The sequence below is a fragment of the Agrobacterium sp. genome, assembly GCF_059499945.1.
Genome location: NZ_JCABZP010000003.1, coordinates 1 through 53,457 on the forward strand (window position 1 = coordinate 1; position 53,457 = coordinate 53,457).

Annotated in this window: 62 protein-coding genes and 1 tRNA gene; 21 read left to right on the top strand and 42 right to left on the bottom strand. The window is 58.6% G+C overall.

The window, feature by feature from the left end; genetic code table 11:
* Positions 1 to 48 precede the first annotated feature (48 nt).
* From AC5I5B_RS02075 to AC5I5B_RS02090, 4 genes are all read right to left on the bottom strand, one after another.
* Entirely contained in the window at positions 49 to 759 is a 711-nt protein-coding gene (locus AC5I5B_RS02075) for a hypothetical protein (protein WP_495752271.1), read from the bottom strand.
* 87 nt (positions 760 to 846) lie between these two features.
* Positions 847 to 2,808 (bottom strand): portal protein, encoded by a 1,962-nt coding sequence (locus tag AC5I5B_RS02080; RefSeq protein ID WP_495752272.1) that lies wholly within the window; start codon positions 2,806 to 2,808, stop codon positions 847 to 849.
* Positions 2,808 to 4,304, bottom strand: coding sequence for a terminase (locus AC5I5B_RS02085; protein WP_495752273.1), 1,497 nt, complete (start codon positions 4,302 to 4,304; stop codon positions 2,808 to 2,810). The genes AC5I5B_RS02080 and AC5I5B_RS02085 overlap by 1 nt, the downstream gene beginning before the upstream one ends.
* Entirely contained in the window at positions 4,285 to 4,860 is a 576-nt protein-coding gene (locus tag AC5I5B_RS02090) for a terminase small subunit-like protein (RefSeq protein WP_495752274.1), read from the bottom strand. The genes AC5I5B_RS02085 and AC5I5B_RS02090 overlap by 20 nt, the downstream gene beginning before the upstream one ends.
* 93 nt (positions 4,861 to 4,953) lie before the next feature.
* On the opposite strand from AC5I5B_RS02090, the gene AC5I5B_RS02095 reads away from it, so the two are divergent.
* The 3 genes from AC5I5B_RS02095 to AC5I5B_RS02105 all read left to right on the top strand — a co-directional run bounded on the left by AC5I5B_RS02095 (position 4,954) and on the right by AC5I5B_RS02105 (position 6,661).
* On the top strand, positions 4,954 to 5,133 hold the full coding sequence (locus tag AC5I5B_RS02095; protein WP_495752275.1) for a hypothetical protein: 180 nt from the start codon (positions 4,954 to 4,956) through the stop codon (positions 5,131 to 5,133).
* A complete protein-coding gene (locus AC5I5B_RS02100) occupies positions 5,130 to 5,648 on the top strand; it encodes a YfbU family protein (RefSeq protein WP_495752276.1) in 519 nt (172 codons plus the stop codon). Before AC5I5B_RS02095 ends, AC5I5B_RS02100 begins: the two co-directional genes overlap by 4 nt.
* Before the next feature lie 173 nt (positions 5,649 to 5,821).
* Complete coding sequence (locus AC5I5B_RS02105) at positions 5,822 to 6,661, top strand: S1 family peptidase (RefSeq protein ID WP_495752277.1); 840 nt, start codon at positions 5,822 to 5,824, stop codon at positions 6,659 to 6,661.
* Positions 6,662 to 6,896: 235 nt separating this feature from the next.
* Here the strand turns inward: AC5I5B_RS02105 and AC5I5B_RS02110 are convergent, their stop codons facing one another.
* From AC5I5B_RS02110 to AC5I5B_RS02130, 5 genes are all read right to left on the bottom strand, one after another.
* A complete protein-coding gene (locus AC5I5B_RS02110) occupies positions 6,897 to 7,568 on the bottom strand; it encodes a transcription termination/antitermination NusG family protein (RefSeq protein WP_495752278.1) in 672 nt (223 codons plus the stop codon).
* Positions 7,565 to 8,341 (bottom strand): hypothetical protein, encoded by a 777-nt coding sequence (locus AC5I5B_RS02115; RefSeq protein ID WP_243015503.1) that lies wholly within the window; start codon positions 8,339 to 8,341, stop codon positions 7,565 to 7,567. Before AC5I5B_RS02115 ends, AC5I5B_RS02110 begins: the two co-directional genes overlap by 4 nt.
* A 291-nt stretch (positions 8,342 to 8,632) precedes the next feature.
* Positions 8,633 to 9,229 (bottom strand): ribonuclease H family protein, encoded by a 597-nt coding sequence (locus AC5I5B_RS02120; protein WP_495752378.1) that lies wholly within the window; start codon positions 9,227 to 9,229, stop codon positions 8,633 to 8,635.
* Positions 9,229 to 9,411: a hypothetical protein gene (locus AC5I5B_RS02125; RefSeq protein ID WP_495752279.1), complete on the bottom strand. Its 183-nt coding sequence runs from the start codon at positions 9,409 to 9,411 to the stop codon at positions 9,229 to 9,231. The genes AC5I5B_RS02120 and AC5I5B_RS02125 overlap by 1 nt, the downstream gene beginning before the upstream one ends.
* Positions 9,408 to 10,229, bottom strand: coding sequence for a hypothetical protein (locus tag AC5I5B_RS02130; protein ID WP_495752280.1), 822 nt, complete (start codon positions 10,227 to 10,229; stop codon positions 9,408 to 9,410). The genes AC5I5B_RS02125 and AC5I5B_RS02130 overlap by 4 nt, the downstream gene beginning before the upstream one ends.
* 17 nt (positions 10,230 to 10,246) lie before the next feature.
* Here AC5I5B_RS02130 and AC5I5B_RS02135 point away from each other — a divergent pair, with 17 nt between their 5' ends.
* Complete coding sequence (locus tag AC5I5B_RS02135; RefSeq protein ID WP_495752281.1) at positions 10,247 to 10,387, top strand: hypothetical protein; 141 nt, start codon at positions 10,247 to 10,249, stop codon at positions 10,385 to 10,387.
* 2 nt (positions 10,388 to 10,389) lie between these two features.
* Here AC5I5B_RS02135 and AC5I5B_RS02140 read toward each other — a convergent pair whose 3' ends face one another.
* Both AC5I5B_RS02140 and AC5I5B_RS02145 read right to left on the bottom strand, forming a co-directional pair.
* A complete protein-coding gene (locus AC5I5B_RS02140) occupies positions 10,390 to 10,833 on the bottom strand; it encodes a winged helix domain-containing protein (protein WP_495752282.1) in 444 nt (147 codons plus the stop codon).
* Positions 10,830 to 11,012 (bottom strand): helix-turn-helix transcriptional regulator, encoded by a 183-nt coding sequence (locus AC5I5B_RS02145; protein WP_495752283.1) that lies wholly within the window; start codon positions 11,010 to 11,012, stop codon positions 10,830 to 10,832. The genes AC5I5B_RS02140 and AC5I5B_RS02145 overlap by 4 nt, the downstream gene beginning before the upstream one ends.
* Positions 11,013 to 11,186: 174 nt before the next feature.
* Here AC5I5B_RS02145 and AC5I5B_RS02150 point away from each other — a divergent pair, with 174 nt between their 5' ends.
* Positions 11,187 to 11,693 (top strand): hypothetical protein, encoded by a 507-nt coding sequence (locus AC5I5B_RS02150; RefSeq protein ID WP_495752284.1) that lies wholly within the window; start codon positions 11,187 to 11,189, stop codon positions 11,691 to 11,693.
* A 4-nt stretch (positions 11,694 to 11,697) separates the two neighbouring features.
* Here the strand turns inward: AC5I5B_RS02150 and AC5I5B_RS02155 are convergent, their stop codons facing one another.
* The 4 genes from AC5I5B_RS02155 to AC5I5B_RS02170 form a co-directional block, all read right to left on the bottom strand.
* Positions 11,698 to 12,123, bottom strand: a complete 426-nt coding sequence (locus AC5I5B_RS02155; protein ID WP_495752285.1) for a hypothetical protein — start codon at positions 12,121 to 12,123, stop codon at positions 11,698 to 11,700.
* Positions 12,120 to 12,347: a hypothetical protein gene (locus tag AC5I5B_RS02160; protein ID WP_495752286.1), complete on the bottom strand. Its 228-nt coding sequence runs from the start codon at positions 12,345 to 12,347 to the stop codon at positions 12,120 to 12,122. Before AC5I5B_RS02160 ends, AC5I5B_RS02155 begins: the two co-directional genes overlap by 4 nt.
* On the bottom strand, positions 12,344 to 13,138 hold the full coding sequence (locus tag AC5I5B_RS02165; protein WP_495752287.1) for a hypothetical protein: 795 nt from the start codon (positions 13,136 to 13,138) through the stop codon (positions 12,344 to 12,346). The genes AC5I5B_RS02160 and AC5I5B_RS02165 overlap by 4 nt, the downstream gene beginning before the upstream one ends.
* A gap of 86 nt (positions 13,139 to 13,224) precedes the next feature.
* Positions 13,225 to 13,392, bottom strand: a complete 168-nt coding sequence (locus tag AC5I5B_RS02170) for an Arc family DNA-binding protein (RefSeq protein ID WP_495752288.1) — start codon at positions 13,390 to 13,392, stop codon at positions 13,225 to 13,227.
* A gap of 109 nt (positions 13,393 to 13,501) precedes the next feature.
* Here AC5I5B_RS02170 and AC5I5B_RS02175 point away from each other — a divergent pair, with 109 nt between their 5' ends.
* From AC5I5B_RS02175 to AC5I5B_RS02190, 4 genes are all read left to right on the top strand, one after another.
* Positions 13,502 to 13,876: an Arc family DNA-binding protein gene (locus AC5I5B_RS02175; RefSeq protein WP_495752289.1), complete on the top strand. Its 375-nt coding sequence runs from the start codon at positions 13,502 to 13,504 to the stop codon at positions 13,874 to 13,876.
* A 20-nt stretch (positions 13,877 to 13,896) separates the two neighbouring features.
* Positions 13,897 to 14,355, top strand: a complete 459-nt coding sequence (locus AC5I5B_RS02180; RefSeq protein WP_495752290.1) for a thermonuclease family protein — start codon at positions 13,897 to 13,899, stop codon at positions 14,353 to 14,355.
* Positions 14,356 to 14,362: 7 nt separating this feature from the next.
* Positions 14,363 to 14,980 carry a hypothetical protein gene (locus AC5I5B_RS02185; RefSeq protein ID WP_495752291.1) on the top strand — a complete coding sequence of 206 codons (618 nt, stop codon included), beginning with the start codon at positions 14,363 to 14,365 and terminating at the stop codon, positions 14,978 to 14,980.
* Between the two features lie 68 nt (positions 14,981 to 15,048).
* Complete coding sequence (locus tag AC5I5B_RS02190; protein WP_495752292.1) at positions 15,049 to 15,246, top strand: helix-turn-helix domain-containing protein; 198 nt, start codon at positions 15,049 to 15,051, stop codon at positions 15,244 to 15,246.
* 100 nt (positions 15,247 to 15,346) lie between these two features.
* Here AC5I5B_RS02190 and AC5I5B_RS02195 read toward each other — a convergent pair.
* Positions 15,347 to 15,422: transfer RNA gene (locus AC5I5B_RS02195), tRNA-Thr, on the bottom strand.
* Positions 15,423 to 15,634: 212 nt separating this feature from the next.
* Between AC5I5B_RS02195 and AC5I5B_RS02200 the strand changes: the two genes are divergently transcribed.
* Positions 15,635 to 17,374, top strand: coding sequence for a GGDEF domain-containing protein (locus AC5I5B_RS02200; protein WP_003507597.1), 1,740 nt, complete (start codon positions 15,635 to 15,637; stop codon positions 17,372 to 17,374).
* A 31-nt stretch (positions 17,375 to 17,405) separates the two neighbouring features.
* Here AC5I5B_RS02200 and AC5I5B_RS02205 read toward each other — a convergent pair whose 3' ends face one another.
* From AC5I5B_RS02205 to AC5I5B_RS02225, 5 genes are all read right to left on the bottom strand, one after another.
* Positions 17,406 to 18,515, bottom strand: a complete 1,110-nt coding sequence (locus AC5I5B_RS02205) for an endonuclease/exonuclease/phosphatase family protein (protein ID WP_111834752.1) — start codon at positions 18,513 to 18,515, stop codon at positions 17,406 to 17,408.
* A gap of 267 nt (positions 18,516 to 18,782) precedes the next feature.
* Positions 18,783 to 19,808 (bottom strand): ATP-binding cassette domain-containing protein, encoded by a 1,026-nt coding sequence (locus AC5I5B_RS02210; RefSeq protein WP_111834751.1) that lies wholly within the window; start codon positions 19,806 to 19,808, stop codon positions 18,783 to 18,785.
* On the bottom strand, positions 19,796 to 21,490 hold the full coding sequence (locus tag AC5I5B_RS02215; protein ID WP_111834750.1) for an ABC transporter permease: 1,695 nt from the start codon (positions 21,488 to 21,490) through the stop codon (positions 19,796 to 19,798). The genes AC5I5B_RS02210 and AC5I5B_RS02215 overlap by 13 nt, the downstream gene beginning before the upstream one ends.
* A 9-nt stretch (positions 21,491 to 21,499) precedes the next feature.
* On the bottom strand, positions 21,500 to 22,483 hold the full coding sequence (locus tag AC5I5B_RS02220) for an ABC transporter substrate-binding protein (RefSeq protein ID WP_060723369.1): 984 nt from the start codon (positions 22,481 to 22,483) through the stop codon (positions 21,500 to 21,502).
* A gap of 328 nt (positions 22,484 to 22,811) precedes the next feature.
* Positions 22,812 to 24,056 (bottom strand): aminotransferase-like domain-containing protein, encoded by a 1,245-nt coding sequence (locus AC5I5B_RS02225; protein WP_111834749.1) that lies wholly within the window; start codon positions 24,054 to 24,056, stop codon positions 22,812 to 22,814.
* 273 nt (positions 24,057 to 24,329) lie between these two features.
* Here AC5I5B_RS02225 and AC5I5B_RS02230 point away from each other — a divergent pair, with 273 nt between their 5' ends.
* Positions 24,330 to 24,782, top strand: coding sequence for an RbsD/FucU family protein (locus tag AC5I5B_RS02230; RefSeq protein ID WP_060726384.1), 453 nt, complete (start codon positions 24,330 to 24,332; stop codon positions 24,780 to 24,782).
* Between the two features lie 107 nt (positions 24,783 to 24,889).
* Complete coding sequence (locus AC5I5B_RS02235) at positions 24,890 to 25,921, top strand: endonuclease/exonuclease/phosphatase family protein (protein ID WP_111793087.1); 1,032 nt, start codon at positions 24,890 to 24,892, stop codon at positions 25,919 to 25,921.
* An 81-nt stretch (positions 25,922 to 26,002) separates the two neighbouring features.
* On the opposite strand, the gene ilvC is transcribed toward AC5I5B_RS02235, so the two are convergent.
* The 3 genes from ilvC to AC5I5B_RS02250 all read right to left on the bottom strand — a co-directional run bounded on the left by ilvC (position 26,003) and on the right by AC5I5B_RS02250 (position 29,025).
* Entirely contained in the window at positions 26,003 to 27,022 is a 1,020-nt protein-coding gene (gene ilvC, locus AC5I5B_RS02240) for a ketol-acid reductoisomerase (protein WP_046798127.1), read from the bottom strand.
* 49 nt (positions 27,023 to 27,071) lie between these two features.
* Entirely contained in the window at positions 27,072 to 27,725 is a 654-nt protein-coding gene (locus AC5I5B_RS02245) for a TetR/AcrR family transcriptional regulator (protein ID WP_003507581.1), read from the bottom strand.
* A gap of 394 nt (positions 27,726 to 28,119) precedes the next feature.
* Positions 28,120 to 29,025, bottom strand: a complete 906-nt coding sequence (locus tag AC5I5B_RS02250) for an AraC family transcriptional regulator (protein WP_003507579.1) — start codon at positions 29,023 to 29,025, stop codon at positions 28,120 to 28,122.
* Positions 29,026 to 29,218: 193 nt separating this feature from the next.
* On the opposite strand from AC5I5B_RS02250, the gene AC5I5B_RS02255 reads away from it, so the two are divergent.
* The gene (locus tag AC5I5B_RS02255) at positions 29,219 to 30,265 is read left to right on the top strand and encodes an NAD(P)-dependent alcohol dehydrogenase (protein ID WP_495752293.1); all 1,047 of its coding nucleotides are present in this window, start codon (positions 29,219 to 29,221) and stop codon (positions 30,263 to 30,265) included.
* A 201-nt stretch (positions 30,266 to 30,466) separates the two neighbouring features.
* On the opposite strand, the gene AC5I5B_RS02260 is transcribed toward AC5I5B_RS02255, so the two are convergent.
* Both AC5I5B_RS02260 and AC5I5B_RS02265 read right to left on the bottom strand, forming a co-directional pair.
* Positions 30,467 to 31,732, bottom strand: coding sequence for an NAD(P)/FAD-dependent oxidoreductase (locus tag AC5I5B_RS02260; protein WP_087744534.1), 1,266 nt, complete (start codon positions 31,730 to 31,732; stop codon positions 30,467 to 30,469).
* Between the two features lie 71 nt (positions 31,733 to 31,803).
* On the bottom strand, positions 31,804 to 32,559 hold the full coding sequence (locus AC5I5B_RS02265) for a pyridoxine 5'-phosphate synthase (protein ID WP_099086074.1): 756 nt from the start codon (positions 32,557 to 32,559) through the stop codon (positions 31,804 to 31,806).
* A 235-nt stretch (positions 32,560 to 32,794) separates the two neighbouring features.
* On the opposite strand from AC5I5B_RS02265, the gene AC5I5B_RS02270 reads away from it, so the two are divergent.
* Positions 32,795 to 33,493, top strand: coding sequence for a MerR family transcriptional regulator (locus tag AC5I5B_RS02270; protein ID WP_003507573.1), 699 nt, complete (start codon positions 32,795 to 32,797; stop codon positions 33,491 to 33,493).
* A gap of 6 nt (positions 33,494 to 33,499) precedes the next feature.
* Here AC5I5B_RS02270 and AC5I5B_RS02275 read toward each other — a convergent pair whose 3' ends face one another.
* The 3 genes from AC5I5B_RS02275 to AC5I5B_RS02285 form a co-directional block, all read right to left on the bottom strand.
* A complete protein-coding gene (locus AC5I5B_RS02275; RefSeq protein ID WP_003507572.1) occupies positions 33,500 to 34,627 on the bottom strand; it encodes an ATP-dependent DNA helicase in 1,128 nt (375 codons plus the stop codon).
* Positions 34,628 to 34,706: 79 nt separating this feature from the next.
* On the bottom strand, positions 34,707 to 35,189 hold the full coding sequence (locus AC5I5B_RS02280) for an SRPBCC family protein (protein WP_099086073.1): 483 nt from the start codon (positions 35,187 to 35,189) through the stop codon (positions 34,707 to 34,709).
* Positions 35,186 to 35,545 (bottom strand): ArsR/SmtB family transcription factor, encoded by a 360-nt coding sequence (locus tag AC5I5B_RS02285; protein WP_020009350.1) that lies wholly within the window; start codon positions 35,543 to 35,545, stop codon positions 35,186 to 35,188. Before AC5I5B_RS02285 ends, AC5I5B_RS02280 begins: the two co-directional genes overlap by 4 nt.
* A gap of 132 nt (positions 35,546 to 35,677) precedes the next feature.
* On the opposite strand from AC5I5B_RS02285, the gene AC5I5B_RS02290 reads away from it, so the two are divergent.
* From AC5I5B_RS02290 to AC5I5B_RS02300, 3 genes are read left to right on the top strand one after another with little or no spacing between them, the layout of a single operon-like run.
* Positions 35,678 to 36,058 carry a COG4315 family predicted lipoprotein gene (locus tag AC5I5B_RS02290; RefSeq protein WP_111834778.1) on the top strand — a complete coding sequence of 127 codons (381 nt, stop codon included), beginning with the start codon at positions 35,678 to 35,680 and terminating at the stop codon, positions 36,056 to 36,058.
* The gene (locus AC5I5B_RS02295; RefSeq protein WP_035213146.1) at positions 36,042 to 36,599 is read left to right on the top strand and encodes an RNA polymerase sigma factor; all 558 of its coding nucleotides are present in this window, start codon (positions 36,042 to 36,044) and stop codon (positions 36,597 to 36,599) included. The genes AC5I5B_RS02290 and AC5I5B_RS02295 overlap by 17 nt, the downstream gene beginning before the upstream one ends.
* Entirely contained in the window at positions 36,596 to 37,384 is a 789-nt protein-coding gene (locus AC5I5B_RS02300; protein WP_003507567.1) for an anti-sigma factor family protein, read from the top strand. The genes AC5I5B_RS02295 and AC5I5B_RS02300 overlap by 4 nt, the downstream gene beginning before the upstream one ends.
* 6 nt (positions 37,385 to 37,390) lie before the next feature.
* Here the strand turns inward: AC5I5B_RS02300 and AC5I5B_RS02305 are convergent, their stop codons facing one another.
* Complete coding sequence (locus AC5I5B_RS02305; protein ID WP_026363426.1) at positions 37,391 to 37,984, bottom strand: LysE family translocator; 594 nt, start codon at positions 37,982 to 37,984, stop codon at positions 37,391 to 37,393.
* 164 nt (positions 37,985 to 38,148) lie between these two features.
* Here AC5I5B_RS02305 and AC5I5B_RS02310 point away from each other — a divergent pair, with 164 nt between their 5' ends.
* Positions 38,149 to 38,994, top strand: coding sequence for an aldo/keto reductase (locus tag AC5I5B_RS02310; protein ID WP_111834747.1), 846 nt, complete (start codon positions 38,149 to 38,151; stop codon positions 38,992 to 38,994).
* Positions 38,995 to 39,146: 152 nt separating this feature from the next.
* On the opposite strand, the gene AC5I5B_RS02315 is transcribed toward AC5I5B_RS02310, so the two are convergent.
* From AC5I5B_RS02315 to AC5I5B_RS02335, 5 genes are all read right to left on the bottom strand, one after another.
* Positions 39,147 to 39,677 (bottom strand): SRPBCC family protein, encoded by a 531-nt coding sequence (locus AC5I5B_RS02315; protein ID WP_003507564.1) that lies wholly within the window; start codon positions 39,675 to 39,677, stop codon positions 39,147 to 39,149.
* Positions 39,670 to 40,038, bottom strand: a complete 369-nt coding sequence (locus AC5I5B_RS02320) for an ArsR/SmtB family transcription factor (RefSeq protein WP_026363425.1) — start codon at positions 40,036 to 40,038, stop codon at positions 39,670 to 39,672. Before AC5I5B_RS02320 ends, AC5I5B_RS02315 begins: the two co-directional genes overlap by 8 nt.
* Positions 40,039 to 40,170: 132 nt before the next feature.
* Positions 40,171 to 40,743 carry an acetolactate synthase small subunit gene (gene ilvN / locus AC5I5B_RS02325; RefSeq protein WP_003507555.1) on the bottom strand — a complete coding sequence of 191 codons (573 nt, stop codon included), beginning with the start codon at positions 40,741 to 40,743 and terminating at the stop codon, positions 40,171 to 40,173.
* 19 nt (positions 40,744 to 40,762) lie between these two features.
* Entirely contained in the window at positions 40,763 to 42,556 is a 1,794-nt protein-coding gene (locus AC5I5B_RS02330) for an acetolactate synthase 3 large subunit (protein ID WP_035213143.1), read from the bottom strand.
* A 161-nt stretch (positions 42,557 to 42,717) separates the two neighbouring features.
* Positions 42,718 to 42,957 (bottom strand): hypothetical protein, encoded by a 240-nt coding sequence (locus AC5I5B_RS02335; RefSeq protein ID WP_162687082.1) that lies wholly within the window; start codon positions 42,955 to 42,957, stop codon positions 42,718 to 42,720.
* On the opposite strand from AC5I5B_RS02335, the gene AC5I5B_RS02340 reads away from it, so the two are divergent.
* Entirely contained in the window at positions 42,937 to 44,946 is a 2,010-nt protein-coding gene (locus AC5I5B_RS02340) for an ATP-binding protein (RefSeq protein WP_099086072.1), read from the top strand. The genes AC5I5B_RS02335 and AC5I5B_RS02340 overlap by 21 nt on opposite strands.
* Before the next feature lie 6 nt (positions 44,947 to 44,952).
* Here the strand turns inward: AC5I5B_RS02340 and miaA are convergent, their stop codons facing one another.
* Entirely contained in the window at positions 44,953 to 45,849 is an 897-nt protein-coding gene (gene miaA / locus AC5I5B_RS02345) for a tRNA (adenosine(37)-N6)-dimethylallyltransferase MiaA (RefSeq protein WP_035213141.1), read from the bottom strand.
* Here miaA and serB point away from each other — a divergent pair.
* Entirely contained in the window at positions 45,848 to 46,738 is an 891-nt protein-coding gene (serB, locus tag AC5I5B_RS02350) for a phosphoserine phosphatase SerB (RefSeq protein ID WP_099086071.1), read from the top strand. The two genes, miaA and serB, sit on opposite strands and share 2 nt — an antisense overlap.
* Entirely contained in the window at positions 46,735 to 47,298 is a 564-nt protein-coding gene (locus AC5I5B_RS02355; protein ID WP_003507545.1) for a GNAT family N-acetyltransferase, read from the top strand. Before serB ends, AC5I5B_RS02355 begins: the two co-directional genes overlap by 4 nt.
* A 24-nt stretch (positions 47,299 to 47,322) precedes the next feature.
* Here the strand turns inward: AC5I5B_RS02355 and AC5I5B_RS02360 are convergent, their stop codons facing one another.
* The 6 genes from AC5I5B_RS02360 to AC5I5B_RS02385 all read right to left on the bottom strand — a co-directional run bounded on the left by AC5I5B_RS02360 (position 47,323) and on the right by AC5I5B_RS02385 (position 53,404).
* Positions 47,323 to 48,072 (bottom strand): SDR family oxidoreductase, encoded by a 750-nt coding sequence (locus AC5I5B_RS02360; protein WP_111781729.1) that lies wholly within the window; start codon positions 48,070 to 48,072, stop codon positions 47,323 to 47,325.
* 89 nt (positions 48,073 to 48,161) lie between these two features.
* Complete coding sequence (locus tag AC5I5B_RS02365) at positions 48,162 to 49,706, bottom strand: Do family serine endopeptidase (protein ID WP_111834745.1); 1,545 nt, start codon at positions 49,704 to 49,706, stop codon at positions 48,162 to 48,164.
* Between the two features lie 192 nt (positions 49,707 to 49,898).
* Complete coding sequence (hflC, locus tag AC5I5B_RS02370; protein WP_060727395.1) at positions 49,899 to 50,822, bottom strand: protease modulator HflC; 924 nt, start codon at positions 50,820 to 50,822, stop codon at positions 49,899 to 49,901.
* Between the two features lies 1 nt (position 50,823).
* Positions 50,824 to 51,942: an FtsH protease activity modulator HflK gene (hflK, locus tag AC5I5B_RS02375; protein WP_003507538.1), complete on the bottom strand. Its 1,119-nt coding sequence runs from the start codon at positions 51,940 to 51,942 to the stop codon at positions 50,824 to 50,826.
* Positions 51,943 to 52,085: 143 nt separating this feature from the next.
* A complete protein-coding gene (locus AC5I5B_RS02380; RefSeq protein WP_111781731.1) occupies positions 52,086 to 52,613 on the bottom strand; it encodes a dihydrofolate reductase in 528 nt (175 codons plus the stop codon).
* On the bottom strand, positions 52,610 to 53,404 hold the full coding sequence (locus tag AC5I5B_RS02385) for a thymidylate synthase (RefSeq protein ID WP_111834744.1): 795 nt from the start codon (positions 53,402 to 53,404) through the stop codon (positions 52,610 to 52,612). Before AC5I5B_RS02385 ends, AC5I5B_RS02380 begins: the two co-directional genes overlap by 4 nt.
* Positions 53,405 to 53,457 lie beyond the last annotated feature (53 nt).

Below are 53,457 nucleotides of genomic sequence, written 5' to 3' on the forward strand. Positions count from 1 at the left end.
TAAGCCCGAGAAAATTCTACTTTTGAAGCCCGTTATTCGGCGGGGGGATTACCGCTGCTGCTGGGCGGCCTGCATTTCCTGAAGACGGCGCTGGAAGTAAGCTTCAGGATCATCGCCTACTTCGGCCATGGCCTTCTGCTTCTTGTGCCACTTCATCAGGGCGTCATACGGGTGCTGAGATTGAAGCATCTCGGCAATGACGCGCTGACCTTCAGGTGTCGCCGCAACCTGTTCGATTGCCTGCTTGGCTTCATTGACAGCATCTGCGCCATAAGCAGTGGTGGCCATGTTCTCGGAAACGAATTCCCGCATGTCCATCATTTGCTGTTGTACCGGCGTCAGTTGGTGACGAATGTAGCCGTCAGGGTCTTCGAAAATTTCAGGTGGTGCGACTGGCTGGGCTTGCTGCGTGGCCTGCTGCGGATTGGAAAGACTTGCGATCCTGTCTTCCAGTTCCTTCAGCTTCTTTTCATAGCGCTCTTCGGTCTCCTTGCGCTTGCCGCGCTCGGCGTCGAGTGCCTGAATGGGAACGTGCCCCGGCTGCTGGGCGGCGGCGTTATCAGCCTGACCCTGTGCCGTTGCCTGTTCCTTGCCAGCGAAACGGCCTTGACCATCTCGCTGCTGCCCCTGTTCCGTCGTCTGTCCCGAGGGAGCGGCGGCGGCTGTGGCAGCATTTGCAGCGTTGTTGTCTGTCTGGGAATCCGAAGACGCAGAAGCGCCCCGGCCCGACATGATGTCGTCCAGCGATTGCTCAGTCACAGTTTGTTCCTCGTTCGTGAAGATTACGATTGCCCGTAAAACCCGGCACCGGTTCGTTGCCCGTTCAGGTCGGCACCACCATGCAGATTAACGGCCTGCGACCGGCTGCCCGTTTGCCCCGGCACCGGGTATGAATGACCATGGAACCGGGCCAAGCCCTGCCAGGGTCGTTTCAAGGCGGGTCTGATCAGTCTCCGCCATGATCTTCTGCGTGCTGGCCTCCGTATTTCGGATTTCGGCACCCGCTTTTGCGAAATCGATCTCGGATACTCCAGAGCCGCCGTCAGAGGGCGTCATCGTCTGTCGAGCATCTGCCATCGCTTTTTCCGCTTGTGCGTTTCTCAGCTTGGCTGTGGCCTGCTGTGTGGCCACTTCAGCCTCCGCTCCGGCTATCGCCATCGGATTCGGCGGCTGTTGCTCAGCATCGCCAATCGCCTTGAGCAATTCGCCCTTGGATCGAAGGTTCGGCGCCGCGGCAATAACCGCCTTGAACGGAATTTCGCCCTTGGTGTCCATCCGCTTCAGGTCAACGATCAGGCTAAACTGCTCGTCCATCAGCGCACCGACGGCCGGCGCATCGTCAAGGATGATATCGATGTCCACTTCAGCCAGCTTGCCTTGCATCATCGAAACGTTTGCGCCTTCTGGTACCGCACCAGGCGGCATTGACAGCGGGTTGGTATTCAGGCCAACCCACCGAAGATTGCGCATGTCGTCGGTGACCCGAATCCAGCGCTCACCAGTCCAGAACTGACGAATGCGGTTCCACATCTTGCGGTATGCATCCATGTCCATCTGACGCAGTGCATCGGTGAGCAAGCCCATCTGCGTTTGACCGCCTTGCTGCTGGGCGATGATGGCACGGCCCGACTGTTGGCCTGCCTGCTTCCCTTGCATTGCCGCGTTCGGCCCCATGACCTCAAAGACCGCCATCGCCTGCTCAAGCAACTGCATGTGTCCTTGCGACTGGTCATTGGTCGGGATGATACCGAAGTCTTCACCAAACTTGGCAGGACCAGTCAGCGTGATGTGGCCGTCACCCTTCTGAAGCTGCCTTTTGTTTTCCTTCACATTCGAATTGTAGGCGTCGTTGCCGAACGTCTGACGCGACGTATCAAGGTGCAGCTTCTTCGACCGGCGCTTGTTGATCTCGTCCTGAGGATCGACCAGATCGCGGATTGGCCCGTAACGGCCATTGTCGCGATCGGTATACGACGAGCGCCAGGCATAGGGATGTTCTCGCTCACCATCCTCGTCCAGCCACGGCGACGGCCCATCGCGAAGAATGCCGCCCTTGGTGAACTCGGCATAGCTCCACTGGCCATCCTGGCCGATGAAATACATCTGAATGACGCGGATACGCTTGCGGCGCGCGCTGTGCACCCATGAGAACTTCGGCTTGTCGTCGTATGTCTCGCCCGTCGTCGCAATCGACACAGTTTCATCGAAAACAGCGGCCGCGCCGTCACCGTACCGCCTTACAGCCTCTTCCCGATCCATCCAGATGATGAGCCCAAGATAGCTGGCGTCCGAAAAGTCGTCTTCCGAGCTATGCGGATCCCAGAACATGCGATCCCACGCACAGCGCGTAAGCTTCACATCATAATCAGGCTGCGACATCGCCGTTGACGACAGCAGCGACGAGCGCTTCATGCGCACCGTGATCTCGACACCACCCCAGCCGGCCTTGAGCATATCTCCCCATACCAGCGACTTGATGTCCGAGTATCCCTGATCGTCGCAGACATAGCGCAGCGAGTCCGTAACGGCCTGCGAATCTTGCTCGTGCATCGGCGTGCGCGGCAATGCCCGCGGCTGTGTGCGCTGCTGCCGCTCCAGCCCCTGCAGGTAATCGATCTTGTTGCGGATCAGGTTGAAAGACACTACCGGCTGGCCACGCTTGCGAAGGATTTCGGCTTCGCGCTCGGTCCACTGCCGATTGTTGTAATAGTCGATGTACTTTTCCGCGCCCTTCCTCGACTTGTCAGACCCGTCTTCGGCGTCCGTGAACATGTCGATGAGCCATCCATGAAACTGAATGTCTTCCATCAGGCTACTTTCCAATCTGGGGAATCGTCATCGTCTTCCGGCTCTTCGAACCAGTCGCGCTGCGCATTGTCGTCTTTCTTTGTGTCCTTGATGACCACATATGGCCGTGACATGCAGGCATAGCGTGCCTCGTCAGCGATATGGTCTTCACTGGTCGTGTCCAGATCTTCGGCCCTGTTCGGGTCGTGCTGGAGCAACGGCACGGTTCGAATGAAGTCCTTGCACGTCGAAAACACGTAGAGGCCCGGTCTGTCGCCATCGCCCTTCATTCGCCCGCGCATCTGGTCCCAGCCGCCCATCGCTCCATGTGCTGGCACGCGCTTATTGTCAGCCGGTCTGAAAACCACCTTGAAATCTGTCGCGCGGGAAAGGCGCTCATAGATAGATGGTCCGCCATCTTCTCCGAACACGGCAGGATCGAGAACCCCGTAAGCAATAGGCTCTGTTGGCGGCTTGATCATCTTCTGAGCGTCGTTGAACTCGGCGCCCTCTCGGGTCGCAATGCCGATACCCACCTCCTCGGCGGTTAGCTTCAGGCCAACGTTCGCTTCGCCTTCCTTGCATCCGTACCATTCCCGGTAGCGAATGATTGATCCACGAGGAAGAACCCCGTTTTCAGTCCGGTAATCATCGCTCACTATCGCCCACCAGCCGACCGAGAACGGATGCGCCGAGCCCCAGTCCATCGAACGGAACCGCGTCCAGTCCTGCGGGATAGCGAACGGCCGGATGACATGCTTAGAGCTATTCCAGCAGTCGAAGAACGCGCCTTCGACAGCGTTCCAATCACCTGACAGCCAAGCTTTCACAAGCTGCTCTGAGCCAACCAGATACAAGTTGTTGATATACTCCGGGTCGTTCTCCAGCAGCAGCTTGTTATCCTGCACCCGCGACGGGATGTAGACGTAACGGTGTGTTTTTCCATTCGGCAGCAGCCGGGACAGCGGAACCATGCCCTGCGGTGCCTGATCGATGTAACGCTGTTTAATCCAGTGCTGCCCAGCGCCGCCGGGGTTGCCCGTGAGGATAAGCTGCGTTGGCACGCCTCGTGCCGATCGAAGCACGCCAAACAGGCGATCAATCGGCTTGCTGTCCGGATAAAGACCAGCCTCTTCTATGCACGCGTCCGAGACGTTCTGACCCTGATATTTGTCGGCGTCCTGTACTCGCTCCAGCGGCCGAAAACGAAGGCGGCCACCACCCGGAAATGTCCATGTCTTCTTCTGATCGTTCCAGCCGGCGCCAATCTTGCCATATATCTCTTTGCTGCGGTCAATCGCGTCATCGAGCATCGGCAGTTCACGCCGGCAGAACAGCGCATTAAAGGCTGACCCGTAAATCGCGGCCTTGATGGCATACTTGCCGAGAACGCCGTCAGTCTTGCCGCCACCGCGCGCGCCGCCGAAGAATATCTCACGGTACGGGCAATCAACCAGCGCGCTCTGTGGGCCTTCCTGCGGCGACCACGCAACGCGTCTAAGCTGGATTTGCCCCATGTTGCTTCTGCCACTCTTCTTCGGTCATTGGCTTGGCATTGACGACGAAATCGACCGTCGCGGTTAGACCAACGTCAAGCTTGTCGCCATAAATCTTCGGCCTGAGTTTCCCGGCCATCCACTTGCGGGCATCGATCCGCAATTGCGACCTGCGCAGCGCCTCGCCGTTCTCCTGCCAGCCAATGCTTTCACCATCGGCGTTCCGCTTCTCCATCCAGTCGTTCCGCCCGTCGTCGGCAATATCAATGATATCGTCAAAGAGGGCGTCAGCTTGAACCTCGCGCGCGTGCGCGTATTGCTGCGAGAATGCTTCATTGTCACGCAGCCACTTAAAGACCGTGGACATGGAAGGCATTGCTTCGTCGTCGCAGATAGAGCGAACGCTTTCCCCAAGCGCTATACGCTCACAGATGGCGTCTCCTATCTCTTCGGTAAATTTTGTGGTTCCTGCCATAAAGTTTCGAAGCCTTCGTGAGTGAATTCCGGTTTGTCTTGCTTTGCGCCCCATATGCCGGGAGGTGAGCCCGTCGAGCGGACAGCGCATGGTTTTCTGCAAATCGGGGCCACCTGCGGATTGATGTGTGCGCCCTTTGCGAATCTTTGCCGTCGTGGTTTTATTCTATCTCCTCTACAACTCTAGGAGAGAGCCATGGGCATTGAGCGCCCCACCGCAGAGCAGTTAGATAGTGTGCTAGACCTCATCCACGACATTGCGGCCGAAGCTGCGGGTGAAGATGGCATCCCACCAAAAGTAGATGAAGCGCTCGACAGAATTATCTCCCTGTCTCGCTACAAATTCGATGTCACCAACGAGAAGGCAAAACGATGAAACTGTCTGATGGCGAAAAGCTTATTCTACTGGCATTGGCGGATCAAAAGGACGGCAAGCAGGAGATTGACCTCGACTTTATCCGATCCGCTATATTCAACGGTCACTCATGGGCTCTTTCGTGGGAGTATCCTGGAATAGCCACTGAAGAGACTGACGAGGCTATTGTAAAAGAAACAGCCGATATCCTCTCAATGTGGTCATACATCGAGCACAGCGTAAAGAAGCTGCCCGCAGCCGATCAAACCAAGTTGGCAGCGAATGTGTATCCATATGATCTCACGTTCTCAGGATTCGATGCTAACCACGACAAACATCATAGTGTGGCATCATTCCTGATAAACAACATGGATCGCTTTTCAGAATTCAAGGGCCGGTCTTTGAACTCTCACTCCCAGACTAGCCTTCCTTCTTATCGGAAAATGCTCCCAGCATATGACGCAGAGATGCACAAGGTTGGGTTCGGAGGGCGGTCCCTGTCAGCTGAGAGTATCGAGAAGATAGTTAAAGGATGACAAGGTATGGCGTGCGATTGGCGCCCTGTCCCGCTCTTGCTCGGTGGTGGCCGTGGGGTGGGGAAAGCGGCGATGCGATAACCCAGAACCTTGGAGTATTCCGCGATGCTCGGAGACTGTTGCCGAATCCGTCACCTCGTGATTGTTTCCAGTCGTAGTTTTTTGAGGGCGCGATGCAGTTAACTCCAGCGGAACAGCTTCTGTATTCAACGATTAAACTTACAAGCTCCGCGAATGGGGCGGCCACGTCCACGGGCACCGGTTTTTTTATGAGATTTCATCTCGATGAAGATTACGAAACAGTTGCAATATTAACAAACAAACATGTTTTAGAGGACGCAACCGCGGTTACCGCAGTCTGCCACATTGCCGAAGATGATGCTCCCTCAGGTAAATTTGTCTCGTGTACCATTCCAGTCGATGAGCATTACGTGATTTATCACCCTTCTCCCGACATAGATTTGTGCGCAGTATTGTTCACATCCATGGTGCTTGAGGCCCGTGAGGCCGGCACGCCTCTTTTTTTTGCGCCGCTTGAATTAGACCTCATCCCGCGGGGAGACCAATGGCAATATTTTGACGCGATCGAGACCGTGACGATGATTGGCTGCCCAAGGGGAATATCGGATGAGGCTAACAACCTCCCAATAGTGCGTCGAGGCATCACAGCATCCGCGTTGTCTAAGTGCTACAACGGCAAGCCGGAGTTTATGGTTGATATGGCATGTTTCCCCGGATCTTCCGGGTCTCCAGTATTCATTTTCGATAGGGACGGATATCTCGACCGTGAAAAAAACGTCTATTCGATGGGAAAAGAAAGGCTTCTGCTTGTAGGGGTTCTATACTCAGGTCCTCTCGTATCGAACGACGGGGAATTGATCCTCGGACAGGTGCCACGAGTAGCAGTTCAAACAATGATGCACTTGGGTAACGCGCTGCGATCCAGCGCCATCTTCGGCATCCGAGACGTCATGAATCAGCGCGTGGCTGCGTTGCTCCATAAAGAGCGATGAAGAATCCAGTTTGGCTGGCCATAACCAGCTAAAGAGAGCATCCGGCCCTCGTTAGGCAAAACATAGAAACAAAGGTAGCCGTAGTTATGAGCCGCGGCTGAACGGATGCCATCTCTACTTTTCAAGCATAAAGAGAATTTTGGATGCATTTTTCCTTAGGCGCGGAATCGGACCTTCCCGCACTGGGCCGTCGAATTGATCATCTTCCGAAGAAGGTCCGACTGCAACACCCAAATCACGCTGCTGAAGTTAATGGATTTGCTGGATTTTTGCAAGATTCCGCCTCGACCTTATCCAGATTTTCCAGTTCTTCCAAAATTGAGGCGCAACGCTCTTTCGCCTTTGGCGTCAAACTGTTCATCGCAGCGGCGGCCATCATCCTGATAGGAACCTTCTTGCGGCGGCCTTTCGGGAAGATCGATCCAAGCTGCCGGCCGAGAATTGCCCTGCGTTCTTTCCGGACATCGGCTTCCCCGTTCCTTCTCATTGTTACATGGAGTTCTTTCGCCTCCAGATCGGCGAGATACAATTCCAGCATCTTTGCATCAGAAAACGAGGCAAGACCATAACGTCCGCCCCCACGCAGAAAATAACTGATCGACTTCATCTCGCGAGCCAGAGCAAAACGCTCCTCTTCGATCTTTACAAAAGCGTATCCCAAAAATAGGGGGAAACGTTTCTCGATGAGCTTGTTTGTTCGCTGATGGCGAACCACCGTCCAAAACGACGGCATGAACACCGAAATACCCGATTCCCGGCACTCGCGTTCGAGAAGGGTCTCTCCGATCCGCTCCCCCGGAGCAGTCCTCAAACCTTTTGCCATGCGTTGAGCGCCGGGCGCAACGCGAACCGCATACCAAGTTTCTAAATTGTTTTGCGGCCTGGACTGCGGAGCGCTTGTACTCAATTGATCACCTCCAGCAAGCCTAAAGCGTCAATCTCGTCCCTTGTCGGTAGATGCGCAATAAGGTCTTTTGGGAAGATGACCGACCAGTTGTATCGACCAGCATAACTCTCAGCAAATGTTTCGATCCGTTCCCCGTCTATCTTGAAGGTCAGGCTAGAGAATGGAGAAGCACCGGTCGCACGCCACTGTTCCAATGCCCTTAAATTCCGAGCGGCGAAGAAATCCGCAGAGTTCGCTATCAGATCCCGAAGGGCCGGAAGTTCCCTTAACCTTCTGATCGCCGAGCTACCCCTCTTAACGATTTCTCTAGATGCCTCCCCCTCGCCGTCTGAAATACTCCAACTTGGCAGTGCACGGCGGACGTCGGTCCGGACGCGCAGCAGTTTCGCGGCCGCCGTCTCAGGCTCGAAATCGCTTGAAAAAAACTCCATGCCCAACACCTTGTGAGACTGAGCGCGAACATCTCTGGACGTTGAAATGAGCATCCCTTTAGCAACTAGGTCATTATACAGAAACGACGCGAAGCCCGGCGCTTGAATGTCGATGATATTCCTCAACTCGGTAAGCTTACGCGCCTTCCCGTATATCCGGTTGACGATAGCATCGATCTCTGTCGCTCTTGACTGCAGCTTGGGCCAAAGTGCGATTATCTCGGCACACTTTGCCTCGATCCTAAAAATCCTCTCCGCTTCGACATAGTTGTCGCCGAGGTAGTGCTTCGCGCATCTATGACCGATAAATCGCGTAGCTCTGTCGTCAGGGAAATACGCCATTCGGCCCGTCCCAAATTTGGGAGCAGTAGGTGAACACAAGGGACACGGAACCCTTGCTCCTCCGGGCCGCATGGCAGTCGGAACCCGTATCTCATCTGATAGAAGGATAACGTTAGCGGATCGATTGGGTTTGCTCGTGGACACACCCTCAAAATCCTCGGGTACGCCGGTCTCGGAAATAAACTGCCGCCACCTATCAATGTATTCCGTAGTCGGTCTCTCATCGAATATTGGGAAGGAATGCAACGCCGAATCATTCATGAATAATGCTCCGATCTTACTCGCGAACGATTATACATCATATTCGAAAATACTTCTGCGTTCGCGTACCGTTCTCCCCAAAATACTGTTGTCCAGCGACCGGTCTATTGCCTCCTGTCTCCCTTGTTCCGCCAGCTGATCAGCGCGCGCGTTTCCTGCAACGCCGCAATGGCCCTTCACCCACCGGATTGAAATGTTGCCGGCTGCGGTGGAAAGCGCCTCGTCAATCGCCTTCCAGAGTTCCACGTTCATCACGACGCGGTTTTTCGGCTCGGCGTTCTCACCAGCCCGAAACCAGCCTTTGGCCTTCCATCCTGGCATCCATTCGTTGCAGCCTTTGACGCAATACTGGCTATCGCTCCAGATTGTCACCGCAGGATTGCCGGCCAGCGCCTTGGCTTTCTCGATTGCGTTCAGAAGCCCGACAAGTTCCATCTGGTTGTTAGTGGTTTCGGGATCGCCGCCACGGCCAGTGGCAATCTCTGCCCCGTCCTCGTAGATCACAACGCCCCACCCGCCTGCGCCAGGGTTTGGAATTGCCGCGCCGTCGCCAAAAATATGAATGCCAGCCGCAAAACGCGACGGGCTGAAATCCTTCCGGTGCTTGCCTGTTCCAGGTTTTACCATCACGCTACGCTCCGCTCTCTCTTGAACGTTGGCGTGATCAACTGTCCCTCAATCTGCGGAGGCATGCGCCCGTCAAGCATATCCCGAACAAGGGCTTCAACCTTCCGCTCAAAGCGCCAACGGCTATCAATCACGGTGGATGGCCGATTTTCGGCCCACACAAACAAGTCGAGTTGCGTCATGCTGCGACCTCCTGCCGAGGACCAAGGATGTTATTCGCCATGCGTGGGGTTAGGACGCCGCCGCTCAACATGCTTTTCAGCCGCTTCCGCAGTATCAACGGTACGTCCCGGCCATCGCAGATTGCGTCCATCATCGATTCCGCCTCTGCATCATCCGCAGGGATCGGCAGCGGGGTGTTTTCTTCGTCGCTTTTCAGCCCATAAGAGGACGGTTTGAACGAAGAAGAGGGCCTATAAAGGTTATCTCTCTCTTCATAGCTATAAGACTCTGCGTAATTATCTACGTAATTACCCTCAATTTCTGAGGGGCTGTCCCCGCAATTTCTGAGGGTCTCAGAGCCTTTCAGTACCTCACTTTTTGAGGGGGACATGTGGCCCTCATTTTCTGAGGGGGACACATTGAGGTTGCGACGTTTGAGCCTGAACTTCTCTTTCTTCTCTGCGTCGAGACGACGGAGAGTTTCGCGCATAATCGTCTTATGATCGAGAACGATATTTTCACGGGCGTTGACGATTCTGTAGCGCGTGGCGCCGTCGCTTGTTTTTCCCGCCTCAACGAAGTAGCCAAGCTCTTCAATCTTGCGGCGTTTCTGGATGATCGTATTTTCCGCAAGGCCGGTGTCTACCTGAAGGTCAATAAGCGAGCGATATGGGGTATCGCTCGGCGCGCTCATGAAATCGAGATAGGAGCGCACAATCTGAAGGCATGAGCCATCAGCTAGAGGATCGGAACTAACCGTGTTCTCAAGGGTAAACTTCCACGTAGCAAAGCTGCTTTCGTTTTTTTTCTCTGCTGGCTTGCTCTTTTTTGCCTTCAACCGAATGCCCTCCGGTTTTGACGATACTGCGCCGCCAGCGTGCAAGCCTGCGCAGCCTCAACAGCCGTGATCCCGAACTTCTGCCGCAACAGGTGGATTACCTGCTGCGGCGGCTCTTTCTGCTCGCTAAGCCACATGGCGGCGCGCTCTATCGGTGAGGTCAAGCTGCCGCCCTCCCCGCTTCTGCGACGATTGAGACATTGCTTCTGTTGAAATAACGAGCATGATGACCGGGGAAGTCACCGCTGTGTGCCTCGTACTGGGTTTCAATGGCGAACCCATAACCGCGAAGCTTGAAAATGTAGTGCGATGTTCTGGGCCCAATGTTGTCGAGCGAAGAAATGCCGGCAGCGCCAGCTGCTATGAGGCGTTCCATAGTCCACCGCTCGCGTCCGCGGAGTGTGACCGGAAAACCTACCGGCTCATTATTATCATCCAGAATCTGGACTCGAATTGTCTGCTGTGCTTTACCTGAAGCTGTCATCAGCGTTCCTCGCTGTTGATGTTGGGGATGGGCGCGGGAAACCGCGATTTCACTTCCGGCGGCGGGGGTTTGGTCGCCAAACTGTGACCCCTGCTGCCTTCCTTGTTCGAGGGTCTTCATGCGACCCCCTTTGCTTGCTGTTTTTCCCAGGCTTCCACTTCTTCGCGCTTGAAAAGCCTGCGCCGGTTGATCACGATCGGTTGCGGAAACCTGAGGCTTTCTTTTCGAAGCCAGCGCCACAACGTCATGTCAGTAACCTGATATCTCTCCTTGATTTGAGAGGCTGTCATGTACTCCATTACCCGAAGCTCCTTCCAAGGGGTGAAGTCCTAAAACTGAGCCAACATAGCATGTTAGAACAAATAAAAGAACAAATGGGGGCCGTTACCCACTCACGATTTCCCAGCTTTCCCCAAGAAATACAAAAAAACATGGGGAAAAACTCATAGCTAAGAAAAAGGATTATTTTCCTTATGCCTCGCGACAATAAGTCAAACCGATTCCAGTTGATGGTGACGGACGCGGAAGCCGACGCAATCGAGCAGTGGGCGGCCGAAATCGGCCTTTCTTCAAAGGCTGAAGCGATCCGCCGGCTGGTCAACATCGGCCTGAATGCTTCGGCGCAAAAAGACCACATCGAAGAGCAAAGCCATCGGCTGCTCAACTTACGGCGCCGCGCGGCGCGGGAGATTGCGGGATACAAGGCGAGAATAGACGCCCTCCCCGAGCCCGACAGGCTCGCGATGCAAACCAGAGCATTCAAGGTGTTGGCCGAACTGATGGCTGATATCTCTGCCGCGTCGTCGGATCTCGCGACGAGAGCCGCACGGGCTGTTGCCCAAGTCACGGTATCGAGGCGCGCTGCCGAGCTACAGGAGACATTGAGCGCACTCGAAGAGACCGACGCGGATAACCTGGAGGAAATCCGCGCACGGCTTGCGGGTATCAAGGCTTTGTCAGACAGGGAGCCGCCGCGGTGAAACATCATGCGGCCGCCGTCGTTCTGGCGATTTGCAAGAAGATGGCGTGAACTGTGCTTTCATCTTCATAGAAATAGCACTTGCAATCATCCAGCCGCTCATGAACCCATCGCGTGAGCGTCAGAACGTCATTGAAGCCCGAAAGATGGTAGGCAAATATTGCTGCCTCCATGCGCTCGACAACGGTCTTTGAATCTTCGCACCGCTGCTTTTGCGCAAGAAACTCGTCCGTTGGCTGCCCCGCCATACAAAGGCCAGACGGGTCAAGATCATAGAGTATACCCCATACGGCGCTGTCAGCCTCATAAGCCAGGGTGTGAAGCTCGATGAGGCGTGAGAGCGTTACATGGTCGGCCGTATCAGCAAACGCTGTGACGGTCGGCGTTGAGGCGGCAATGACCGCGGCCTTGATGAAGGTACGGCGGTTCATACGCGTATCCTTTCCATCGCAGCTTTAATGTCTTCGAGGCGATCAACGACTTGGCCCGCTAAAGCTTCGAGGGCGGCGCGCTGCTGTTCGTCCGTCACACGGCCAATCGCCATCTCAAGCGCAAGGGAAAGGCTCGCTGCGTTGCAAAGATGGTCGTAAGCACGAAGCAGTTCGGCTTTTCCGTGATTGGTGGAGGGAGCCCCCGTAGGATGTTGTGAGGTCATGCTGCCGCTCCTTCCAGATAGGTTAGGACAGCGGCGATCATGCTTTTCACGCTCGGTTCAGTGTAATAGTCTTCGCTTTCCTTTTGGGCGAACTTCAGAGCCGCGATAGCTCCCTCACGAGAAGTGCAGGGCTGCCTCCAATTATCAAGCTCATCCATCGCTGCGCCGTAAGTGGATTGGCAGACAGCATTTTCGCCGCCCAGATCCGGCCATACTTCCTCTGGGATTGCCCGAAACGCCACGATGCCAGCGTAATACTGGTTGATGACGCTGATAATCGGATCGGCTTCATCTCCTCGCTCGTCGCGGGAAATAGTGCGAAACCAAAAGCCCCGGATATCGCCAGTTGGATAAACCATCGCCATGAACTGGCCGTTGACCCAATGCGAGAGAGCTTCGGAAAGCTCGCGTGCCAGGCGCTCGACACGGTCAACGGGCAGTTCTTTTTCCTGATCTTCCAGAAAACTCAGCGCGGCGCGCGTCATCGAGGTAAGGCTGTCGGAGCAAGAGAACGCATCGCCTTCTTCAAGCGCGTGCTGAAGGGCGGCAATTGCACCTTCTCTTGTCCTGCAAGGCGTGTCCCAATCATTGAGAACCCGCATGGGCGGCCCATAGGTCTTTTCGATAACCGCCTCTTCGCCGCCGTGCTTATGGTGATCCCAGCTCGGGATAGCTTCGAAAGCTTTGGTACCGACACGGTACGCCTGAACGGCCGCCAACACGGGGTCCGTCTCGTTGCTCGATGCTGTTGAAACTGCGGGCGCAGTTGTGCTATTCCCTTGATTGCTCATTGGGGCAAATCCTTTTGTGTCGTGATGTTGATGGCAGCGGGTTACCGGGATCGGGTCGCCAAACTTTCTCCCTTGATCCGCTGTCGTTATTTACCGGCCGTAGCCGGAATTTCCTCTGTCACCCTGTCCATCCGCTCCCTGATGCTGCGAACAACTTCGCTGTTCATTGAGCTTCCGTATTTTTCAGACTGACTTTCCAAGAAGCCTTTCACGTCCTGCGGAAGGCGGCAGAGTAACTTTGCGTCTTCTTTCATCTTAACCTCTCCGTTAAGGTTAATATCGCTTCGATATCATTCGTTGTCAACTGGCTATATCGGTTCGATATCATTTCTTTTATATCGGAACGATAGTAAGGATTTGGATATGGCTATGCAGACGAAAAAACCTAACGATGAACTAGACAAGTTCCTCCTGCGCATGCCCGACGGGCTGCGCGAACGGATCAAGACGGCAGCTGAGCGGAACAACAGATCGATGAACTCTGAGATCATCGATTCACTTGAAAAGCTTTATCCGGCCCCAACCATCAACATTGACGAGCTTGCGCGGTTTTTGGCGTCAATCAACGGCTTCGGAACGACCGAAGAGGATGACAAATACCTAGAAACCATCAACGACTATCTCGCTAAAAGCCCCCACCCCTTCACTATGAACGCGTCCTGGGATGGAGTAATATCTTTTTACCCGTACGCTTCTCCGGCCGAGAAAGACGAGGGGAAAGAGCCAGACGAGCAGTGACACGTCAGTCTGGGAAATATATGCCGATCCGAAGTTTGCTGACGCTCGGCGTCATTGCCGGAGCTCTTGCAGCTATAACCGGTCTCCCGGCGGCAGCGAGAAACGGAATTGTTTGCGCCTCGCTGATCGTGATCGACGGCGACACTGTCAAATGCGACGGCCAGAACATGCGTCTGCTGGGCGGCGGGGTGCCGTTCAAGTCTGGCGTGGATACTCCCGAGATGGGGAGCCGCGCAAAATGCGAGTTTGAGCGGGATCTTGCGCTAAAGGCGAAAGCCAGACTGAAAGAACTACTGTTGGACGGCGTGCCTCGCATCGAGGACAGCGGCGCGAGGGACCGGACGCAAAGTCGCCGGCCACTTGTGAATATCTATCTCCCTGACGGGCGGGAAGTTGGGCAGGTTCTCATATCTGAAGGCCTCGCGAAGCCATGGCATCCTAAACGACGAATTGATTGGTGCGACGGTTCTGCTGTATGACACAGGCATGAGCGCAAAACGGGACGTCCGAGTTCGCGTCTATCAGACGACAGACGGAAGCAATCTCAATTTTCTTCTGGACTATCCGCTCGAAAATTTTGGCACTTGTCCGAATGTGGGCGATACTTTGGCCCTCAAATTTCTGGATCAAGAGCTCTTTTCAGTAAGCCGGCGCTACTACGTCAACGATGAAGGATGGGCTGTTATCGTTCGGTCAGTCGAGCCTTCCGCGCAATCGGACGCAGTTCTGCGTGCGTGGCAAGAGGACAACGAAGTTGACGCAGAAATAGATGCTGCCGAGCAAGAGCGTGTTCACGAACGTATTCAGTTGCTCATTGGCAGGCCGCCTGCCGACATTGCTCTCAATTACAGAGAAGAAACTGTGATCAAAAAGCTTGCCCGGAAACCCGCTGGCACTAAATTTCGGTGCGATACCATCAAAGGCTTTGGAGAGGGAACGCGAAACAAGCTTGTCCAACGCGGTCTTATCGGGGTGACGCCGACCGAAAGCGGGAGGTTCAAGGACGATGAGATTTTCTTAACGGAAAAGGGCGCGAAAGCGTGGAGGGACCTCGTTGATTATCGCAAAAGGGTCGAAGCAGCAAAGGCCACAGGCTTGCGTTAGCTCGGTTTGCATTGAGAGGCTGTTAGTGCAATCTCTAACGCTCATGGATGGCTGGTTCGGAGGCTGTGATGACTAATGAGGGACCCGGGAGAGTACTGACACCCGCGAAATTAGCCGACCGCTGGCAGTGCTCTGAGCGGCACGTTCGCAACATGATCAAGAGAGGCGAATTGCCCGCGTTCAAGCTTGGTGACAAGCTCATTCGCATCAAGATATCTGATGTTGAGGAATACGAACGGAGTGGTGGGAGCGCCGAGAAGCCGTAACAACGAGTGACCCTAACGGCCAAAACCATTACCCGTTACCCGGAGCGTTACCCCAGGACATAGTCGACAACCGATCTTTTCGATAAATGATTGATTTTACTGGTGCCCCCGACAAGGTTCGAACTCGTGACCCCCTGATTACAAATCAGGTGCTCTACCAACTGAGCTACAAGGGCAAGCCAGTGCCTTGCCAACTATCAGATTCTGACTTGGTGTAAAGCAAAAACTGTCGGCAGGCCGTCAGTCGGTTGCTTTTCCACACCGCGACGGCCCGCTTGTCCGCATGATCACTATTAAAGCAGAAGGCCCATAAAATAAGCGAAGTATTTACGCGGCGGAGATAGAATGGCCATGAACCATAACCATTCCAGCGAGAATAACGCATCAGATGCGCGCGAGCATACAGAAAATCCAGCTGACAGGCACGATCATCATTGCCGTAAGCTCCATCCTGCTGGCTACCCTTGCCGCGCTGCCCAGCGTCTCCAACTATCTGCGTTACCGGACGAATGCGCAGCAGCTTGGCCGCTTTGAAACCGCGCTCCAGTCCGCCTGGCTGGTTTCGGCAGAGCGCGGTCCTGCCAACAATCTGATGGCGTCGTCTGCCGTGGACGCAAGCCTGGTCGAAGCCCTCGCCGCGGCGCGCAAGGCGACGGACGACAAGTTATCCCAGGTCGAGACCTCCTTCGCCGAGGAAATTAAAGCGCAACCCGGCTTGGCGAAATCGCTTGCCGAAACCCGCCAGAAGCTGGCGGATTCGCGAGAGGCGGTGGACGACGTTGCTGCCCTTTCGCCTGAAGCACGCAGCTACAGCGCCATGGCCAACGCCATTCAGTCGATGTTCAAGGCGGCGGACAGTGTCAACCTGCTTCGCGGCAGGGCTGCGCGCGCCATCATAACAAAGACGCCTGACGTGGCGATCGACATCGCCATGACCGGCACCGCCGGCGTGATGCGCGACAGGATCGGCCGCCTCGGTTCCTATGTCATCATGAGCATGCAGGCAAACCGGCAGGACAGGTTAAGCTATCGCGCAAAGTTCGACACCGAGATGCAAAGCCTGATGCTGGTGAAGTCATCATTGTGGAACTATACGGCCGCCTATCTCTCGACCCCGCGTCTGGACACCGCATTTCGTGAGTTTGAGGCCTATTATTTCGGTCAGGCGCTTCGCTATGCGCAGAATACGATTGCCATCGTCGTGCCGTCTGCGCGCCCAAGCGTGCGTGAGTTTTCCGAAAGCTACATTCAGGGCATGCGGTCGTCGGACAAGCTGCGTGACCTCATTCTTGCCGAAACCCGGGCGAGAATCGAAAAGAAGAAGCAGGAAGCGCTCATCTATGGCGCAGCGTCTCTGTTAATCGCCTTCATTGCGGTTCTGGTCCTGCTTCGCCTCACATCGGTCTACAAGACAGCGCTGTTCCAGCCCATGCAGTCCGTCCGGACGCAGATCGCCGCGATAGCGGCAGGCGATCTTTCCGAGGCACACTATAAGGATGGCGTCGCTCCGGAAGTGAAGAAGATGTTCCAGGAACTTGATTTCCTGCGCGAACAGCTTCGCCAGAAAGGAGAAATGGAGGACCAGCAGCGAGCGCTGGCCGAGCAGCTGCGCAAGCTCTCCGAAACCGACGCCCTGACGGGCGTCTTCAATCGCCGCGCACTGGAAAAGGCCGTTCGCACCATCCTCAGCGGCAACGAGCAATGTCCGGCGCTGGGCGTGATGATTGTCGATATCGACCACTTCAAGTCGATCAACGACCGATACGGCCACGCCATGGGCGACCTCGCGCTGCAGAAAACGGCGAGCCTTTTGAAGGGCGCATTGCGCAAGGACGACATTCTTGCCCGATATGGCGGTGAGGAATTCGTCGTTGTGCTGCAGGATGTCAGCCACGCCACGGCGACGGCCACCGCCGACCGCCTTCGCCGCCTGATCGAGGCCCAGATCATCGATGAGCAGAGCGGCCTGTCCCTGACGGCAAGTTTCGGCGTGGTCTGGCAGGAAGCACGTGCGATCAACAGCTGGGACGAGTTGATCGCCATTGCCGACGACCGGCTTTACGAGGCCAAGCGCGCGGGCCGCAACCGGGTCTGGGCAACCTATTTCCCCAAGGTCGCGAACGGCTGAGCGACATTGCCGGCGGCAGGTTTCGCCTCGCCTAGATCAGATCCAGCGTCATGACCACGGGGCAATGATCGGAAGCCTTCGGACGATCCCAACCGGTGCGCGGATAACGTTCGACCTCCTGCCCCGGCGGGAATACCGTCCGGAAAGGCTGTCCATTGCGAATGATTTCGGGCACATGCGTGGCGTTCGTCTCCGCCAGACGCGGCGAAAGCCAGATATAGTCGAGCTGGCACAGATGCTGCTCCTGAGGGCCGCGGGAATGATAAAGCGTCCAGCGGTCCATGACGTCACGGCGCATCATCGGATTGACCACGAAATCATCGGCCGTAAAAACATCAAGCGCGCTGCGCTCCTCCTCGATCGGCGCAAAGCTGTAGCCGCTGCGCCGGTCGCCGGAAATCGCAATACGCTCCTGATAGTCGTTCATATCACCGCAGATCGCGAAGTTCTTGTTGCGGCTATTGCCGACACACCAACGGTTTTCAATGATGCGGCGAACGGCCATGGCCTCCGCCTCGCGGATCGGCATGGTGGCAAGCCGCGCATCGACCGGATCGCGGGAATTGGTCATGGATTTGAAATGCGTGACGTAGAGCGTCAGCGGTTTGCCGCCGATCCTCAAATCGATTTCCAGACAATCCCGTTTGAAAATCTTGTCATCGATCTGGTTTGTGGCGGCCAGCGCAGGATTGAAGAGATCGAGATTGCGATAGGTCAGCGCCGCATGGCTCTTGATATCGACCACCTCGATCTTGTCGCCGTCCCGCGTTTCCTCGCGCATGACGACGGCGACATCGATACCGCGACTATCATTACCCTCGACCAGATATTTCTGCAGGTAGCCATTACCGACCATGCGGTAGAGATAGCCATATTCGAAGGCCTGCAGCGCAGCCATGTTGTCGACTTCCTGCAGACAGAGAATGTCGGCATCCGCATCGGCGATGGCGAGCGCCGAAAGCTGCCGCGTATCGTCGGTGGACGAGACCATCCGCGCGCTTTCCAGCGCCTGATAGGTTGCCTCATCCCTGATATCGAAAAGCTGGATCGCCCTGTCGCGCCGCGTCTGGTTGCGAAAGCCGGTGAAATCGAAACGGGTGAGGAGATTTTCGATATTGAAGGTGGCAAGTCGAAGCGACATGAATCAATCCTATTGCTGCGGGGAAACCTTAGCCGGTGTCGCACCGCATCGCCAGTAGCCTGAAACACATCGCGTTTGACCAGATTGGCCCACAGAGGTGCCGTCAGGACTCCGTGCGCCAGTACATCATCCATCCTCATCCCTGTGCTTGTCACAGGAATCCGGCCGATGCGCGTCCGCGCGGCGGGGAGAGTCCTTTCAGCCCAAAGACTTGGGCTGGCTGGATCCCTGTGACAAGCACAGGGATGAGGAGACGTCATTTTCAGGCTAAAGCCGCCACGCTGCACGAATGGCGACCGGCAACCGATCACCGATCGCAACCGCTTCCCGTGAATAGGCCCTGATCGCCTGCCCGTCCGGCAGATCGAGACGCAGGGCATAACGCTCGCCCTCGTAAAGAACCGAGGTGACGGTGCAGGTAATCCCCTCAGAATCCCGCACCACATCCTGCGGCCGCACCAGAATATCCATCTGCGACGCTGCTCCGCTCTCCATCGTCGCACGAAGCCCCGGCCAGTCGAGATCCCGCGAAGGGCCTTCCCGCAAGGGCACCGTCAGGATCGCCCCCTGCCCCACCAGAGAACCGACAAGCCTGCCCTCCGGCCGAGCATAAAGCTCCGCCGGCGGCGCGACCTGCAGCAGCTTGCCATGCGACATGACCGCGACATCAGTTGCGAGCGCCATGGCTTCGGCCTGGTCATGGGTGACATAGATCATCGTCGCGCCGGAGCGTGCGTGAAACTCGCGGAAGGTCTCCTCCATCTCCTGCCGCAGATGGCGGTCGAGATTGGCGAGCGGTTCGTCAAGCAGCACCACATCGGGCTCGGTGACGAGGCAGCGGGCGAGCGCCACACGCTGCCGCTGCCCGCCGGACAATTCGGCGGGGCGGCGATCGGCAAAGCTTTCGAGGCGAACGGCGGCCAGCGCCTGTCGCACCTTCTCGCGATATTTCTCCCCCGAAATGCCGCGCACCTTCAAGGGATAACCGGCATTGTCGGCGACCGACATATGCGGCCACAGCGCATAGGACTGGAACACCATCGCCATGTTGCGCCGCTCCGGCGGCACCATGCTGCCGGCATCGGCCAGCACCCGCTCGCCGAGCAGGATGGAACCATCAGTCGGCTGTTCGAACCCGGCGATCATGCGCAGCACCGTCGTCTTGCCGCAACCGGAAGGTCCGAGCAGCGCCAGGAAACCGCCATCACGCACCGTCAGCGACACATCGTCAACGGCGGGCTTCGACCCCGCACCAAAACTTTTCGACAGGCGGTTGAGAATCAATTTCGCCACGGGACGACTCCTTTCGGCAGATAGCGCCCCAGAATTTCGAGCAGCAGCATGAGAAAAATCACCATGATGACAACGAGCACCGAAAGCGCCGACGCGAGATCGAAGCTGCCGCTGTCATCGAGGTTGTAGATGAGGACACCGAGCGTCTGTGTGCCAGCCGACCACAGCAGCGCCGAGACCGTCAGTTCATTGCAGGCGATCAGGAAAACGAGAATGACGGAAGCGCCTGCCGCCGGCCCGACCAGCGGCAGGATTATATCCTTGAGCCGCCGCCAGAAACCCGCGCCGGACAGCCGCGCCGCCTCTTCCAGCGATGGATCGAATTGCAGGAAGGCGCTGACCATCGGTTTCAGGCTGACCGCAAAGAAGGAGGAGAAATAGGCGAGCAGGATGATCCAGATCGTGCCGTAGAGCGTCACGCCGAGGAGCGGGATCGGGGCCGCGAAAAGCAGCACGAAGGAAACGGAAATAACCACGCCCGGAAGCGCATAGGGAATATCCACCAGCGCCGAGAGCAGGAACATGAAGCGGCTCTTGCCGCGCACGAGGAAGTAGGCCGTCAGCACCGTCACCGCCAGCAGGCAAAGTGATGTGGCAGTCGCCAGAAACAGCGAATTACGGAAGGCCGTGCGGGTCACGCTCTGCCGGTAAAGCAGTTCCTCATAGGCATGCAGTGTCGCGGTCTTGAGGCTGAGCGGCACGCCATAGGCGGGCGCGAGCGAACTTGCCACCAGTGCCGCAAGCGGCGCCACCAGCATGAAGAACAACACGAGCCACAGGGCAAGCTCCGCCGGCACCCGCCACCGCGCCAGCCCAAAAGTCGCCGCCTTGCCGGAAAGGCCGATGATGCGATAGTCCCTGCCCTTCATCGCCCGTTCCTGCAAAGCAAGCCCGGCCACGGAAATGATGGCGATCATGGTGGAGAGAATGGCGATATCGCCGAAGGTGCTGGTGCCGAAACTGGCGAAACGGCTATAGATCAGCGTCGGCAGGGTAAAGATCGAGGCGGGAATGCCGAGGATCGCCGGAATGCCGAAATTGCCGACATTGGACACGAAGGAAATCGCCGCCCCGGCGATCAATCCCGGTGTCGAAAGCGGCAGGATAATATCGAACAACACACGGCGCGGTGCAGCACCCGAGAGCTTGGCGGCCTCGATACCATCCTGTGGCAAGGCCAGCAGGCCCGCGCGCAGCGACAGATAGACGAGCGGCGCATGCTGCACGCCGAGCAACAGCGCGATGCCGGCAGTGGAATAAAGCGGCTGCGGCGAACCCATTGCCGGCGCAAGGCCGATGGCCTTCAACAGCGTGCTCGACGGGCCGGTCATGCCGATCCACGACAGCGCCGTCACCTGCGGCGGGATCATCATCGGCAGCATGAACAGGAAGCTCAAGATCGACTTGCCGCGTATGTCGCAGAGCGTCAGCGAAAGCGCAAAGGCACCGCCGATGCCAAGCGAAATCAGCATGCCGAAAAACGAGGTGGAAAGCGTGTTCAGCGCCGCATCCCACAGGGCCGGATCGGCCAGAAGTCGCCATATGTCACCATTGAGTGACGAAATGATGCCGGTATAGGCGAGCCGCCCGAGCGGCAGGGCGCTCAGCGCAAAAACAACGCTGACCACAAAAGGAAACAGCCAGCGCGGCTGGCTGCTTCCATAGGCATTGGAACGGGTCATTCCGCTTTATCAGCCCTTAGAGCCGAAGATATCGGAGAAGGTCTTCAGGTCCTGTTCGGAGTTCTTCAACGCATCGGCGGCGTTGAGCGGCAGAACCTTGAGCTTGTCGCGGGCCGGGAAACCTTCCGGCATGCCGGCGTCGGCGCGCGCGGGAATGTAACCGAGCTTGACGAAGCCCTGCTGGCCCTTTTCGGAAAGCACGTAGTCAACGAACTTCTTCGCCGCTTCCTCGTGCTTGGTGCCCTTGATGATCGCGACCGGCTCGGTGACAGCAGAAACGCCCTCTTCCGGGAAGACGAACTCGACCGGCGCGCCCTTGGCCTTTTCGCGGATCGGCATGTAGTCGACGACCACGCCATAGGCCTTTTCGCCCGATGCGACGGACTTCAGGACCGCGCCGTTGCCGCCGCCGGCAATGGCTTCATTGGCCTTCAGCTGCTTGTAATAATCCCAGCCGAGGTCCTTAACGGCGGCGATCGTCTGCGCATGGATCAGCGCGGCACCCGAGGTCAGCGGGCTCGGCATCGTCACGAGACCCTTGGCTTCCGCCTTCGCCAGATCCTTCCAGCTGGTCGGCTTCATCGCGGCAGCGGTATTATACATGATGCCTGTCGTGATGAGCTTGGTGGAATAATAGAAGCCATCCGCATCATAGAGCGAGGCATCGATATTCTTGGCTTCAGGGGACTTGTGAGCCAGAAGCTGGCCGGCCTGCTTCATGCGCTCCAGCGTTACCGTGTCGGCGATCAGCAGCACGTCGGCAACCGGATTGCCGGCATTGATCTCGGCCATCAGCTTGGCCATGATCTTCGGCGTCCCGTCACGCACCCATTCAACTTCGAGACCCGGATTGGCGGCCTTGAAACCATCAACGGTCGCCTGCGCGTCCTCGTTCGGCTGGCTGGTATAAAGCACCAGATCGGCGGCATTGGCGGCTGTGGCGATGAAGCCGAGCGATACGATGGCGGTGAAAGCGGAGAGCAGCGTTTTCATGGGTCCAGTCCCTGTTGTTCGGTGGGACCGCTAAAACATGATTGCATAACATGTATGTGACAGGCAGGATTTTAGAGGTGTAATCCCTAGGGTTCGTCGGGATTGAGAGTAACAATGCTCCTTGGCGCTTGCGGCTTGCCCCCCTCTGCCCTGCCGGGCATCTCCCCCTCAAGGGGGGAGATCGGCAAGACGCTCGCCTGCCACTTCATTCTAAAGCGTTGAGATAGGCGAAACCTTGCCGCAAATCGATCTCCCCCCTTGAGGGGGAGATGCCCGGCAGGGCAGAGGGGGGGTGAAGCCGCAACCTCTGTAACTGCCGGAAAGTCACTCAAATCGCCGGAACCACCTCGCCCGTAGTTGCCTGCGCGGTCGCGATCAACCGCCCAAGCCGCTTCATGCCTTCCTCGATCATCGCCTCGTTAGCGCAGGAGAAGCTGATACGCAGCGTATTCGTGCCGGAACCATCCGCGAAGAAAGCGCGGCCAGGAACGAAGGCGACCTTTTCCGTAGCGATGGACTTTGCCAGCAGTGCGGCCCCATCCATGCCTTCCGGTAGGGTCACCCAGATGAACATGCCACCTTCCGGCTTCGTCCAGCGCGTGCCCTTCGGCATATATTTGTCGAGTGCGGCCAGCATCGCATCACGGCGGGCGCTGTAAGCAGCCTTGATCTTGGCAACCTGTTTGTCGAAGCCGCGCGAGGCGACCCGTTCGATGGCGATCTGGTTGATTGTAGAGGAATGCAGGTCGGCGGCCTGCTTCATCAGCACCAGCTTGCGGATAACAGGCGCAGACGCGACGATGTAGCCGACGCGAAGGCCGGGTGCGAGCGTCTTGGAGAAACTGCCGCAATAGATGGTGCGGGTATTCTCGATGCCGCCCGAGCGGGCGATATCGAGCGCCATGATCGGCGGAACAGCCTCGCCATCGTAACGCAGCGACTGGTAAGCGGCGTCTTCGATGACGGCGATATCAAGCTCGTCGGCCAGCGCCAGAACCTTTTCGCGGCCGGCCAGATCGACGGTTTCCCCGGTCGGATTGGAGAAATCGGCCGAGAGATAAGCGAACTTCACCGCGCCGCCGAGCTTGGCCGCGGTTTCGCGGTATGCCTCGGGCGTGCGGTTGCCGCCGGGGTTCAGCTGGTCGTAATTCGGCTCATAGGCGTTGAAGGCGGAAAGGGCGCCGAGATAGGTCGGCCAGGTGACCAGCGCCGTATCCTTCGGCGACAGGAACAGCTTGCCGAGATAATCGAGACCCTGCTGCGAACCGGAAACGATGAAGACGTTATCGGCAGTGCATTCGATGCCGATCTTGTCCATCTCGCCGGCCAGCCATTCGCGCAGCGGCTTGTAACCTTCGCTCACCGAATATTGCAGCGCTGCATTGACCTGCGCGCCGGAAAAAATTTCCGCGTAAGCCTGCTGGAATTCCTCTGCGGGGAAAAGAGCCGGGTCCGGAATGCCGCCGGCAAAGGAGATGATATCGGGCTGCTCGAGCAGCTTCAGCAGTTCGCGAATTTCAGATGCTTTCATGCGCGAAGAGCGCGTGGCGAAAATTTGTTCCCAATCAAGCATGGGTACGTTTCCTCTTGTGTCGTTTTTATGCGTGCATCTTTACAGAAATGTCGATACGTCAGCAATACTGACTTATCAGTTTTTCGAATTATTTCTGCCTCCCTGCACATTGTCCGCAACCGGCCCCTCTTGAGGCCCGATTTTGCGGACAAAGCCAAATACACCCTTGCGCAAAGCTTCACAATCACACCTTTGCGATTGACGCGACATGGTTTTCCGGCTGGATTGCGCGCGCGCCGCAACGCGGCGAAAGCATCATGGGAGTTTGACGACATGCTGAAAAATATCGACCCGGCGCTGAACGCCGACGTTCTGCACGCGCTGCGCGCCATGGGTCACGGCGATACGCTGGTGATCTCCGACACCAACTTCCCTTCCGATTCGGTTGCCCGCCAGACGACTGTCGGCAAGGTGCTGCATATCGACAATGTCTCTGCAGCCCGTGCCATGAAAGCCATCCTGTCCGTCCTGCCGCTCGACACGCCGCTGCAGCCCTCGGTCGGTCGCATGGAAGTGATGGGCGCGCCCGATCAGCTGGAGCCGGTGCAGGCCGAGGTGCAGAAGGAAATCGACGCGGCGGAAGGAAAATCGGCCCCTATGTACGGCATCGAACGCTTCGCCTTCTACGAAAAAGCCAAACAGGCCTATTGCGTCATCACAACAGGCGAAACCCGGTTCTATGGCTGCTTCCTGCTGACGAAGGGTGTCATTCCGCCGGCCGAATAAGGCCGGGAACGGGAAAATTCGCCAGCCGCCGGCCTTCATGACAATTTCAAGTTGTTGTGGCAAAAACTTCCACTAGGCTTGAAAAACCAACCGGAGGTGTGCGGATCATGACCCAATATGTCCTGGCGTTCTGGAATGTCGAAAACCTGTTTGCGCCGGAGGGCTATCCGGCGCGCGAGCCGTGGATTGCCGAGCGGCTGAAGAACGATCTGAAAGGCTGGACAGAGGACCTGTTCAGGACCAAGGTCAGGCAGCTCGGTCTGATCATAAGTCAGATCGGCGGTGCGGGACCGGATCTGCTCGGTGTGTGCGAAGTCGAGAACCGTTTCGTGCTGGAGACGCTGGCGGAACATCTGAACGACCTCATGCCCGCCCGCGCCTATCGCGTCGTGCACGCCGATTCCAGCAAGGACCAGCGCGGCATCGACACCGCCTTCATCTACGACAGCAAAAAGCTGCTGATCAACGAAAACGAGATTTTCAGCCATTTCGTGATGCGCCGCACCGGCACACGCGACATTACCCAATGCACCTTCATCACCAGGGGCGGCCGCCAGCTTATCGCGCTCTCCAATCACTGGCCGTCGCGCTCGGGCGGCGCGGTGGAAAGCGCCGGTTTTCGCATGACCGCCGGTGAAACGCTGGGTTACTGGCACCAGCGGATCAGGGAAGAGAAAGGCAACGACATCGCCGTCATCGCTTTCGGCGATTTCAACGACGACCCTTCCGATGCATCGCTGCGCTATCACGCCAATTCCACCCGCGAGCGCGACGATGTCGAAAGCTCGCAATCGGCCATGTTCTACAATCTCACCTGGAATTATCTGCGCCAGCCGGTGGTGGATTCCGTCGGCACGGCAAGAACGATCTACGGCACGCTCTATTTTAACGGAGATGCCAATATCTTCGATCAGATCCTCGTCTCCCGATCACTTCTGAGCGGCAGCAGCGGCTTCAAGGTGCACGAGGAAACCGCGAAAATCGAAGCGATTGCCGCCATGGTCAGCCATAGCAAGAACGAGGGACCGATCCGCTTCGGTCTTTCGAAAGGCGATGCGGTCAAAAACGTCAATCTCGGCGGATTTTCCGATCACTTCCCGGTTTCGGTGGTTATCGAGGAAGACGACGCGATCGTGTGACCGGGAGCCCTCTCAGCCGGACAATACAGAAAAGGCCGGAGCTTTCGCCCCGGCCTTCCAATCTTCCACCAGCAATGAAGCTTAGTTGACAGCCTTGTCGACCAGCTTGTTCTTGCCGATCCAGGGCATCATGCCGCGCAGCTTTGCGCCGACTTCTTCGATCTGGTGGGCGTCGTTGTTGCGACGAATGCCCTTGAAGCGTGCGCCGCCAGCCTTCCATTCCTGCATCCACTCGGAGGTGAACTTGCCGGTCTGGATGTCGTGCAGAACGCGCTTCATTTCAGCCTTGGTGTCGGCAGTGATGATGCGCGGACCGGTGACGTATTCGCCCCACTCGGCCGTGTTGGAGATCGAGTAATTCATGTTGGCGATGCCGCCTTCATAGATCAGGTCAACGATCAGCTTCACTTCGTGCAGGCACTCGAAATAGGCCATTTCCGGTGCGTAACCGGCTTCGACCAGGGTTTCGAAACCAGCGCGGATGAGTTCGACGAGACCGCCGCAGAGAACGACCTGTTCGCCGAAGAGGTCGGTTTCGCACTCTTCCTTGAAGTTGGTTTCGATGATGCCCGAACGGCCGCCGCCAACGCCGCAGGCGTAGGAGAGAGCGAGTTCAAGCGCATTGCCCGAAGCGTTCTGGTGAACGGCAACGAGGCAGGGAACGCCGCCGCCCTTCTGGTATTCGCCGCGAACCGTGTGGCCGGGGCCCTTCGGTGCGATCATGACGACGTCGAGCGATGCCTTCGGCTCGATGAGGCCGAAGTGAACGTTGAGGCCGTGTGCGAAAGCGATCGCTGCGCCATCACGGATGTTGCCGGCGATGTCGGCCTTGTAGATGTCAGCCTGGAGTTCGTCCGGCGTTGCCATCATCAGGAGGTCGCCCCACTTGGCGGCTTCGGCAACGGTCATGACCTTGAAGCCGTCGGCTTCGGCCTTCTTGACGGTCGGCGAACCGGCCTTCAGAGCGATGACGACGTTCTTGGCGCCGGAATCCTTGAGGTTCAGCGCATGGGCGCGGCCCTGGGAGCCGTAACCGACGATGACGACATTCTTGGACTTGATGAGATTGAGATCGGCATCACGATCATAATAAACGCGCATTTTATGGTCCTTCCCTAATGCTTGTCTCTCAGTTGTCTGAACCGGAATCTCAGGCGGGTTTGCCGCTGAGTTCCGAATGTACCTTTTCCGTGCCGTAGAGGGTCAGAAAGGCGACGACCGCCTTCTTCGCCCGGGCGGAAAAATCCTTGTCCGGCGCCTCGCCCAGCAGCATGCGCACATGCAGATCCGAAACGATGAGACCGTAAAAACTGCGATATGCCTCCTCGGCATCATCGAAACGCAGGTAACCCGAACGGCGACCCGCCTCGATCAGCCCGCGGGCGCGGCGGTCGATCTGGCGACGGCCGCGTTCCAGGAGCAGATCGCCGAGCTTCGAACCGTCACGGCTCGCCTGCCCTATCGCCAGACGGTTGAGCGCCAGCGACACGTCGCCCGCCAGCACATCAAGCAGATCATGCGCGAAAACCTCGAGGTGATCGGCAAGCTGCGGCGCAGACACGCGGTCGCCCGCCTTTTCGAAGGTGCGGACCTTGCTTTGCTGAAAGGTGATCATTGCTGCCAGCAGGCCATCGCGATCACCGAACCACTTGTAGAGGCTTTCCTTGGAACAGTTGGCCGCACGCGCCAGACCGGATGTGGTGAGCGCTTTCTCGCCGCCCTCGACCAATAGACGCAATGCCTGATCCAGAACGGCGTTCTGGCGCGGCGAAAATTCCTGCGCTGTGATCGGGTCGGAAGCCAAGTCTTTTCCACTCCAGGGGCTCGATTAATGTACCGTACGGTACGGTTCGAGCGCCATTTAAGCGGAGGCAGCTGTCCGGTCAAGCGGATTCTTGAGAGGAGGACGAAAATTGACGCGCTGTTGCGCAGTGTGAATGGGAGCGGGGGGCTCCAGGGGGTTATGCGTTCGTAGCGTGTCCGATGGCGCGTGGGACTTACCCCCCTCTGCCCTGCCGGGCATCTCCCCCACAGGTGGGGAGATCGATATGCGGCTAAGCTTCGCCCATCGCAATGGTAGAGAATTAAGCGACGCCAAAGCCGCTTGCCGATCTCCCTCCTTGTGGGGGAGATGCCCGGCAGGGCAGAGGGGGGTAAGTCCGACGCGCCATCGACCCGCTATGAATGGACAGTCCCTTCTACCCCGCCACAATTTCACGCGAGGCATCGACATCACGCGACGGCGACAGCCCGTAGAAGCGGCTATATTCACGGCTGAACTGCGAAGGGCTCTGGTAACCGACGCGATGTCCGGCAGTGCCCGCATCCAGCCGCTCCAGCAGCATCAGCCGGCGCGCCTCATGCAGGCGCAATTGCTTCTGGTACTGAACCGGCGTCATGGCCGTGATCGTTTTGAAATGATGATGGAAGGAGGACACGCTCATGCCGATATGCTCCGCAAGATCCTCGACGCGCAGCTGGCGCGCGAAATTCTCGCGCAGCCAGGCAATGGCGCGGGCGATCCGGTTGCCGTGACTGCCGGCCGCGATGATGTTCATCAGCTGCCCACCCGCCGGACCGGTCAGGATGCGGTAGAGGATTTCCTGCTCGATCAGCGGCGCCATTGCCGCAATGTCCGCCGGGCGGTCGAGCAGGCGCATCAGCCGGATGGCCGCATCGAGCAGCTCCGGCGTGGCGGCATTGACGACGATGCCGCGCTGCGCGTTCGCCGGCTCCGCAGGCGGGTCGATAGGCACGCGCCGCATGAGATCGAGCAGCTTTTCACTATCGATCGCAAGCGCGATGCAAAAATGCGGAACCTCCTTGCTCGCCTCCACCACGCGCCAGGCAACCGGCAGGTCAAGCGATGTCAGGAGATAGTCGCCCGCACCGTAATTGATGGTGTCCGTTCCCAGCTGGACGCTTTTCGATCCCTGGATCACCAGTGCGAAACAGGGGCGGTAGCTGCCGTGGCACGGCGCGCTGGGCGTCGTGCGTCGGCTGATGCCGAGAGATTCGATCGCCGTCTGCACCTCGCCGTCGCTTGTGGCATATCGCGCGGCGATGGAGGCGATCTCCTGATAGAGATTAAACGGCAAGGACATAGGGGAATTCCCTTAACTGAAGGAGGAAATGCAGCGGATGTCATTTATCTAGAAAGCCTCCCGGCCCGCGCAAAGAGCACGCCCGCATATTTTTGCAGGATCGTGCAAAAAGGCTGGAGGATCGCTCTAACGCCTTCCCAAGCTTCCGTCGCATATTCCGCCGTCACTTCCCCACCCCCGAAAGGATATTCAGATGGCTATAGCAAGAGGTTACGCTGCGACCGACGCGTCAAAGCCGCTTACCCCGTTCACCTTCGAACGCCGCGAGCCGAACGATGACGACGTCGTCATCGACATCAAATATGCCGGCATCTGCCACTCGGACATCCACACCGTCCGCAACGAGTGGAAGAACGCCGTCTATCCGATCGTTCCCGGCCATGAGATTGCCGGTGTCGTGAAAGCCGTCGGCTCCAAGGTCACGAAGTTCAAGGTCGGCGACCACGTCGGCGTCGGCTGCTTCGTCGATTCCTGCGTCGGCTGCACCACCCGCGATCTCGACAACGAACACTACATGCCCGGCCTCGTCCAGACCTATAACGACGTCGATCCCTTCACGAAGACAGCCACCCATGGCGGTTATTCCGACTCGATCGTCGTCAAGGAAGGTTATGTCCTGTCGATCCCGGACAACCTGCCGCTCGATGCTTCCGCACCGCTTCTCTGCGCCGGCATCACGCTTTATTCGCCGCTGCGCCGCTGGAACGCCGGTCCCGGCCAGAAGGTCGCGATTGTCGGCATGGGCGGCCTTGGCCACATGGGCGTCAAGCTCGGTGCGGCCATGGGCGCGGATGTCACCGTTCTTTCCCAGACACTGTCGAAGAAGGAAGACGGCCTGAAGCTCGGCGCGAAGGACTATTACGCCACCAGCGACGCCTCGACCTTCGAGAAGCTGGCCGGCACCTTCGACCTGATCATCTGCACGGCTGGCGTCGCCATCGACTGGAACGCCTATCTCGGCCTCCTGAAGCCCAAGGGCAGCATGGTCGTGGTCGGTGCGCCGGAACATGCGATCCCGGTTCACGCCTTCTCGCTCATCATCGGCGCGAAGAACCTGTCGGGTTCGATGATCGGTTCGATCAAGGAAACCCAAGACATGCTGGATTTCTGCGGCGAGCACAACATCGTCTCGGAGATCGAGACGATCAACATCCAGGACGTCAACGAAGCCTATGAGCGCGTGCTGAATAGCGACGTGCGTTATCGCTTCGTCATCGACATGGCATCGCTCGACGCTTGATGGACGTCAAATCGATGTCGTGATTTAAAAAAGGCGGGGAGCAATTGCTCCCCGCCTTTTGATTGGGGCAAACCTCTCCTTCCACGCAAGTCATCCTCGGCCTTGTGCAGATGATCGGGACAGGCCCGAGCAGGACGACGGAGAGGTTGTCACCCTAAGGACAAGAAGCGGCGCGGGCTCCCCGCCCTTTCCGCCTGCGCCTCACGCCTCATCCTTCAGCGTCTCTTTCTGGGTAATCAGCCGCGCACTGTGCTGGCCGCTCAGATAGATCCACAGCCAGCTCCACGCCACCGCCAGCCGCGACCGCGTTCCAATCAGGAAGTAGATATGGGCAAGCCCCCAGATCCACCATGCCAGCACGCCCTTGAGCTTGAACCGGCCGAAATCGATCACCGCCGCACGTTTGCCTATGGTCGCCAGATTGCCCTGGTGGCTGTAGCGGAACGGTGATGGTAACGGCTGGCCGGAAAGCCGCGCCTTGATGACCTTCGCCACATAAGCGCCCTGCTGCTTTGCCGCAGGCGCGATGCCCGGCACCGGTTTGCCGTTTTCCTGATTGACAGCGGCCGTATCACCGATGACGAAGATATTGCCGTCGTCTTCCAGATTGAGATGCGGCCCGACGATGGCGCGTCCTGCCCTGTCGGCAGCGGCATTGAGCCACTTCGCGGCGGGTGATGCCTGCACCCCGGCGGCCCAGACCACGGTGCGGCAAGGATAATAGGTCTCGCCCACCGTTACACCCTCGTCGCTGCAGGCCGTCACGGGTGTTCCGAGCAGAACCTCGACGCCGAGCTTTTCGAGCGCCTCTTTGGCATAGGCTGACAGGTCTTCCGTGAAGACCGGCAGGACGCGAGGGCCGGCCTCTACGAGCAACACCCGGGTCTTTCGGGTATCCACATTGCGGAATTCCGGCGGCAGCGCCTTGTGGGCCAGCTCAGCGATCATGCCTGCCATTTCCACGCCCGTCGGGCCCGCCCCGATGATGACGAAGGTCAGCAGCGCCTGCCGCTCATCTTCACTGGTGGCGAGCTCGGCCCGTTCGAAGGCCAGCAGCAGGCGGCGGCGGATTGTCGTTGCATCTTCAAGCGTCTTGAGGCCGGGGGCGGAGCGCTCCCACTCGTCACGGCCAAAATAGGCGTGGCGCGCGCCGGTGGCCAGCACCAGCGTATCGAAGCCGATCACCTGACCCGAACTCAAATGCACGGTCCGCGCGGCCCGATCTATGCCATTCACCTCCGCAAGCAGGGTCGTGACCTCCTTGCGGTCACGATAGAGATGGCGGATCGGCCAGGCGATTTCGGATGTCGCGAGAGCCGTCGTCGCAACCTGATAAAGCAATGGCTGGAACAGGTGATGATTACGACGATCTATCAATGTAATACGGACAGGGGCCCCCTCCAGCCCGTGTACCAGTTGCAAACCGCCGAAGCCTCCACCCACGACGACAACATGATGTTCTTGCATATGTCTCTGCCTTCAAAAGCTCGCGCACGGAGCATGCGCCAGCTAACTATAGGCAAAAAAATTGACTTCGGTTATGAAATAGCCTGACCGCAGGCACGGCAAAAACGCCGGACTGTTTCAGCCATGCCATATTCCAGCGCATCCGCCGTCAGCCCGTGACCGATGGAAACCTCGGCCAGATAAGGGATACGTTTCATCAGCTTTGGCAGGTTTTCGACAGTCAGGTCATGGCCGGCATTGACGGCAAGCCCGAGCGCTCTCGCATGGTCCGCCGTCTGTCCAAGCTTTTCAAGAAGCGCATCGCCCTTTTGTGGATCGTCAAAGCAGCCGCCATAGGGGCCGGTGTAGAGTTCGATGCGCGCCGCCCCCGTTTCGGCCGCCAGCTGCACCGGCTCGCGCTCGCCATCGCCATCGGCAAAAAGCGAGACGCGCATGCCGCCAGCCTTCAGGCGTCCCACCACCTCTTTCAGGAAAACGCCATGCTTGCGGAAATCCCAACCATGGTCGGACGTCGCCTGCGACGGGTCGTCAGGCACCAGTGTTACCTGCTCCGGCTGCGTCTGTTCACAAAGGACGAGGAAATCCTCGGTCGGATAACCTTCGATGTTGAATTCCGCAGCGGGGAAACGGTCGTCGATCAGCGCACGCAGCACCGGCAGATCGGAAAAGCGGATATGGCGCTGGTCCGGCCGCGGGTGTACAGTCAGCCCGCTTGCCCCCGCCTCCAATGCAATATGCCCGAAATGCGCGACATCCGGCCACGGAAGATCGCGACGGTTGCGTAACATGGCAATTGCGTTCAGATTGACAGAAAGTTTTGCGGGCATGGCATCGGGCTCCGGTTCGGAATTGACATCCTGTTTCACGCAGGTTGAGGCCAATCGCAAGGAGGCCGGCAAATTTTTTATTATTGCGGGAACGAAAACAGGCAATACACGTTACGGTTCTGATGTAGCGTTTGGCATGAGGTCTTGATCGGAAAACATGTCCGTCTTGGGGGAACAAGCAACGGACACCTTTAAAAAGGCAGGCACACTGTCAAAGAGCGCGAAGGGGGAGACAATGCAGGATGGCCGGATGCCGTTCGAAAGTCACGGCGATGAGGACAAACCCAATCTAAGGATCAGCAGCTTTCTACCGGATGTAAGCCTGCCCTCCTCCCTGCCCGCAGAACCCGTCCCCATCGCCGACATGGCCAATATCTTCGGGGTAACTCACCGGACGCTGCATTTCTACGAGGAAAAGGCGCTGCTGACCTCCAGGCGCATCGGCCAGATGCGGGTCTATACCCACCGCAACGTCCAGCGCATGGCGGTCATCAACGTCTGCCGCGAAGTGGGTATTTCCGTCGCCGCCATTACCGAGATCATGGAAAAATTCGTCCGTTCGCTCTCGCAGGGCGAGGCGGACGACATATTCCACGCCGCGCTGCGGCAGCGGAAGCGGGAATTGACGGCCGAGCTTTCCACCCTTCAGCGCCAGGCCCAGCAGATCGAGGAGTTGCTGGTCGCCGACGCGGAAGCGGACGGCATGGATGGCGCGGAACGGGCGCCGGCAAAGGACATCGCCCTTACCGACACCGAGCGAAAATGTCTGGAACTGATGGCGGAGGGTTATGCGCCGGTGCGCCTCGCCCGCGCCCTTGGTCTTTCGGGCACCGATCTCAATGTTCTCGAGGCAAAGATCATCGGCAAGTTCAATGCCAGCAACCGTTTTCAGGCGGTCGCCAAGGCGGTTCTTCTCGGCGTCATCCGCGCCTGATCACGATCAGCGAACGATTGTCAGGGTCTCTGCCGCACGGGTGATGGCGGTGTAGAGCCACCTCTCGCGCGAGTCCCGGAAGGCATAGCTCTCGTCGAAGAGAACCACGTTATTCCACTGCGAACCCTGCGCCTTGTGCACGGTCAGCGCATAGCCGAAATCGAACTCGTCATAACGCTTGCGCGTGGACCACGGAATTTCCGTCTCCACATCCTCGAAGGCCGCCTTCAGCAATTTGATCTTGGCCGCACCGCGATCCATATCGTCGTCTTCGGGCCGGATCATCAGGTTGATGCCGGGCTTCACCGTTTCGCGCGAAGAACTCATCACCTGCCAGAGCGAGCCGTTCAGCAGGCCCTTGGCGGGATCATTCCGGAGGCAGACCAGCTTGTCGCCGGATTGCGGGTAATCGGCGGTAAAACCCTTCAGCTCGCGAAGCCGCTGATTATAGCGACGGCGGGTACGGTTGGTGCCGACGAGTACCTGATCGGCATCGAGCACCAGCGACTGCGTCACCTCCGACTTGGAAATCACCTGCGCGGAACCATAATCGCCGCGCATGATTTCCCGGCCTTCCCGCACATCCATGGCAAGATGGATGATCGGATTGTCCTTGGCCTGCCGATGAATCTCCGAGAGCAGATAATCCGGCTCCTGCTCGGTAAAGAAGCCGCCGCCCGAAACCGGCGGCAGCTGGCCGGGATCGCCGAGCACGAGGATCGGCGTGCCGAAGCTCATCAGGTCCTTGCCGAGCTGCTCGTCCACCATCGAACATTCATCGATGATGATGAGCGCCGCCTTGGCGAGCGGGCTCTGGCGGTTGATGGAGAACATCGGCGCAATCGAGGTCTTGCCGGTTTCCTCGTCTTCGACAGTTTCTTCACCGCGCGGGCGGTAGATCAGCGAATGGATGGTGCGGGCATTGGTTGCACCACGCGAACGCAGCACCTGCGCCGCCTTACCGGTGAAGGCCGCAAACAGCACCTCGCCATCGACATTTTCCGCGAAATGCTTGGCAAGCGTCGTCTTGCCCGTTCCGGCATAACCGAACAGCCGGAAAACCGGTGTGCGGCCTTCCTTCAGCCAGCGGGAAACAGCCTTGAGCGCTTCGTCCTGTTGCGGTGAAAATAACATGCGCCCTCATCGCAGGATTCGAGCGTGGTGCGCAACAGAAAAAGAACGAAAGATGAATCGCCTGACGAGAATGACGGCCTCAATGGGCCGCCTGCTTCTCGACGAGTGCCGCCAATTGCTCCGCAACCGTATTCCAGCCGTCGAAGAACCCCATCTCCGCGTGCCTGTTGCGATCCTCAAGATTGTTGTGCATGGCGTAAGCCACATATTCCATGCCGTCGGGATGATCGCGAAACGTCATCACGGCCGTGAGGAACGGCTGGGCGGAGGGGCGAAAACCCGCGGTCAGCGCATCGGTGAAAACCAGACGCTCCTCATGATCCACCGCCAGAAAACATCCTTTGACATGCGGACCGAAGGCCGCGCCATCCTCGCTATACCGCGTTTCGAAGGCGCCGCCGGGATGAAGCTCCATTTTATCGACACGGCATTGGCCGGGATGCGGCACCCACCATTGTTCAAGACTGGTTCTGTCCGTCCAGGCATTCCAGACGAGCCGGCGCGGCGCCCTTATGATGCGTGAAATCTTCAGGTCGAGATCGGGATTGAAAGTCTCGGTCATCGGTCATTCTCCCCTTTGCTGGACATCCTGTCCTGTTGTGCCATGACAAACTGTTCGAGCCGGTCGGTGCGGCCTTCCCAGATGGCGCGCTGTTGCGAAAGCCAGCCATCGAGCATGGAGAACCGCTGCTTCTCCAGGGAGCAGAACCGGACACGCCCCTGCTTGCGCGTCACGATCAGCCCCGCCTCTTCCAGCTGGCGGATATGTTTCATGAAGGATGGCAGGGCCATGTCGAAGGGTTCGGCCAGCGTTCCGATGCTCGCCTCCCCGCCGCCCAGCCTCAGGATCACCGCCCTGCGGGTCGGATCGGCAAGAGACTGGAAGATATCATCGAGCGCATCTGAATAGTTTTCCATAAGGCTAACTATCACATCAAAACACTTAGCTCAATGGATAAGTTTAAAAATGCGCCGAGACAGGGAATAATCCGTCAGCTTGCGGTGTCTCTTGATGTGCTGGCGGCAGAGGCCGCCCGAACCACGGAGGATATGTCCATGAAGATCCGCTTTATCGTTCCCGCCCTCGTTCTGGCTTTTGCCGGAACGGCCTATGCGGCCCCTGCGGTCGAAACGGTCAAGACCGAAAAAGGCAATGTTCTTGCCGGCGAAAAAGGCATGACGCTCTACACTTTCAAGAATGACAAGAAGGGCGTATCCAATTGTTATGACAAATGCGCGGTAAACTGGCCGCCGTTTTTCGCAGCCGCCAGCGACAAGGCCGAGGGCGCCTATTCCCTCGTGAAGCGCAAGGATGGCAAGATGCAGTGGGCAAAGGATGGCATGCCGCTTTATTACTGGGTCAAGGATACCAAGAAGGGCGATGCCACCGGTGATGGTGTGAACGGTGTATGGGATGCCGCAAAACCCTGATGGCATGAATGGCGAAAAGCGGGGGAACCATTCCCCCGCAGCCGGCAGCTTCGAAACGGAGATGCTGGCGCTGATACCCATGCTGCGCCGTTATTCCCGCAGCCTTTCCCGTTCTGACGCCGATGGCGAGGACCTCTTGCAGGACTGCGTGGAAAAGGCGCTGGCCAATCAAAGGCAATGGCGCGGAACAGGTTTAAAAACATGGGCTTACACGATAATGACGAATCTTTATCGTAACCGCCACCGCGCCGAGAAACGTCACCCGTCCGAAAGCCTCGACGGCCATGAGACCATCGCCGGCGCGGAGACGCTCTCCGACACGCTGGAGAATGACCGCCTGCACGGCGCGCTCGCCCTTCTTTCGCCCGACATGCGCGCGGTGCTGATGCTGGTGACGGTGGAGGGCTACAGCTATCAGGAGGCGGCCGAGACACTATCGATCCCGCTCGGCACCGTCATGTCCAGACTGTCCCGCGCCCGCGAAACCCTTCGCCAGCACCTGGCGGCGGATAATATCATACCCCTGCGGAGACCACGATGAAACGGCCCGACGCCATAACCGAAGACGACCTGCACGCCTATGTCGACGGACTTCTTTCCGACGACGACCGCGCGGCTGTCGAGGCCTGGCTGGCGGAAAGGCCGGAAGAGCAGGCCCGCGTGGAGGAATGGAGAAAACAGGCCGATATTCTGCGCAATGCCTTCGCCTCCTATGCCGCTGCACATCCGCATGACGCATCGATGCTCAGCCCGCAAAAGAGGGAGCGCGCATGGCGGGTAAAACCGGTTCTCCTGCAAACAGCGGCCGCCCTTTTGATCTTCGTGGCGGGTGCTGCGGCCGGCAGGCTTCTGCCGCCGTCTTTTTCCACGCCGCAGGACGTGACTCTGGCGTCGCTGACGACGGATATTCCGGCACAGGCGAAATCGGCCTATCTCATCTATGCGAGCGAGGTGCGCCATCCCGTTGAAGTCGGCGCCGGAGAGCAGCAGCATCTCGCGACATGGCTCGGCAAGCGGCTCGGCTACCCCTTCACCATCCCCGATCTCTCGAAGATCGGATATGACCTCGTCGGCGGGCGCCTTATTCCCGTCAGCGGCAAGCCGGGCGCGATGCTGATGTATCAGGACAAGACCGGCCGCAGGGTGACGGTGCTGATCGGCCACAACGAGGAAAACCGCACCACCAGCTTCCGCATGGCCAGCGCCGACGGCATCGAGACCTTCTACTGGATCGACAACGAACTGGGTTACGCCGTATCCGCCGAACTGACGCGCGACGAAGTGCAGGCGATCGCCGAGGAATGTTACCGGCAGTTTCCGACGTGAGGGCTGCTATTTCAACATCGGCCAGAGGCTGATGACGAGAAGCACGGCCATGGTGATATTGAACCATTTGAGCCGAACCGGCACAGCGAGCCAGTCGCGCAAGGCGGAGCCGAAGCCGGCCCAGGTCGAAACGCTGGGAAGATTGACCGCAGCGAAGGCCACGCCGACGACAAGAACGGTGAAGAAATATTGCCGCTCATCCGTATAGGTCGCCATCGCCGTCACCGCCATCACCCAGGCCTTGGGATTGACCCACTGAAAGGCGGCGGCTGCAATGAAACTCATCGGCGCCGACGCGGCAGAACCTTCGCTAAGGCTGCGGGAAGTACCGATCTTCCATGCAATCCAGACGAGATATAGACCACCTGCGAATTTCAGGCCGGTGTAAAGAACGGGCACCGAATGCAGCAATGCGCCGAGACCGAAGCCGACCCCGATCAGCAGCGACAGGAACCCCGCGCCGATGCCCAGCATGTGCGGGATGGTACGGCGGAAACCGAAGTTCACCCCTGACGCAAACAGCATCATATTGTTCGGGCCTGGCGTGATGGAGGTGGTGAAGGCAAACAGCACCAGCGCGACAAAGGTTTCGGCAGTCATGATTTCTCCTTGAGCAGAAACCCTATCCGTCGGACCATCATCAAGCCACCCCGCCGGATCGATGGGCGCGGTCAATTTTTTTGATGGATCAATACTTTCCATGCCGGGTTTGAGAAGTCGGAACAAAGGGCTATTGTCCAATCACCAATCGCTGGAGCGAACCCATGTATGACGACATTCCTTCCGTCACCCTGCCATCAGGAAAAGAGGTTCCGGCCCTTGGCCTCGGCACCTGGAACATGGGGGAGACGCGATCATCCGCGCCGCAGGAGGTCGAAAGCATCCGCAAGGCGATCGATCTCGGCATGACGCTGGTCGACACGGCGGAAATGTATGCGGACGGCAGATCGGAGGAAGTGGTCGGCGCGGCAATCGCCGGCCGTCGCGACGAGGTGTTTCTGGTCAGCAAGGTCTATCCCTGGAACGCCAGCGCCAAAGGCACGGCGGAAGCCTGCGAGCGCAGTCTTGCAAGGCTCGGCACCGACCACATCAATCTCTATCTGCTGCACTGGCGCGGCGAGCACCCGCTTGCGGAAACCGTAGCCGCTTTCGAAAGGCTGAAGAGCGACGGCAAGATCGGCGACTGGGGCGTCTCCAATTTCGACAGCGACGACATGGAGGAGCTTTTCGCGGTTCCTGACGGCAAGAACTGCTCCGCCAATCAGGTGCTCTACAACCTGTCCCGACGCGGGCCGGAGTTTTCGCTGCTGCCGTGGTGCCAGGAGCATGGCGTGCCGCTGATGGCCTATTCCCCCATCGAACAGGGCCGCATTTTGAAGAACCATGAACTCATCCGCATCGCCAAGGCCTATCAGGCAACCCCGGCCCAGCTGGCGCTCGCCTTTCTGCTGGAAAGGGACGGCGTCATCGCCATTCCGAAATCCGCCAGCATCGCGCGGGTCGAGGAAAACCGCGGTGCGACGGATCTTGAAATAACCGATGAAGACTGGGCGGCGCTCGATGCCGCCTTCCCGCCACCGACGCGCAGAACCGCGCTGGAAATGCTTTGATATAACAGTACGTTAAGAGACTGTCCGGAATCTGTCGATCAGGTAGTTGAATCGGAATGTGAGCAAAGCAATTGTGCCACCGCCACGGCAGGCCGCACTTGAAAAAAACGGCGCGGAAAGCCGCGCCGTTGTGTCCAAAAAGCACCGCTCCGTTACGGTATACGCCGCTCATATTCTTCTTTCAGTCCCAGCCATGTATCCCAGAACGGCCCCGGCTCCTTCTCCTGAAGACGGGCGGCGAGAATGTCGAGATGCACATGCCAGCCAGCGCTGACGTCAAGCCTCGTCCTCCTGTCGGCCAGCCGGCGATGAACCAGCGTCAGCAGCACATCCTTGCCAAGAGCCTGAAGTTCGATCGAGACCTCGCCACCTTCGCCCCAACTAAAGACGAGACGGTGCGGTGGAACCACGGTAATGATGCGGGAAGCCATACGGTCTTCTTCGGAAAAGCCTTCCGGGCGCCGGCCGGGCGGATCGGAAAGCTCATCGTTGCGCCACACCAGTTCGAACGGTGCATCCGGCGCAAGCCGCATTTCACCGGATGCCAGCCAGCGGCGGCGAAGTTCGCTTTGTGTCAGATAGGCCCAGACCCGGTCGATCGGTCCCGGCAGCAGCCGTTCGATCTTCAGGGTCGTCGGCTCGACGAGACGGCCATAGGCGTCAGGCATTGCAATATCAGCCATTGTCATTTCCTCCATCTGCAGGGATTTTTCCCTGATCATCCTCCCTGAGCATCTGCTCAAGAATATCGAGGCGACTGCCCCAGAACTGCCGGTAGAAATCCAGCCATTCATGCGCTTCCGCCAACCGTTCCGGCGAAAGGCGGCAGACATGGGTGCGCCCCCTCACCTCGCGGCGGATAAGACCCGCATTTTCCAGAGCCTTGATGTGCTTTGAAGCCGCAGCGAGCGATATGTCGAACGGCTGGGCCAGCTGGCTTACCGTGCGCTCGCCGCGGGACAGATCACGCAGCATCGTGCGTCGCGTGGCATCGCCAAGAGCATGAAAGACGGTGTCGAGATGTGAAGCAGATAATTCAACCATGTTGTTGAATATAGACTGCCGATCCAGAAAGTCAACCATACGGTTGAATGTTGGATCGAGCGGAACAACGCCATAAAAAAACCCGCGGCGAACCGCGGGCTTATATTTCAGCATCTGCTCCAAATACGGAGATTACATTCCCTGCGAACCGCGATTCATCGCAGCAATACCGGTGCGGCAGATTTCGATCAGGCCGAGCGGCTTGATGATGGCCACGAACTGGTCGATCTTCGATGACTTGCCGGTGATTTCGAAGATGAAATGCTCGACAGTCGCATCCACCACCTTGGCCTGAAACGCATCCGCAAGGCGCAGGGCTTCAGCGCGCACTTCACCCGTGCCGGCGACCTTGATGAGCGCCACTTCGCGCTCGATAGGCCGCTCCTGCCCCAGTTCGCGGGCACGAACGGTGAGATCGAGAACCCGGTGCACGGGCACGATACGTTCCAGCTGCGCCTTGATCTGCTCCAGCACGATGGGGGTACCGCGCGTGACGATGGTGATGCGCGATAGATGCGCCTCATGTTCGGTCTCGGAAACCGTCAGGCTTTCGATGTTGTAGCCACGGCCGGAAAACAGGCCGATGACCCGGGCGAGAACACCCGGCTCGTTGCTGACGAGAACCGACAGCGTATGATTTTCGACGGCAGCCGTTTCCTTCTGGATGAAATAGGCGGAGCCGGTGGGCTGTAGGTGTGCGTTCATGTCCTTTTCCTCTCCCGGCTCAGACTAGCTGACGGCCCTTGGCGTCAATGGCGTTGGCAACAGCTTCATCCGTCGCCTCATCCGGCAACAGCATCTCGTTATGAGCCTTACCAGACGGGATCATCGGGAAGCAATTGGCAAGATTGGCAACGCGGCAATCGAAGATAACCGGCTTGTTGACCGCGATCATCTCGGCGATCTTCTCGTCCAGTTCCCTAGGATCATCGCAATACATGCCGACCGCTCCATAGGCTTCCGCAAGCTTGACGAAGTCAGGCATCGCTTCGGTATAGGAGTTGGACAGGCGGTTGCCATGCAGCAGCTGCTGCCATTGGCGCACCATGCCCATGTACTGGTTGTTGAGGATGAAGATCTTCACCGGCAGACCGTACTGGATGGCGCAGGACATTTCCTGAATGCACATCTGGATCGAGGCGTCACCGGCGATATCAATGACAAGCGCTTCCGGGTGTGCAACCTGAACGCCGATGGCTGCCGGCAGGCCGTAACCCATGGTGCCGAGACCACCTGACGTCATCCAGTGGTTCGGCTCCTCGAAGCCGAAGAACTGCGCCGCCCACATCTGATGCTGCCCGACTTCTGTCGTAATGTAGGTGTCACGCCCCTTCGAAGCCTCATAAAGCCGCTGCAACGCATATTGAGGCATGATGACATCGTTGGAGTTCTTGTAGGCGAAGGAGTTGCGGGCACGCCAGCGCTCGATCTGCGCCCACCAGTCGGCGGTCTGCGCCTTTTCCGGTTTCTTCGGCAAGGCGCGCCACAGGCGGACCATATCTTCCAGAACATGGCCGACATCGCCGATAACAGGCACGTCGACGCGAACCGTCTTGTTGATCGACGATGGGTCGATATCGATGTGGATCTTCTTGGAATTCGGCGAAAACGCGTTGATGCGGCCGGTAATTCGGTCGTCGAAACGCGCGCCGACGCAGACCATGACATCACAATCATGCATCGTCATATTGGCTTCGTAGGAACCGTGCATGCCCAGCATGCCGAGCCAGTTCTTGCCCGATGCCGGATAGGCGCCGAGACCCATCAGGGTCGAGGTGATCGGGAAACCGGTCAGCTCTACCAGTTCACGCAGCAGACGGGTGGCCTCCGGGCCGGAATTGATGACGCCGCCGCCGGTGTAGAAAACCGGCTTCTTCGCCTTCGACATCAGCTCGATGGCCGCATGAATGGCATTGAGGTCGCCCTGGACCTTCGGCTTGTAGCTCTCATGCTGGATGGCGGCGGAAGGCGGCGTGTAGGTGCCGGTGGCGAACTGGATGTCCTTCGGAATATCGACAACAACAGGTCCGGGACGACCCGTCTGCGCGATGCGAAAGGCTTCATGGATGATGCCCGCCAGTTCGTTGACGTCCTTCACCAGCCAGTTGTGCTTGGTGCAGGGGCGCGTGATGCCGACGGTGTCGCATTCCTGAAACGCATCGGAACCGATCAGCGATGTCGGAACCTGGCCGGAAAGGCAGACGAGCGGGATGGAATCCATCAGCGCATCCTGCAGCGGGGTGACCGCATTCGTCGCGCCGGGGCCTGACGTGACGAGCATGACGCCGACCTTGCCGGTGGAGCGGGCATAACCTTCGGCCGCATGGCCGGCGCCCTGCTCGTGGCGCACGAGAATGTGCTGGATGTCTTCCTGCTGGAAAATCTCGTCATAGATCGGAAGCACGGCACCGCCGGGGTAACCGAAGATGTGCTCGACGCCGTTATCCTTCAGCGCCTGCAGAACGATCTCCGCACCTGTCATGCGATTGCTGTTTTCCGTATTGTCCTTATCCGTCATTGCCTGTTTCCATCCCGCTTTGGCTTTGGATATCGAGGAGCCCGAGGGCCTGTTTGAAGACATAAAAAAAGGCCCCTAGAGGAGCCTCGTTCAGCGCATGGGTGCTTTCGCCGGATGGTTACACCATCCTGCCCATGCGCCGTCCCACCACGATAAGTACGTTAAGATTTTTCATGGGCCGGAGTGTTAGCCACAAAAGCCCCAGCCGTCAACGCATATTGCAGGAAAAAATCGCCACCGCCTTCTTTTATTACCCGCAAGCAGACTTCCGCGAAATTTTCGAACGCAGTCGGTACACCTGTTGTTAAGCATAATATTTTAATATCAAGAGCGCAGATACTGCCCGAACCACCGCGATATCGCATGTACCGGGAAAAAATGTGAATAACGACACGTTTCATAACGCGTCCCGCATGGACGAAAACGAACGGCGGTCCGGCCAGCAGCCGGCGAACCGCATGCTCGGCCGCGTCATCGCCTGTAACGGCGCACACGCCACCATTGCCGCCGAAACCGAACCGGGCACCACCGATGTGTCGCAGCTCTGGTCTGTCGGACGCCTGATCTCGATCGAAATGGGCACGAGCCGTGTCGCGGCCCTCGTCTTCGCCATGCGCACGGGCGAGGACTATTGGGCAGCGGACAGACCGAACAGGCTGCTGATCGACGTTGAACTCGTGGGCGAAGTTTACCGCACCGAGGACGGCAGCGAACGCTTTTCCACCGGCATCTCGCGTTACCCCTATCTCGGCGCGGTGGCGCACCGCATCCGCACCAGCGACCTCTCGAAGATCTACGACAGCGGCAAGCGTGACGCCTGCGTGATCGGCAGGCTGACACAGGACGATACGATCGGCGCCGCCATCAGCATTCCGCAGATGCTTGCCAAACATTTCGCCGTCGTCGGTTCGACGGGTGTGGGCAAGACCACCGCCGTTTCGCTGCTTCTGAACAAGGCGATCGAGACCGACCCGAAACTGCGTGTCCTCATTCTCGATCCACACAATGAATTCGCGGCCGCTTTTCCCGATCATTCCGTCGTCATCGATACGGATACGCTGGACCTGCCCTTCTGGCTGATGCGGCTTGAAGAATTTGCCGAGGTCATCTTCCGCGGTCGCAAGCCGGTGCCGGAAGAAATGGATGTCCTCCGCGACATCATTCCCGAAGCGAAGAAGGCGTTTCGCGGCACCGAAGGTTCCGCCGTCCGCCGCACCTCCGACAAGAGCGCGATCACACCCGATACGCCGGTACCCTACCGCATGGCCGATCTTCTCGCCCTCATCGACGAGCGTATCGGACGGCTGGAAGGACGCGGCGAAAAACCCGCATTGCGCACGCTGAAAGGCCGCATCCTCTCGGCCATCAACGATACGCGCTACAACTTCATGTTCTCCAGCAATACGATCAGCGACACCATTCTGGAAACGGTGGCGCATATTTTCCGTATTCCCGGGGAAGGAAAGCCGATTTCGGTATTCCAGCTGTCAGGCATTCCCTCAGAAGTGGTGAACTCGGTGGTTTCGGTCCTCTGCCGCATGTCCTTCGAACTGGCGGTGCTGGCGCGCGGATCGCTGCATATGCTTGTCGTCTGCGAGGAAGCGCACCGTTATGTGCCTGCCGACCCCGAGCGCGGCTTTTTCCCCACCCGCCAATCCATCGCCCAGATCGCCAAGGAGGGCCGCAAATACGGCATTTCGCTCGGCGTCATCAGCCAGCGGCCGAGTGAGCTGGATCAGACCATCCTGTCGCAATGCTCGACCGTTTTCGCCATGCGGCTCTCGAACGAGATCGACCAGAAGATCATCCTTTCAGCGGTACCGAACGCATCGACATCGACCACCAGTTTTCTGTCGTCCATCGGCAATGGTGAGGCCATTGCTTTTGGCGAGGCCGTCAATGTACCGATGCGCATGCGTTTTGACCGCGTCGTCACGGCCAAATTGCCGAAGGCGAGCGGCATCACCAGCCATGTGAACCACGAAACCCCTGATACGGTTGATCTGAACAGCATCGTCACCCGCATGCGCGCCACGGCAAAACCCGTTATCACCGGCTTCCAGCAAAGCGTTGAAGCGGCCTTTTCCGATCTGCCGGAACCGGCAGCACCGAACCGGTCAACGGATGAGGTCGATAGCTGGAAGCAGGAACTGGGCACAGCTGCAACGGAGGGATATGAACCCTATCGCCCGGACATGCTGCCTGGCCGCACGCTCCCTGCATCACCAAATCCGGCGGCACCCGATACCGCCTCTGGCGCCGTCAACGAATTGCGCAAAGCCAGTTTCCAGATGCAGGCGCAAAATGGCCCGCCGCCCGGCGATGCACGCCCTTCGCTCCGCGAGAGCCTCCTGAAGAAGCCGCTCGGCAGCCTCTACCGGAAAGACTGAGCCCCTTCACGGCTGGATGCGTGTCCAGTCGTCTCCCATCTGGTTGCGGAACCAGGTCATCTGCCGTTTGGCATATTGGCGGGTCGCGGCCGCCGATTTTTCGATAACCTCCGCCTCGCCCATGCGCCCGGCCAGCATATCGGCGATCTGGGCAACGCCGATCGCCTTCATTGCCGTTGCATCAGGCGGAAGATTGAGCGCGAGAAGCGCCTGTACCTCCTCCACCGCGCCGCTCTCCATCATCGCCTCAAAACGACGATTGATGCGATCATGCAGCACCGGCCTTTCCGGCAGGACGACGAATTTCTGCGCCCGGTCGGGGTCGATAATCATAGGGCCCCGGGCCTGCTGGAAATCCCGGATCGATTTCCCCGTCGCCTCAAGCACTTCAAGCGCCCGGACGATACGCTGCCCGTCCCCCGGCTGGAGCGTGTCCGCCATGGCCGGATCACGGCCGGCGAGTTCCGCATGAAGGACCGCCGCTCCCTCCTCGACCAGCCGGGCGCGCAATCTCTCGCGGATGTCTTCTGGAATGTTGGGCATGTCGGAGAGGCCGCCCGTCAATGCCTTGAAATAAAGCCCCGTGCCGCCGACGATGACGGGGAAACGCCCCTGCGCCCGTAAATCCGAAAGTAGGGCAGAGATGTCCCGCAGCCATTCACCCGTTGAATAGAGACTGCTCGCCGGCACATGGCCGTAGAGCAGATGCGGAACGCCCTCCATCTCGTCTTCGGATGGCCGGGCGGTCAACACCCGTAGCGTGTCATAAACCTGCATGCTGTCGGCATTGATGACGACGCCGTCCCGCTCCCGCGCCAAACGAAGCGCAAGCGCGGACTTGCCGCTTGCCGTCGGGCCGGTTATCAGGATCGCATCAAAATTCTCATCAAGGTTTTTCATCATGGCTCTCGTTGCCACGCTTATCGCCAATCCGTCAAATCCTGTTCTGACACCGGCCCTCGGCGAAGCGGCCGCGAAGGCCGTCAACGCATCGGGCCTCTACTGGCTGGCCGATGGCATTGCCTGCGATATCGCCCTGCCCTCCGGCGCTGCCATCGAACAGGCACGCAGCGCGATTGCAGCCGCGCTTGCCGGAAAACCGATCGATATCGTCATCCAGGAACAGGATCAGCGGCGCAAGAAGCTTCTGATCGCCGACATGGATTCGACCATGATCGGCCAGGAATGCATCGACGAACTGGCGGCCGAAGTCGGGTTGAAGGACAAGGTCTCAGCCATCACCGCCCGCGCCATGAATGGCGAGATCGCTTTCGAACCTGCTTTGCGTGAGCGTGTGGCGCTGCTGAAGGGCCTGCCGGTCTCTGTCATCGATGACGTCATCGAAAAGCGCATCACGCTGACCCCGGGCGGCAAGGAACTGATCGCCACCATGAAGGCCAAGGGTTATTACACCGCCCTCGTGTCCGGCGGCTTCACCGTCTTCACCGGCCGCGTCTCCGCGATGCTCGGTTTCGACGAGGACCGCGCCAATCTGCTGGGTGAAACCAATGGCGAACTTGATGGCACCGTTGCCGAACCCATCCTCGGTAAACAGGCCAAGGTGGATGCGCTGAACGATATTGCAGCAAAGCTCGGCATTTCGCCGGAAGAGGCAATGGCAGTCGGCGATGGCGCCAACGATCTCGGCATGCTGCATCTGGCCGGCGCGGGCGTGGCCCTGCATGCCAAGCCGGCCGTGGCAGCCGAGGCGCAGATGCGCATCGACCATGGTGATCTGACCGCGCTTCTATACATCCAGGGCTACCGCAAGACGGATTTTGTCACTCCATGATCATCCGAGAGACACAGAGACTCATTCTGCGCGAGTGGAAGGAGAGCGACCGTGACCTGTTCCGCGAAATCAACGCCGACGAAAAGGTCATGGAGTTTTTTCCCTTCCGCCGCAGCCATGCGGAAGCGGACGCCGTGCTGGAAACCATCAACGGCATGATCCGCGGCAGCGGTTACGGCTTCTACGCCATGGAATTGCGCGAGACCGGCGAAGTCATGGGCTTCTGCGGCATTTCCCCCGTCATGAATCTCGACCCGCCCTTCCCGCTCGGAACCATGGAAATCGGCTGGCGGCTCGCCACCCGCTTCTGGGGCCACGGCTATGTCACGGAAGCGGCGCAATCGCTGCTCGTCATGGCCTTCGATGAAAAGGAGACGCCGGAAATCGTCTCCTTCGCCGTGCACAACAACCAGCGTTCAACGCGGGTGATGGAGCGCATCGGCCTCAAGCGTGATCCTTCACGCGATTTCGACCATCCGCGCGTGCCGGAAGAGACGCATCCGCATCTGCGCCCGCATGTGACCTATGCGTTGACGCTGGAGGAGTGGCGGGCGCGATAAGACCCTGCCCGCCAAGCCCGAACATCACTTCACGGCCGCATTGCCGCCATCGGCAAACAACGCCGCTCCGGCGACGAAGCTCGCCATGGGGCTAGCGAGGAAAAGCGCTGCCTGCGCGATTTCCTGCGGCTCAGCGATACGTTTCATCGCATGCAGGCCAGCGGCCCATTCCTTCTGCGCCGCATCGCCGGCTGCCGGTGTATCAACCCCGCCGGGCAGCAGCGCATTGGCACGAATACCGCTGATGGCATAATCGGCGGTAATGCCTTTCACCAGCCCCATCAACGCCGCCTTCGCCGCCCCATAAGCCGCCATGCCCGGTATGCCGACGCTGGTGCCGACGAAGCTTGAGGTGAAGACGATGGAGCCGCCGCCACGCGTCAACATCAGCGGTATCTGGTAACGCGCTCCCAGAAAAGCGGAGGTAAGATTGACGTTGAGTACATCATCCCATTCCGCAGGCGAAATCTCCGCCAGCGGCTTCATGGCCCCCACCGCACCGGCATTATTGACGGCGATATCGAGGCCACCGAACACGCTCACGGCCGCCTCTGCCAGTCGGGAATGGGTTTCGGCAAGACCGGCATCACCCGCAACCGCGTGGACGCGGCCGCCGGTCTCACGAATGTCGGCGGCAACCTCCTGCAGCGCCTTTTCGCCGCGCGCATTGAGAACGACCGCCGCGCCGTGAGCGGCAAACAGCATCGCCGTCGCCCGGCCGATGCCGGATGACGCACCGGTGATGATGGCAACCTTGTTTTCAAGCAATTTCATATCCTTGGCCTCCGTTTAATGGAGCCCAAGGATTAGAGAGCGGCCGGAATGACAACCACCCGATTCCTGACGGATCGGACGAAAGGCGTTTATTCCAGCGGCAGCGCCACGACGCGCAGATTGCCCTGGGCATCCGCCACCATCATATGCGCATTCTTGCGGCCTTCGGATTTCAGGCCGTTGACGCGCACCAGCACATCGCCCGGAACCTCCATGAAGTCCTGCCCGACCTCGACGATGATATCGCCGGCCTTCATGCCCTTCTGTTCGGCGGGCGAGCCCGGATCGACGCTGGCGACAAGCACGCCTTCCACGCTTTCGGCAATGCCCTTTTCGGTGCGCAGCTCGTTGCTCAGCACCACGAGATTCATGCCGAGCACGCTCTGCGGTGCTTCACGCACTTCCGGCGTCTGGTCCTGCGCCTGATCGTCGGTGCCGCCATCGTCTTCCGGTACGACCACACCGCCATCGCCGTCTTCGCTCTGTTGGTCCTCGGCCGAGGCCTTCTCATCCGTCGCATCCTGCAACTGGCCGAGCTTGACCTTGACGGTCTCCTCCTTGCCATCACGCAGGATCACCACATCGACGTCCTTGCCGACAGGGCTTTCCGCCACGATCCGCAAAAGGTCGCGCATCTCGTGAATATCCTTGCCGTCGAATTTCAGCACGACATCGCCGGCCTGGATCGGGCCATTTTCCACCGGTCCGCCCTTGGCGACGCCGGAGATAAGCGCACCCTTGGCGCTATCCATGCCGAGGCTTGCCGCCACATCGTCGGTGACGGGCTGGACACGAACACCCAGCCAGCCGCGGCGCGTCTCACCGAATTCGATGAGCTGCTGGACGATATTCTGGGCAAGCTCCGTCGGCACGGCGAATCCGATACCGATCGAACCGCCGCTCGGCGAAATGATCGCCGTATTGATGCCGATCACCTCGCCCTTCATGTTGAAGAGCGGACCGCCGGAATTGCCCTTGTTGATGGCCGCATCCGTCTGGATGAAATTGTCATAGGGGCCGGCATTGATATTACGCCCGCGCGCGGAAATAACACCGACCGTCAGCGATCCACCAAGGCCGAAGGGATTGCCGATGGCCATCACCCAGTCGCCGATGCGCATGCTGCGCGAATCACCGAACTTGACGGCCTTCAACGGCGTTTTCGGCTCCACCTTCAAGACGGAAAGGTCGGTTTTCGTATCGGTGCCAACCAGCGTCGCCTTGAGCTTCGAACCGTTAGGGAAAATCACCTCGATGGCGTCGGCACCCTCGATGACGTGGTTGTTGGTGACGACGTAACCGGCCGGGTCGATCACGAAACCGGACCCCAGCGAATTGACCTTTTCACCGCCTTCCGGCTTCTGGCTGTCGAAATAATCCTTGAAGAATTCCTGGAAGGGCGAACCCTCCGGCAGTTTCGGCGGAACCGGGCCCTTGCCGTCGGTCTTGACGTTCTGCGAGGTGGAAATATTCACCACCGCGTCGAGAAGCGGCTCAGCAAGATCAGCCACCGATTCCGGCCCATGGCTCTGCGCCAATGCCGCAACCGGTGCCGTAAGGCTACCCGCCACAAGCGCGATGCCCGCGATTGCGGCGATGCTGCTGCGAAAAGGCGAAAGAAGGGTCACGGCCATAAGCGTCCTCGCGTTTCAAATAGTCCTGCCCTGCATATATCGGCAAAGCATAAGGCGGAATGATGAAGTGTAAAAATACCTTTTCGTGAACAGGCGGGGGACGCCTTGCCCGTAGTCACAGCTTTGGCACGAAAACGGACCAAAAAGAAAGGGCCGGTAAAAACCGGCCCTCCAAAATCATTTTATCCGTTATCAGTTCGCCGGCGCCGGCGCAGGTGCGGCAGGCGCCGCGGAAGGCACACCGTCGATGTTGTTGAAATAACGGAAGAAGGTAGAGTCCGGAGACAGAACCAGCGTCGTGCCTGTTCCGCTCAGTGAGCTGGAATAGGCGGCCATCGAGCGATAGAACTCGAAGAAGCTCGGGTCGCGCTGGAAAGCTTCACCGAACACCTTGTTACGCTCCGCATCGCCTTCACCGCGCAGCACTTCGGACTGACGACGCGCGTCGGATTCGAATTCCACGACCTGACGGTCGGCGATAGCGCGGCGACGCTGCGCTTCTTCGTTACCACGGGCGCGGATCAGTTCGGCCTCGGCCAGACGTTCCGACTTCATGCGCTCGAAGGTCTGCTGCGAGACTTCCTGCGTCAGGTCGGTACGGCGAATGCGCACGTCAACGATGCTGATGCCGAGTGATTCCGCATCGGGACGCAGATCGTCACGCACTTCCTGCATCATCGATGCACGTGCATCCGAGAGCGCGGATTCGAAGCCACGCAGACCGTAGACCCGGCGCAGCGATGCGTCGAGACGGGTACGCAGGCGCGATTCCGCCGACATCTGGTCACCCGAGACCGTCTGCCGGAAGCGGCGTGCATCCGTGATGCGATAGACCACGAAGGCATCAACCTCGTAGAACTTGCCGCCGGAGACCTGAACACGGATATTGTCGTGATCAAAGCGCAGCGCGCGGTTTTCGACATATTGTACGCGGTCGGCGTCCATGAAGGCGAAGGGCAGCTTGAAATAGAGGCCCGGCGCGGTTTTGACATCCTGGATTTCACCGAAGCGAACGACGATGGCCTGCTGGCGCTCGTTGACGACGAAGATCGACGAATAACCGAGGAAAAGCACGACGGCGAGGCCGACGAGAATGGCCGTAAGACGGTTGCCCATATTAGTTGCCTCCCTGCTGTGCCGCGCCCGGATTGCCGCGCATGATCTCGTTCAGAGGCAGATAAGGCACCACACCCTGTTTTTCGTCGATGATGACCTTGTTGGAGCCCTTCAGGACCTGTTCCATCGTTTCCAGGAACATGCGCTGACGGGTTACATCAGGCGCGGTGCGATACTGGTCGTAGATGGAGATGAAACGCTGCGCTTCACCCTGTGCCTCGTTGACGACACGCGACTTGTAGGCGTTCGCTTCTTCGAGGATCTGCGCGGCCTGACCGCGGGCGGCACCGAGCTTCTGGTTGGCGTATTGGTTGGCTTCCTGAACGAAGCGGTCTTCGTCCTGTTCGGCGCGCTGCACTTCATCGAAGGCGTCGGCCACTTCGCGCGGCGGCGCCGCGTCTTCAATAGCCACCGCATTGATGGAGATGCCGGCGCCATAACCGTCCATCGTGGACTGGATGATGGTGCGCACATCCGCTGCGATCGCCTGACGGTTATCGCGGAAGATGTCCTGTGCCGGACGACGGCCGACGACTTCGCGCATGGCGCTTTCGGAAACCTGCTGCAGGGTTTCAGCCGGGCTGTCGACGTTGAAGAGGTAGGATTTCGGATCGGAGACCGTATAGAGCACCGAGAACTGCACGTTGACGATGTTCTGGTCGCCGGTCAGCATCACGCCGCTCGCTGAAGACGACGAAGCGCGCGAACCGATATTCTGCTGCTGCTCGGTCACCTTGACGATTTCCACCGTCTCGATCGGCCACAGATGGAAATGCAGGCCCGGCATCGAAATTTCATCCTTCGGACGCCCGAAACGCAGCTCCACGCCGCGCTCGTCCGGCTGGACGGTGTAGATGGACTGGATGCCGAGGAAAACCAGAACGACGAGAACAACGATCGCAACCGCGCCGCCGTTGAAGCCGCCCGGCAGGACATTCCTGAAACGGTCCTGGCTGCGCCGGATGATCTCTTCCAGATCAGGAGGGCCGCCATTGCCGCCGCCACCGCCGCGAGGCCGGTTAGGCCCCTGCCCCCATGGGCCGCCACCGCCGCCCTGGTTGTTTCCTCCACCGCCGCCGCCCCAAGGGCCGCCGCCGCCATTCTGATTGCTCCAGGGCATCAATACCTCTTTATAAAAGCCTCTCCCGATTCCGTTCGAAAGCGATTGCTCGCGTGCGGCGGGAATATCGACCCGTTATAAGAAGGAGAAGCGTCCGTTTCAACGCAGAGGTGGTAACTAAATACCCAATCGGGGTAAATAGTTCACTTTGACGCGGCTCTGCGCACATAAGTGGTGAACAGAACGGGATAATTGTCCCTTTCCCCTGCGGGAGCGGGGGTTTCCTCGGTTTTCTCAAAAACGCCGGGATCGATTTCCGGAAAAAAAGTGTCTCCATCCAGCTTTACCGCCACATGGGTGACGGAAAGTTGATCGGCAAAGGGCATGGCCTGACGGTAAATCTCGCCGCCGCCGGCCACGAAAACCTCATCCACACCCAGTTCCGCAGCCTTGGTTTTTGCAAGCTTCATGGCCTCGTCCAGCGACGAGACGACATCCACACCTTCAGGCCGGTAGTCGGCATTGCGGCTGACGATGATATGCGGACGGCCCGGCAGGGGGCGCTCGCCGACGGATAAAAATGTCTTGCGGCCCATGATGAGCGGCTTGCCCATCGTCATCGCCTTGAAGCGCTTGAGGTCAGTGGAAAGCTTCCACGGCATGTCGAGGTCGCGGCCGATGACGCCGTTTTCGGACACCGCGACGATGATGGTGACGCGCGGCTCACTCATACCGCGATCGGCGCCTTGATGCTTGAATCGGCCTCGTAGTTCTCAAGCGTAAAGTCTTCGAACTTAAAGCCGAAAAGGTCCTTCACATCAGGGTTGAGGCGCATCGTCGGCAAGGCCTTGGGTGTGCGCGTCATCTGCAGCTGCGCCTGTTCGAAATGGTTGGCATAGATATGCGCATCGCCGAGCGTATGGACGAAATCGCCGGGCTTCAGCCCCGTCACCTGCGCCACCATCAGCGTCAGGAGCGCATAGGAGGCGATATTGAACGGCACGCCGAGGAAAATATCCGCCGAGCGCTGGTAAAGCTGGCAGGAGAGCTTGCCGTCGGAAACATAGAACTGGAACAGGCAATGGCAGGGCGGCAACGCCATCTCGTCCACCAGCGCGGGGTTCCAGGCCGAAACGATGTGGCGACGGGAATTGGGATTGGTTTTCAGGGCCTCGATCAGAAGCGCGATCTGGTCGATATGGCGACCGTCAGGCGCCGGCCAGGAGCGCCACTGTGCACCATAGACGGGGCCGAGATCGCCATTCTCGTCAGCCCATTCATCCCAGATGGAAACGCCATTTTCCTTGAGATAGGCAATATTGGTATCGCCCCTCAGGAACCACAGGAGTTCATGGATGATCGAGCGCAGATGCAGCTTCTTGGTGGTAAGAACCGGAAAACCTTGCGCAAGGTCGAAACGCATCTGGTAACCGAAAACCGAGCGCGTGCCCGTGCCGGTGCGGTCTCCACGGTCGGAGCCGGTTTCCATGACATGCCGGAGAAGATCGAGATATTGTTTCATGCGTTCTGCCGCCGATTCCCTGATATCGAGGGAATATAATAGCACAGGGCGGC

What these genes read in the sequence shown, in the direction of transcription:
- AC5I5B_RS02170 (WP_495752288.1), bottom strand. Translation starts at nt 13,392, where the DNA reads ATGAAAGAAGACGCAAAGTTACTCTGCCGCCTTCCGCAGGACGTGAAA.
- AC5I5B_RS02080 (WP_495752272.1), bottom strand. Translation starts at nt 2,808, where the DNA reads ATGGAAGACATTCAGTTTCATGGATGGCTCATCGACATGTTCACGGAC.
- AC5I5B_RS02100 (WP_495752276.1), top strand. Translation starts at nt 5,130, where the DNA reads ATGAAACTGTCTGATGGCGAAAAGCTTATTCTACTGGCATTGGCGGAT.
- AC5I5B_RS02115 (WP_243015503.1), bottom strand. Translation starts at nt 8,341, where the DNA reads ATGGCGTATTTCCCTGACGACAGAGCTACGCGATTTATCGGTCATAGA.
- AC5I5B_RS02260 (WP_087744534.1), bottom strand. Translation starts at nt 31,732, where the DNA reads ATGCAAGAACATCATGTTGTCGTCGTGGGTGGAGGCTTCGGCGGTTTG.
- AC5I5B_RS02095 (WP_495752275.1), top strand. Translation starts at nt 4,954, where the DNA reads ATGGGCATTGAGCGCCCCACCGCAGAGCAGTTAGATAGTGTGCTAGAC.
- AC5I5B_RS02310 (WP_111834747.1), top strand. Translation starts at nt 38,149, where the DNA reads ATGTATGACGACATTCCTTCCGTCACCCTGCCATCAGGAAAAGAGGTT.
- AC5I5B_RS02335 (WP_162687082.1), bottom strand. Translation starts at nt 42,957, where the DNA reads ATGAAACGTGTCGTTATTCACATTTTTTCCCGGTACATGCGATATCGC.
- AC5I5B_RS02120 (WP_495752378.1), bottom strand. Translation starts at nt 9,229, where the DNA reads ATGGTAAAACCTGGAACAGGCAAGCACCGGAAGGATTTCAGCCCGTCG.
- AC5I5B_RS02125 (WP_495752279.1), bottom strand. Translation starts at nt 9,411, where the DNA reads ATGACGCAACTCGACTTGTTTGTGTGGGCCGAAAATCGGCCATCCACC.
- AC5I5B_RS02175 (WP_495752289.1), top strand. Translation starts at nt 13,502, where the DNA reads ATGGCTATGCAGACGAAAAAACCTAACGATGAACTAGACAAGTTCCTC.
- AC5I5B_RS02160 (WP_495752286.1), bottom strand. Translation starts at nt 12,347, where the DNA reads ATGACCTCACAACATCCTACGGGGGCTCCCTCCACCAATCACGGAAAA.
- AC5I5B_RS02330 (WP_035213143.1), bottom strand. Translation starts at nt 42,556, where the DNA reads ATGACGGATAAGGACAATACGGAAAACAGCAATCGCATGACAGGTGCG.
- hflK (WP_003507538.1), bottom strand. Translation starts at nt 51,942, where the DNA reads ATGCCCTGGAGCAATCAGAATGGCGGCGGCGGCCCTTGGGGCGGCGGC.
- AC5I5B_RS02295 (WP_035213146.1), top strand. Translation starts at nt 36,042, where the DNA reads ATGCCGCAAAACCCTGATGGCATGAATGGCGAAAAGCGGGGGAACCAT.
- AC5I5B_RS02180 (WP_495752290.1), top strand. Translation starts at nt 13,897, where the DNA reads ATGCCGATCCGAAGTTTGCTGACGCTCGGCGTCATTGCCGGAGCTCTT.
- AC5I5B_RS02280 (WP_099086073.1), bottom strand. Translation starts at nt 35,189, where the DNA reads ATGACCGAGACTTTCAATCCCGATCTCGACCTGAAGATTTCACGCATC.
- serB (WP_099086071.1), top strand. Translation starts at nt 45,848, where the DNA reads ATGGCTCTCGTTGCCACGCTTATCGCCAATCCGTCAAATCCTGTTCTG.
- AC5I5B_RS02105 (WP_495752277.1), top strand. Translation starts at nt 5,822, where the DNA reads ATGCAGTTAACTCCAGCGGAACAGCTTCTGTATTCAACGATTAAACTT.
- AC5I5B_RS02270 (WP_003507573.1), top strand. Translation starts at nt 32,795, where the DNA reads ATGCAGGATGGCCGGATGCCGTTCGAAAGTCACGGCGATGAGGACAAA.
- AC5I5B_RS02230 (WP_060726384.1), top strand. Translation starts at nt 24,330, where the DNA reads ATGCTGAAAAATATCGACCCGGCGCTGAACGCCGACGTTCTGCACGCG.
- AC5I5B_RS02360 (WP_111781729.1), bottom strand. Translation starts at nt 48,072, where the DNA reads ATGAAATTGCTTGAAAACAAGGTTGCCATCATCACCGGTGCGTCATCC.
- AC5I5B_RS02185 (WP_495752291.1), top strand. Translation starts at nt 14,363, where the DNA reads ATGAGCGCAAAACGGGACGTCCGAGTTCGCGTCTATCAGACGACAGAC.
- AC5I5B_RS02305 (WP_026363426.1), bottom strand. Translation starts at nt 37,984, where the DNA reads ATGACTGCCGAAACCTTTGTCGCGCTGGTGCTGTTTGCCTTCACCACC.
- AC5I5B_RS02220 (WP_060723369.1), bottom strand. Translation starts at nt 22,483, where the DNA reads ATGAAAACGCTGCTCTCCGCTTTCACCGCCATCGTATCGCTCGGCTTC.
- AC5I5B_RS02380 (WP_111781731.1), bottom strand. Translation starts at nt 52,613, where the DNA reads ATGAGTGAGCCGCGCGTCACCATCATCGTCGCGGTGTCCGAAAACGGC.
- AC5I5B_RS02215 (WP_111834750.1), bottom strand. Translation starts at nt 21,490, where the DNA reads ATGACCCGTTCCAATGCCTATGGAAGCAGCCAGCCGCGCTGGCTGTTT.
- AC5I5B_RS02140 (WP_495752282.1), bottom strand. Translation starts at nt 10,833, where the DNA reads ATGAAGACCCTCGAACAAGGAAGGCAGCAGGGGTCACAGTTTGGCGAC.
- AC5I5B_RS02355 (WP_003507545.1), top strand. Translation starts at nt 46,735, where the DNA reads ATGATCATCCGAGAGACACAGAGACTCATTCTGCGCGAGTGGAAGGAG.
- AC5I5B_RS02165 (WP_495752287.1), bottom strand. Translation starts at nt 13,138, where the DNA reads ATGAGCAATCAAGGGAATAGCACAACTGCGCCCGCAGTTTCAACAGCA.
- AC5I5B_RS02250 (WP_003507579.1), bottom strand. Translation starts at nt 29,025, where the DNA reads ATGTCCTTGCCGTTTAATCTCTATCAGGAGATCGCCTCCATCGCCGCG.
- AC5I5B_RS02265 (WP_099086074.1), bottom strand. Translation starts at nt 32,559, where the DNA reads ATGCCCGCAAAACTTTCTGTCAATCTGAACGCAATTGCCATGTTACGC.
- AC5I5B_RS02190 (WP_495752292.1), top strand. Translation starts at nt 15,049, where the DNA reads ATGACTAATGAGGGACCCGGGAGAGTACTGACACCCGCGAAATTAGCC.
- AC5I5B_RS02290 (WP_111834778.1), top strand. Translation starts at nt 35,678, where the DNA reads ATGTCCATGAAGATCCGCTTTATCGTTCCCGCCCTCGTTCTGGCTTTT.
- AC5I5B_RS02205 (WP_111834752.1), bottom strand. Translation starts at nt 18,515, where the DNA reads ATGTCGCTTCGACTTGCCACCTTCAATATCGAAAATCTCCTCACCCGT.
- AC5I5B_RS02150 (WP_495752284.1), top strand. Translation starts at nt 11,187, where the DNA reads ATGCCTCGCGACAATAAGTCAAACCGATTCCAGTTGATGGTGACGGAC.
- AC5I5B_RS02255 (WP_495752293.1), top strand. Translation starts at nt 29,219, where the DNA reads ATGGCTATAGCAAGAGGTTACGCTGCGACCGACGCGTCAAAGCCGCTT.
- AC5I5B_RS02285 (WP_020009350.1), bottom strand. Translation starts at nt 35,545, where the DNA reads ATGGAAAACTATTCAGATGCGCTCGATGATATCTTCCAGTCTCTTGCC.
- AC5I5B_RS02235 (WP_111793087.1), top strand. Translation starts at nt 24,890, where the DNA reads ATGACCCAATATGTCCTGGCGTTCTGGAATGTCGAAAACCTGTTTGCG.
- hflC (WP_060727395.1), bottom strand. Translation starts at nt 50,822, where the DNA reads ATGGGCAACCGTCTTACGGCCATTCTCGTCGGCCTCGCCGTCGTGCTT.
- AC5I5B_RS02320 (WP_026363425.1), bottom strand. Translation starts at nt 40,038, where the DNA reads ATGGTTGAATTATCTGCTTCACATCTCGACACCGTCTTTCATGCTCTT.
- AC5I5B_RS02300 (WP_003507567.1), top strand. Translation starts at nt 36,596, where the DNA reads ATGAAACGGCCCGACGCCATAACCGAAGACGACCTGCACGCCTATGTC.
- AC5I5B_RS02385 (WP_111834744.1), bottom strand. Translation starts at nt 53,404, where the DNA reads ATGAAACAATATCTCGATCTTCTCCGGCATGTCATGGAAACCGGCTCC.
- ilvC (WP_046798127.1), bottom strand. Translation starts at nt 27,022, where the DNA reads ATGCGCGTTTATTATGATCGTGATGCCGATCTCAATCTCATCAAGTCC.
- miaA (WP_035213141.1), bottom strand. Translation starts at nt 45,849, where the DNA reads ATGATGAAAAACCTTGATGAGAATTTTGATGCGATCCTGATAACCGGC.
- AC5I5B_RS02085 (WP_495752273.1), bottom strand. Translation starts at nt 4,304, where the DNA reads ATGGGGCAAATCCAGCTTAGACGCGTTGCGTGGTCGCCGCAGGAAGGC.
- AC5I5B_RS02225 (WP_111834749.1), bottom strand. Translation starts at nt 24,056, where the DNA reads ATGCTTGATTGGGAACAAATTTTCGCCACGCGCTCTTCGCGCATGAAA.
- ilvN (WP_003507555.1), bottom strand. Translation starts at nt 40,743, where the DNA reads ATGAACGCACACCTACAGCCCACCGGCTCCGCCTATTTCATCCAGAAG.
- AC5I5B_RS02275 (WP_003507572.1), bottom strand. Translation starts at nt 34,627, where the DNA reads ATGTTATTTTCACCGCAACAGGACGAAGCGCTCAAGGCTGTTTCCCGC.
- AC5I5B_RS02200 (WP_003507597.1), top strand. Translation starts at nt 15,635, where the DNA reads ATGCGCGCGAGCATACAGAAAATCCAGCTGACAGGCACGATCATCATT.
- AC5I5B_RS02155 (WP_495752285.1), bottom strand. Translation starts at nt 12,123, where the DNA reads ATGAACCGCCGTACCTTCATCAAGGCCGCGGTCATTGCCGCCTCAACG.
- AC5I5B_RS02365 (WP_111834745.1), bottom strand. Translation starts at nt 49,706, where the DNA reads ATGGCCGTGACCCTTCTTTCGCCTTTTCGCAGCAGCATCGCCGCAATC.
- AC5I5B_RS02145 (WP_495752283.1), bottom strand. Translation starts at nt 11,012, where the DNA reads ATGGAGTACATGACAGCCTCTCAAATCAAGGAGAGATATCAGGTTACT.
- AC5I5B_RS02315 (WP_003507564.1), bottom strand. Translation starts at nt 39,677, where the DNA reads ATGGCTGATATTGCAATGCCTGACGCCTATGGCCGTCTCGTCGAGCCG.